The organism is Pseudonocardia sp. DSM 110487 (assembly GCF_019468565.1).
Lineage (GTDB): Bacteria > Actinomycetota > Actinomycetes > Mycobacteriales > Pseudonocardiaceae > Pseudonocardia.
Window position 1 is genome coordinate 7,138,849 of sequence record NZ_CP080521.1, and the last position, 57,671, is coordinate 7,196,519.

52 protein-coding genes (2 of these 52 only partly in view) are annotated in these 57,671 nt (G+C 72.4%); 28 read left to right on the top strand and 24 right to left on the bottom strand.

What is annotated here, in order from left to right:
• A protein-coding gene (locus K1T35_RS33410) for a S8 family serine peptidase (RefSeq protein ID WP_255621020.1) crosses the window boundary here: on the top strand, positions 1-121 show its 3' end. 1,097 nt of this gene lie to the left of the window's left edge; the window shows 121 of its 1,218 coding nt (coding positions 1,098-1,218); its start codon lies beyond the left edge, outside the window; the stop codon is at positions 119-121.
• A 12-nt stretch (positions 122-133) separates the two neighbouring features.
• Positions 134-370: a hypothetical protein gene (locus K1T35_RS33415; protein ID WP_220255751.1), complete on the top strand. Its 237-nt coding sequence runs from the start codon at positions 134-136 to the stop codon at positions 368-370.
• Between the two features lie 16 nt (positions 371-386).
• Here K1T35_RS33415 and hemG read toward each other — a convergent pair whose 3' ends face one another.
• Positions 387-1,916: a protoporphyrinogen oxidase gene (gene hemG / locus K1T35_RS33420; protein ID WP_255621021.1), complete on the bottom strand. Its 1,530-nt coding sequence runs from the start codon at positions 1,914-1,916 to the stop codon at positions 387-389.
• The gene (gene hemE / locus K1T35_RS33425) at positions 1,913-2,968 is read right to left on the bottom strand and encodes a uroporphyrinogen decarboxylase (protein WP_370645181.1); all 1,056 of its coding nucleotides are present in this window, start codon (positions 2,966-2,968) and stop codon (positions 1,913-1,915) included. The genes hemG and hemE overlap by 4 nt, the downstream gene beginning before the upstream one ends.
• Positions 2,969-3,104: 136 nt before the next feature.
• Here hemE and K1T35_RS33430 point away from each other — a divergent pair, with 136 nt between their 5' ends.
• From K1T35_RS33430 to K1T35_RS33440, 3 genes are all read left to right on the top strand, one after another.
• Positions 3,105-3,689, top strand: coding sequence for a DUF3000 domain-containing protein (locus K1T35_RS33430; RefSeq protein WP_255621022.1), 585 nt, complete (start codon positions 3,105-3,107; stop codon positions 3,687-3,689).
• 270 nt (positions 3,690-3,959) lie between these two features.
• The gene (locus K1T35_RS33435; protein ID WP_370645182.1) at positions 3,960-4,691 is read left to right on the top strand and encodes a LuxR C-terminal-related transcriptional regulator; all 732 of its coding nucleotides are present in this window, start codon (positions 3,960-3,962) and stop codon (positions 4,689-4,691) included.
• Complete coding sequence (locus K1T35_RS33440; RefSeq protein ID WP_220263017.1) at positions 4,688-5,917, top strand: HRDC domain-containing protein; 1,230 nt, start codon at positions 4,688-4,690, stop codon at positions 5,915-5,917. The genes K1T35_RS33435 and K1T35_RS33440 overlap by 4 nt, the downstream gene beginning before the upstream one ends.
• Before the next feature lie 81 nt (positions 5,918-5,998).
• On the opposite strand, the gene K1T35_RS33445 is transcribed toward K1T35_RS33440, so the two are convergent.
• The 10 genes from K1T35_RS33445 to K1T35_RS33490 form a co-directional block, all read right to left on the bottom strand.
• Complete coding sequence (locus K1T35_RS33445; RefSeq protein ID WP_220263018.1) at positions 5,999-7,129, bottom strand: cell wall metabolism sensor histidine kinase WalK; 1,131 nt, start codon at positions 7,127-7,129, stop codon at positions 5,999-6,001.
• A 113-nt stretch (positions 7,130-7,242) separates the two neighbouring features.
• Positions 7,243-7,908: a response regulator transcription factor gene (locus K1T35_RS33450; RefSeq protein WP_220255753.1), complete on the bottom strand. Its 666-nt coding sequence runs from the start codon at positions 7,906-7,908 to the stop codon at positions 7,243-7,245.
• On the bottom strand, positions 7,908-9,845 hold the full coding sequence (dxs, locus tag K1T35_RS33455; RefSeq protein WP_220255754.1) for a 1-deoxy-D-xylulose-5-phosphate synthase: 1,938 nt from the start codon (positions 9,843-9,845) through the stop codon (positions 7,908-7,910). Before dxs ends, K1T35_RS33450 begins: the two co-directional genes overlap by 1 nt.
• Positions 9,846-10,391: 546 nt before the next feature.
• Positions 10,392-11,726 (bottom strand): GGDEF domain-containing protein, encoded by a 1,335-nt coding sequence (locus K1T35_RS33460; protein ID WP_220255755.1) that lies wholly within the window; start codon positions 11,724-11,726, stop codon positions 10,392-10,394.
• A gap of 117 nt (positions 11,727-11,843) precedes the next feature.
• Positions 11,844-13,217, bottom strand: a complete 1,374-nt coding sequence (locus K1T35_RS33465) for a GGDEF domain-containing protein (protein WP_255621023.1) — start codon at positions 13,215-13,217, stop codon at positions 11,844-11,846.
• A 337-nt stretch (positions 13,218-13,554) separates the two neighbouring features.
• Positions 13,555-14,931: a GGDEF domain-containing protein gene (locus tag K1T35_RS33470; protein ID WP_220255756.1), complete on the bottom strand. Its 1,377-nt coding sequence runs from the start codon at positions 14,929-14,931 to the stop codon at positions 13,555-13,557.
• A 76-nt stretch (positions 14,932-15,007) separates the two neighbouring features.
• Positions 15,008-16,408 (bottom strand): sensor domain-containing diguanylate cyclase, encoded by a 1,401-nt coding sequence (locus K1T35_RS33475; protein WP_220255757.1) that lies wholly within the window; start codon positions 16,406-16,408, stop codon positions 15,008-15,010.
• Between the two features lie 761 nt (positions 16,409-17,169).
• Positions 17,170-18,417 (bottom strand): MFS transporter, encoded by a 1,248-nt coding sequence (locus K1T35_RS33480; protein ID WP_220255758.1) that lies wholly within the window; start codon positions 18,415-18,417, stop codon positions 17,170-17,172.
• Between the two features lie 283 nt (positions 18,418-18,700).
• Entirely contained in the window at positions 18,701-20,074 is a 1,374-nt protein-coding gene (locus tag K1T35_RS33485; RefSeq protein WP_220255759.1) for a hypothetical protein, read from the bottom strand.
• A 104-nt stretch (positions 20,075-20,178) separates the two neighbouring features.
• Positions 20,179-20,604, bottom strand: a complete 426-nt coding sequence (locus K1T35_RS33490; protein WP_220255760.1) for an HIT family protein — start codon at positions 20,602-20,604, stop codon at positions 20,179-20,181.
• 41 nt (positions 20,605-20,645) lie between these two features.
• Between K1T35_RS33490 and K1T35_RS33495 the strand changes: the two genes are divergently transcribed.
• The 3 genes from K1T35_RS33495 (at position 20,646) to treY (ending at position 25,696) form a co-directional block, all read left to right on the top strand.
• Positions 20,646-21,107, top strand: a complete 462-nt coding sequence (locus K1T35_RS33495; protein WP_220255761.1) for a PPOX class F420-dependent oxidoreductase — start codon at positions 20,646-20,648, stop codon at positions 21,105-21,107.
• A gap of 78 nt (positions 21,108-21,185) precedes the next feature.
• Positions 21,186-23,348 (top strand): glycogen debranching protein GlgX, encoded by a 2,163-nt coding sequence (gene glgX / locus K1T35_RS33500; RefSeq protein WP_220255762.1) that lies wholly within the window; start codon positions 21,186-21,188, stop codon positions 23,346-23,348.
• Complete coding sequence (gene treY / locus K1T35_RS33505; protein ID WP_255621024.1) at positions 23,345-25,696, top strand: malto-oligosyltrehalose synthase; 2,352 nt, start codon at positions 23,345-23,347, stop codon at positions 25,694-25,696. The genes glgX and treY overlap by 4 nt, the downstream gene beginning before the upstream one ends.
• Before the next feature lie 6 nt (positions 25,697-25,702).
• Here treY and K1T35_RS33510 read toward each other — a convergent pair whose 3' ends face one another.
• A complete protein-coding gene (locus K1T35_RS33510) occupies positions 25,703-26,605 on the bottom strand; it encodes a DUF4394 domain-containing protein (RefSeq protein ID WP_255621025.1) in 903 nt (300 codons plus the stop codon).
• A 127-nt stretch (positions 26,606-26,732) separates the two neighbouring features.
• Positions 26,733-27,296 (bottom strand): DJ-1/PfpI family protein, encoded by a 564-nt coding sequence (locus K1T35_RS33515; RefSeq protein ID WP_220255763.1) that lies wholly within the window; start codon positions 27,294-27,296, stop codon positions 26,733-26,735.
• A gap of 155 nt (positions 27,297-27,451) precedes the next feature.
• Between K1T35_RS33515 and treZ the strand changes: the two genes are divergently transcribed.
• The gene (gene treZ, locus K1T35_RS33520) at positions 27,452-29,194 is read left to right on the top strand and encodes a malto-oligosyltrehalose trehalohydrolase (protein ID WP_220255764.1); all 1,743 of its coding nucleotides are present in this window, start codon (positions 27,452-27,454) and stop codon (positions 29,192-29,194) included.
• Between the two features lie 43 nt (positions 29,195-29,237).
• The gene (locus K1T35_RS33525; protein ID WP_220255765.1) at positions 29,238-29,873 is read left to right on the top strand and encodes a LysE family translocator; all 636 of its coding nucleotides are present in this window, start codon (positions 29,238-29,240) and stop codon (positions 29,871-29,873) included.
• A gap of 95 nt (positions 29,874-29,968) precedes the next feature.
• Here K1T35_RS33525 and K1T35_RS33530 read toward each other — a convergent pair whose 3' ends face one another.
• Positions 29,969-30,874, bottom strand: coding sequence for a MerR family transcriptional regulator (locus K1T35_RS33530; RefSeq protein WP_220255766.1), 906 nt, complete (start codon positions 30,872-30,874; stop codon positions 29,969-29,971).
• Positions 30,875-30,945: 71 nt separating this feature from the next.
• On the opposite strand from K1T35_RS33530, the gene K1T35_RS33535 reads away from it, so the two are divergent.
• The 4 genes from K1T35_RS33535 to pyk are packed head-to-tail and all read left to right on the top strand — an operon-like array spanning position 30,946 to position 33,997.
• A complete protein-coding gene (locus K1T35_RS33535; protein ID WP_255621026.1) occupies positions 30,946-31,650 on the top strand; it encodes a M50 family metallopeptidase in 705 nt (234 codons plus the stop codon).
• A gap of 7 nt (positions 31,651-31,657) precedes the next feature.
• Positions 31,658-32,068 (top strand): nitroreductase family deazaflavin-dependent oxidoreductase, encoded by a 411-nt coding sequence (locus K1T35_RS33540; protein ID WP_220255767.1) that lies wholly within the window; start codon positions 31,658-31,660, stop codon positions 32,066-32,068.
• A gap of 15 nt (positions 32,069-32,083) precedes the next feature.
• Positions 32,084-32,521, top strand: coding sequence for a heme-binding protein (locus tag K1T35_RS33545; protein ID WP_220255768.1), 438 nt, complete (start codon positions 32,084-32,086; stop codon positions 32,519-32,521).
• A gap of 54 nt (positions 32,522-32,575) precedes the next feature.
• The gene (gene pyk / locus K1T35_RS33550; protein ID WP_220255769.1) at positions 32,576-33,997 is read left to right on the top strand and encodes a pyruvate kinase; all 1,422 of its coding nucleotides are present in this window, start codon (positions 32,576-32,578) and stop codon (positions 33,995-33,997) included.
• Positions 33,998-34,011: 14 nt separating this feature from the next.
• Here pyk and K1T35_RS33555 read toward each other — a convergent pair whose 3' ends face one another.
• Positions 34,012-35,112, bottom strand: a complete 1,101-nt coding sequence (locus K1T35_RS33555; protein ID WP_255621027.1) for a cytochrome P450 — start codon at positions 35,110-35,112, stop codon at positions 34,012-34,014.
• A gap of 35 nt (positions 35,113-35,147) precedes the next feature.
• Here K1T35_RS33555 and K1T35_RS33560 point away from each other — a divergent pair, with 35 nt between their 5' ends.
• From K1T35_RS33560 to K1T35_RS33580, 5 genes are read left to right on the top strand one after another with little or no spacing between them, the layout of a single operon-like run.
• Positions 35,148-35,621, top strand: a complete 474-nt coding sequence (locus K1T35_RS33560; protein WP_255621028.1) for a MarR family winged helix-turn-helix transcriptional regulator — start codon at positions 35,148-35,150, stop codon at positions 35,619-35,621.
• 25 nt (positions 35,622-35,646) lie between these two features.
• Positions 35,647-36,552: an acyl-CoA thioesterase II gene (locus tag K1T35_RS33565; protein WP_220255770.1), complete on the top strand. Its 906-nt coding sequence runs from the start codon at positions 35,647-35,649 to the stop codon at positions 36,550-36,552.
• A 17-nt stretch (positions 36,553-36,569) separates the two neighbouring features.
• Positions 36,570-37,271, top strand: coding sequence for a dienelactone hydrolase family protein (locus K1T35_RS33570; RefSeq protein ID WP_220255771.1), 702 nt, complete (start codon positions 36,570-36,572; stop codon positions 37,269-37,271).
• 7 nt (positions 37,272-37,278) lie between these two features.
• Complete coding sequence (locus K1T35_RS33575; RefSeq protein ID WP_370645183.1) at positions 37,279-38,589, top strand: O-acetylhomoserine aminocarboxypropyltransferase/cysteine synthase family protein; 1,311 nt, start codon at positions 37,279-37,281, stop codon at positions 38,587-38,589.
• Positions 38,586-39,068 (top strand): CoA-binding protein, encoded by a 483-nt coding sequence (locus tag K1T35_RS33580; RefSeq protein ID WP_220255773.1) that lies wholly within the window; start codon positions 38,586-38,588, stop codon positions 39,066-39,068. The genes K1T35_RS33575 and K1T35_RS33580 overlap by 4 nt, the downstream gene beginning before the upstream one ends.
• Here the strand turns inward: K1T35_RS33580 and K1T35_RS33585 are convergent.
• A complete protein-coding gene (locus tag K1T35_RS33585; RefSeq protein ID WP_220255774.1) occupies positions 39,040-39,891 on the bottom strand; it encodes an alpha/beta fold hydrolase in 852 nt (283 codons plus the stop codon). The genes K1T35_RS33580 and K1T35_RS33585 overlap by 29 nt on opposite strands.
• 77 nt (positions 39,892-39,968) lie before the next feature.
• Here K1T35_RS33585 and K1T35_RS33590 point away from each other — a divergent pair, with 77 nt between their 5' ends.
• Positions 39,969-40,550 carry a TetR/AcrR family transcriptional regulator gene (locus tag K1T35_RS33590; RefSeq protein WP_220255775.1) on the top strand — a complete coding sequence of 194 codons (582 nt, stop codon included), beginning with the start codon at positions 39,969-39,971 and terminating at the stop codon, positions 40,548-40,550.
• On the opposite strand, the gene K1T35_RS33595 is transcribed toward K1T35_RS33590, so the two are convergent.
• Together K1T35_RS33595 and K1T35_RS33600 are read right to left on the bottom strand one after the other, a co-directional pair.
• Positions 40,534-40,971: a hypothetical protein gene (locus K1T35_RS33595; RefSeq protein ID WP_220255776.1), complete on the bottom strand. Its 438-nt coding sequence runs from the start codon at positions 40,969-40,971 to the stop codon at positions 40,534-40,536. The genes K1T35_RS33590 and K1T35_RS33595 overlap by 17 nt on opposite strands.
• A 61-nt stretch (positions 40,972-41,032) precedes the next feature.
• Positions 41,033-42,244 (bottom strand): DUF418 domain-containing protein, encoded by a 1,212-nt coding sequence (locus tag K1T35_RS33600; RefSeq protein ID WP_220255777.1) that lies wholly within the window; start codon positions 42,242-42,244, stop codon positions 41,033-41,035.
• Positions 42,245-42,362: 118 nt separating this feature from the next.
• On the opposite strand from K1T35_RS33600, the gene K1T35_RS33605 reads away from it, so the two are divergent.
• Genes K1T35_RS33605 through K1T35_RS33625 form a run of 5 tightly spaced genes read left to right on the top strand, consistent with a single transcriptional unit; the run spans position 42,363 to position 48,961 of the window.
• Positions 42,363-43,760: a DUF294 nucleotidyltransferase-like domain-containing protein gene (locus tag K1T35_RS33605; protein ID WP_220255778.1), complete on the top strand. Its 1,398-nt coding sequence runs from the start codon at positions 42,363-42,365 to the stop codon at positions 43,758-43,760.
• Between the two features lie 4 nt (positions 43,761-43,764).
• On the top strand, positions 43,765-43,944 hold the full coding sequence (locus K1T35_RS33610; RefSeq protein WP_220255779.1) for a hypothetical protein: 180 nt from the start codon (positions 43,765-43,767) through the stop codon (positions 43,942-43,944).
• Positions 43,945-43,946: 2 nt separating this feature from the next.
• On the top strand, positions 43,947-46,538 hold the full coding sequence (locus K1T35_RS33615; RefSeq protein ID WP_220255780.1) for a sensor histidine kinase: 2,592 nt from the start codon (positions 43,947-43,949) through the stop codon (positions 46,536-46,538).
• A gap of 3 nt (positions 46,539-46,541) precedes the next feature.
• Entirely contained in the window at positions 46,542-46,907 is a 366-nt protein-coding gene (locus K1T35_RS33620) for a response regulator transcription factor (RefSeq protein WP_220255781.1), read from the top strand.
• On the top strand, positions 46,904-48,961 hold the full coding sequence (locus K1T35_RS33625) for an exonuclease domain-containing protein (protein WP_220255782.1): 2,058 nt from the start codon (positions 46,904-46,906) through the stop codon (positions 48,959-48,961). Before K1T35_RS33620 ends, K1T35_RS33625 begins: the two co-directional genes overlap by 4 nt.
• 44 nt (positions 48,962-49,005) lie before the next feature.
• Here K1T35_RS33625 and K1T35_RS33630 read toward each other — a convergent pair whose 3' ends face one another.
• Together K1T35_RS33630 and K1T35_RS33635 are read right to left on the bottom strand one after the other, a co-directional pair.
• Complete coding sequence (locus K1T35_RS33630) at positions 49,006-50,670, bottom strand: cation acetate symporter (RefSeq protein ID WP_220255783.1); 1,665 nt, start codon at positions 50,668-50,670, stop codon at positions 49,006-49,008.
• The gene (locus K1T35_RS33635) at positions 50,670-51,014 is read right to left on the bottom strand and encodes a DUF485 domain-containing protein (RefSeq protein ID WP_220255784.1); all 345 of its coding nucleotides are present in this window, start codon (positions 51,012-51,014) and stop codon (positions 50,670-50,672) included. Before K1T35_RS33635 ends, K1T35_RS33630 begins: the two co-directional genes overlap by 1 nt.
• Before the next feature lie 141 nt (positions 51,015-51,155).
• On the opposite strand from K1T35_RS33635, the gene K1T35_RS33640 reads away from it, so the two are divergent.
• Positions 51,156-52,151: a malate dehydrogenase gene (locus K1T35_RS33640; RefSeq protein ID WP_220255785.1), complete on the top strand. Its 996-nt coding sequence runs from the start codon at positions 51,156-51,158 to the stop codon at positions 52,149-52,151.
• Positions 52,152-52,154: 3 nt separating this feature from the next.
• On the opposite strand, the gene K1T35_RS33645 is transcribed toward K1T35_RS33640, so the two are convergent.
• Positions 52,155-52,973, bottom strand: coding sequence for a maleylpyruvate isomerase N-terminal domain-containing protein (locus tag K1T35_RS33645; protein ID WP_220255786.1), 819 nt, complete (start codon positions 52,971-52,973; stop codon positions 52,155-52,157).
• Positions 52,974-53,157: 184 nt separating this feature from the next.
• On the opposite strand from K1T35_RS33645, the gene K1T35_RS33650 reads away from it, so the two are divergent.
• Positions 53,158-53,976 carry a hypothetical protein gene (locus K1T35_RS33650; RefSeq protein ID WP_220255787.1) on the top strand — a complete coding sequence of 273 codons (819 nt, stop codon included), beginning with the start codon at positions 53,158-53,160 and terminating at the stop codon, positions 53,974-53,976.
• A gap of 173 nt (positions 53,977-54,149) precedes the next feature.
• Here K1T35_RS33650 and K1T35_RS33655 read toward each other — a convergent pair whose 3' ends face one another.
• Together K1T35_RS33655 and K1T35_RS33660 are read right to left on the bottom strand one after the other, a co-directional pair.
• Complete coding sequence (locus tag K1T35_RS33655) at positions 54,150-57,107, bottom strand: bifunctional [glutamine synthetase] adenylyltransferase/[glutamine synthetase]-adenylyl-L-tyrosine phosphorylase (RefSeq protein WP_220255788.1); 2,958 nt, start codon at positions 57,105-57,107, stop codon at positions 54,150-54,152.
• A gap of 98 nt (positions 57,108-57,205) precedes the next feature.
• A complete protein-coding gene (locus K1T35_RS33660) occupies positions 57,206-57,541 on the bottom strand; it encodes an antibiotic biosynthesis monooxygenase (protein ID WP_220255789.1) in 336 nt (111 codons plus the stop codon).
• 89 nt (positions 57,542-57,630) lie between these two features.
• Here K1T35_RS33660 and K1T35_RS33665 point away from each other — a divergent pair, with 89 nt between their 5' ends.
• Positions 57,631-57,671, top strand: the beginning of a protein-coding gene (locus K1T35_RS33665) for a TetR family transcriptional regulator (RefSeq protein WP_220255790.1). It continues 517 nt past the right edge of the window; 41 of the gene's 558 nt are visible here — the first part of the coding sequence; its start codon is at positions 57,631-57,633; its stop codon lies off the right edge, out of view.

Genomic DNA, 57,671 nt, shown 5'->3' on the forward strand with positions numbered 1-57,671 from the left:
GTCCCAGCGCACGGGGGCCACGGGGCAGCAGCTGTGGACGCAGCTCGTGCAGGCCGCCCAGCGGCTCCCGCTGCCGGCGACTGACGTCGGGTCCGGGTTGGTCAGGGCGCCCGGCGCCTGAGAGGCTGGCGGTATGCCCGAGCAGATCACCGTCTCCGTCGCGGACGACGCGATCGGCCGGATCGACGAGGTCGTCACCGAACTGGAGAACGGCGGGATGCACATCGACCAGGTGCTGCGCCCGATCGGGGTGATCACCGGCTCCGTCGACACGCAGCGCGTGCGTGCCCTCGGCAGCGTGGCCGGTGTCGCCGCCGTGGAGCCGCAGCGGACGGTGCGGCTACCGCCACCGGACTCGGACGTGCAGTAGGCCGGACCCGGGTGCGTCAGGATCCGTCCGCGAGGGCGGCAGCCAGCTCGGCGACCACGCGCTCGGCCGCCGCCCTGCCCGTGGCGATGCAGGCCGGCACGCCCACGCCGTGCAGCGCGGCCCCGGCCACGGCCACGCCCGCAGGCAGACCCTCCTCGATCGCCCGCACCCGGTCCAGGTGGCCGACGCCGTACTGCGGCAGTCCCCCGCCCCACCGCTGGACGTGGGTGGCAACCGGGGCGGCGGTGATGCCGGTGAGCGCGCCGAGGTCGGCTCGGGCGCGGGCGACGAGCTCGGCGTCGTCGACCTGCAGCGTGGCGGCCTCCCCGAACCGCCCCAGCGACGCCCGCAGCCGCACGAGCCCGCCCTCCGCGAGGTGCGCCCACTTGTTCGACGAGTGGGTGAACGCCTTGACGGCGAGTGGCTCGTCCGCGGCGACGAGCACGCCGGACGTGGGTGGGAGCGCGGTGGCGTCCTCGGCGCGGAAAGCCAGCGCGACCACCACCGAGGACGCGAGCTCGATCTCCCCCGCCGCCTTGGCGGCTTCCGGAGCCGCACCGGCGAGCAGGCGGGCCGCCGCCGGGGCGGGGACGGCGAGCACGACGGCGTCCACGTCGAGGACCTCGGGCGCGGTGGTGGGCCCGATGACGAGCCGCCAGCCGCCCTCCCGGCGCCGCAGCTCCCGCACGGTGGTGCACAGCCGAACCTCGGCCGAGGACGCGGCGACGAGCGTGTCCAGCAGCACCCGGTAGCCGCCACGCACCGCACCGAACACGGGCCCACCGGGCCGCGACTCGCCACTCACATCGCGACTCGCCCGCACGGAGACCGCGACTCGCGCACTCCGAGAGCGCGACTCGCGGGCGGCGGAGCCCTGCCCGCCCGCGAGTCGTGGTGTGAGTGCACGCGAGTCGCGGTCTGGGTGTACCTGAGTCGCGGTGTCGGCGGCCGCGGTGAGGGAAGGAGCCCCCGCGTCGAGCGCCGCGGCCAAGGCGGGCACGGTGGCCCGCAGGCCGAGCGTGTCGACGCGGCCTGCGTAAACGCCACCGAGCAGCGGGTCGGCCAGGCGATCGACGATCTCGGCGCCGAAGCGGGCCCGCAGCAGCCCACCGAGCGCCACGTCGCCGCCTTCCTCCCAGTAGAGCGGCAGCTCCGGCTCTACGGTCACCGCGGCGAGCCCGGTGGCGGACAGCAGCCCGTCGAGCCGTGCGGCGCTCGTCGGGACGCCCAGGAGGGTGCCGGGCGGCAGCGGCCCGGTGCGGCCCGCGGCGCGGACGGACGCGGCGGCCCCCGTCGGGTGCACCACCCCGTCGGTCAGCCCGAGCTCCGCGAGCAGCGCGGGCACCTCGGGCCTGCGGGCGAGGAACGCCTCGGCCCCGACGTCGAACGCGACGCCTGCGAAGTCGACGGTGTGCAGTACGCCGCCGATGCGGTCGCGCTGCTCCAGCACCTCGATGCGGGCGTCCGGCCCGAGGAGCGTGCGCAGCCGGTGGGCGGCGGCGAGTCCCGAGATACCGCCGCCGACAACCGCTATGCGGGCGATCACGGCTCCAGCGTGTGCACCAGCTCGACGAGCCGGGTGAGGACGTCCGGATCGGTGTCCGGGAGCACGCCGTGGCCGAGGTTGAACACGTGCCCCGGCGTGCGCCGGCCCTCCGCGACGATCCGGCGGGCCTCCGCTTCGATGGACGCCCGGTCGGCGAACAGTACAGCCGGGTCGAGGTTGCCCTGAACGGCCACGCGACCACCGGTTCGCCGCGACGCCTCGTCGAGGGGCACCCGCCAGTCGACGCCGACGACGTCGGCGCCCGCCTCGGCCATCGCGCCCAGCAGCTCGCCGGTGCCCACCCCGAAGTGGATGCGCGGCACGCCGGCGTCCGCGACACCCTCCAGCACCCGTACGGAGTGCGGCAGGACGTACTCGCGGTAGTCGCGCTCGGACAGCGCCCCCGCCCACGAGTCGAAGAGCTGCACCGCGTCGACGCCCGACGCGACCTGCGCGCGCAGGAAGGTTCCGGTGATCTCGGTGAGCCGGTCCATGAGCGCGTGCCACACGTCCGGCGCCGACCGCATCAGGGCCTTCGTGCGCTCGTGGTTGCGGCTGGGGCCGCCCTCGACGAGGTAGGAGGCGAGGGTGAAGGGGGCGCCCGCGAAGCCGATCAACGGGGTGTCACCCAGCTCGGGGATCAGCAGCCCGATGGCATCGGTGACGGGAACGATCTGCTCGGGGAGCAGCGGCGGGATCCGCTCGACGTCGGCCATCGTGCGGACCGGGTGGGCGACAACCGGCCCGGTGCCAGCGACGATGTCCACACCGACCCCTGCCATGTACAGCGGCACCACGATGTCGCTGAACAGGATCGCGGCGTCGACGCCGTGCCTGCGCACGGGCTGGAGCGTGATCTCGCAGGTGAGGTCAGGGGTGAGGCAGGCCTGGAGAATGCCGGAACCGGCGCGGAGGGCCCGGTACTCCGGCAGCGAGCGCCCGGCCTGACGCATGAACCACACCGGCAGGCGGGACGGCCGGTCCCCGCGCGCCGCGGCGAGGAACGGCGCCGCGGGCAGCTGCCGCCGCGGATGGACGTCGGAGGCGGTCATGACGGTCATGGTGGCGCCATCCTCCCACGCCCCACCACCGCGTCACCGTCGGGCGCCCGACGTCCCACGTCCGGGTTGTCCCACGTGCGGCGCGTCGCGGCTGCGGATCACCGAGAGCGACCTAAAGTCCTCGCTCGTGTCCGACGCGCCCGCCCCACCGCAGGTGTTCCAGCAGGCCGTCGCCTCGCTGCGCGCCGTGCGGCCGCGACCAGAGCTCCTGCTCGCCCCGCTGGACGCGCCACCCCGGCTCGCCCCGTTCACATGGGCGTTCAGCGTGGAGGCCGTGACCGACCCCGACATGCCGGACGGGGACATATCGGAGCCGGATACCAGCGGCCGCCTCATCCTGCTGCACGACCCGGCCGGACAGGACGCATGGGAGGGCACGTTCCGGCTCGTCTGCTTCGTGCAGGCCCGCCTGGAGCCCGAGCAGCTCGGCGACGAGATGCTGCCGGTGGTCGGCTGGTCGTGGCTGACCGAGGCGCTCGAGCTCGCCGAAGCCGAGCACGTCGCGCTCGGCGGCACCGTCACGCAGACGTCCTCGGTGCGCTTCGGCGACATCGCGGGCCCGCGCCGCGACGACGACGTGGAGCTGCGCGCCTCGTGGACCCCTGTGGGCAACGACCTGTCGCGACACGCCGAGGCGTTCTGCTCGCTGGTGGCGTCCGCGGCCGGTCTGCCACCCGTCGGCGTGCTCCCGCTGGCAACTCGTCGAATGTGAAGATGGATGCTCCCACGATCGGGTGATCCTGGGGCTTACCAGCACGTTCGATGCTCCCAGTGATCAATATTGTCACCCGGACGAGTGGATCGGCATCGACAACGCTGTAACTTTCACCCGGAGAAGTTCGATCCGATACACGACGTTAGACCGCTTGGGGGGCTAGGCTTCCTCCACGACACCTCCTCGGGCGGTCGGGCGAGTCGTTCCATCCGACCGGGGGTCTGGTGCCGGTCGGGGGGCAACGACCGACTCCAGGGAGGTAGTGACGTGGCCGTTGTGGGCCAAGGCGCGCCGATGCGCGGCGCTGCGGGGCATCCACCCGCCCATGCTGTGCTGTCGCCCGCGATGGTCCCGCATCCGCGGGAAGAGCTGTTCTCGGTGCTGGTGGTCGACGACCACCCGCTGCTGCGCGAGGCGATCGCCGCACGCTTGCGCTCGATGGGCGCCGGCACGGTGTACGAGGCCGCCTCGGTAGCGGAGGCGCGCGCTCGGGCGCACGCCAACGGGCCGTGCGACCTCGCGATCCTCGATCTGGGCCTGCCCGACGGCAGTGGGCTGGACCTGGTCACCGAGCTGCGGTCGCTGGGCTGGAACCGTCTCGTCGTGCTCGCCTCGTCGGACGACCCGTACGCGGTGCGTTCGGCGTTCCAGGCGGGCGCGCAGGCGTACCTGCTCAAGTCGGCGTCGGCGGCGATCGTCACCGACGGCGTCAAGCGGGTGCTGGACGGCGGCGTGTACGCCGACCCGACCGTGGCACCGCTGCTCGCCACCGGCACCCGGGTACCGGGCACCGACAACACCCCGCGCGAGCTCTCGGCGCGCGAGGTGGAGGTGCTGCAGCTCGTGGCGGACGGGCAGTCCAACAAGGAGATCGGCGAGGCGTTGAGCCTGTCGGCGCTCACGGTGAAGAGCCATCTGTCGCGCATCGGGCGCAAGCTCGGCACCGGTGACCGCGCCCAGATGGTCGCGCTTGCGATGCGTGCCGGGGTCATCCGCTGACAGGAGAAGCACTCTCGGGTGATGACCCGGACGCATCCGCGCCGGTCCCGCTGCTGCGGCCGGTCGATGGGCTGCCTCCGGTCATCTCCGATCGCACTGCGCTCGACCACACCGCTGCCGCCTTCGCGGGCGGCAGCGGGCCCATCGCCGTCGACGCCGAACGGGCGTCAGGGTTCCGGTACTCGCAGCGCGCGTACCTCGTCCAGTTGCGGCGCGAGGGCGCGGGCACGGCGCTGATCGACCCGATCCCGCTCGGCGGTGACCTGTCGCCGCTCGCGCCCGCCATCACAGGGCCCGAGTGGGTGCTGCACGCCGCCAGCCAGGATCTCTCCTGCCTGGCCGAGGTGGGGCTCGCCCCGTCCCGGCTGTTCGACACCGAGCTGGCCGGTCGGCTCGCGGGGCTCCCCCGCGTCGGGCTCGGCCCGCTCGTGGAGCAGCTGCTGGGGCTCTCGCTGGAGAAGGGGCACGGCGCGGCCGACTGGTCCCGTCGCCCGCTCCCGGAGGACTGGCTCGTCTACGCCGCGCTCGACGTCGAGGTGCTCGTCGAGTTGCGCAACGTACTGGCGAGGGAGCTGGCCGAGCAGGGCAAGCTCGAGTGGGCGGCCCAGGAGTTCGAGGCCGTCCGCACCGCCCCGCCGCCCACACCACGCGCCGAGCCGTGGCGGCGCCTGTCCGGGGTCCACAAGCTGCGCAAGCCGCGGCTGCTCGCCGCCGCCCGCGCGCTGTGGGAGGCCCGCGACCGGCTCGCCGCCGATCGTGACATCGCACCGGGACGGGTGCTGCCCGACAGCGCGATCGTCGCGGCGGCGGCCGCCGAGCCCGCCTCCGCGCAGGCGCTCGCCGGCATGCCGACGTTCCGCGGCCGCGCACAGCGCCGTCTCACGTCGTACTGGTTCGGGGCCCTGGAAAAGGCGTACGCGCTCGACCCCGCCGAGTACCCCCGCTCCGCCCCGCTCCCTGACGGGCCGCCGCCGGTCTCCCGGTGGGCCGACCGCGACCCGGACGCCGCCACCCGCCTGACGGCCGCCCGCGCCGCCGTGGCCGAGGTGAGCGAGCAGTGGAACGTCCCGGTGGAGAACCTGCTGCAACCCGATCTGCTGCGGCGCCTGTGCTGGAGCCCGCCCGCCGACGGCGACGTCCGCGCCACCCTGCGCGCGGGGGGCGCGCGGGAGTGGCAGATCGACCTCCTCGCGGGTGAGCTGGAGAAGGCCATGGCGGCGCGCTGAGCCCGCTCGCACACCAACTTCTGCCCTCGTACACCAACTGCAGTTGGTGTGTCGGCACCGAAGTCGGTGTGTGACCGGCTATCAGCGGGCTGGGAGCTCCACCGTCACCGTGAGGCCGCCGCCCCGCACCGGCTCGGCCCACACGCGGCCGCCGTGGGCCTGCACGACGGCCCGCACGATCGAGAGCCCCAGCCCCGAGCCGGGGGTGTCGGCGGTGCGGGCCACGGGGCCGCGGCGGAACGGCTCGAACAGCTCCGCCACGCGCTCGCCCGGGATCTCCGCACCGCTGGACGAGACCTGCAGCCGGGTCAGCCCCTCTGCTGTGCCCGTGCACACCTCCAGCCAGCCGCCCGCCACGTTGTGGCGCACCGCGTTCTCCACGAGGTTGCCGGCCACGCGTTCGAGCAACACCGGGTCGCCCCGGGTCGGGGCTGGGGCGGTCTTGACCTGGACCCGCAGCCCGCGTCGCCCGGCCTCCGCACGCACGGCCGCGAGCGCCGGAACGGTGACGTCGGCGAGGTCGACCGGGCTCACCTCGGCGAGCTCCGCGCCCTCGGTGCGGGCGAGCAGCAGCAGGCCCGCGATGAGGTCGTCGGCGCGGCGGGTGGCTTCGCGCACGACGCTCGCCATCCGGCGCAGCTCCTCGGCGTCGGCATCGGGGTCGGAGAGGGTGACGTCCACCTCGGTGCGCAGCACCGACAGCGGGGTGCGCAGCTCGTGGCTCGCGTTGGCGACGAACCGGCGCTGCGCGTCGAACGCCGCTTGCAGCCGGTCGAGCATCGCGTCGAAGCCCGCGGCCAGCTCGGCGACCTCGCCGCGGGCGTCCTGGAGGCCGATGCGGGTGTCCAGTGACTCGACGGTGAGCCGCCGCGCCGTTGCCGTGACGGCGTGCAGCGGGCCGAGCACCCTGCCGACGAGCACCCAGGACACCACCGCGGCCGCGATGACGACGAGCGGGAACGCGATCAACCCGGCGCGCAGCACGTCGGCGCGGGCGGCGGCGCCGATGGCCTCGTTGAGCCGCTCGGCCGGCACGCTGACGTTGCCGACACGCACGGTGGTGCCCGCCGGGAGCGACGGCACGCTCCGCGCCACACCACCGACGAGCAGCCAGCCGAGCCACAGCAGGAGCCCGCTGACCACCGCGACCACGGCCGTGCAGAGGACGGTGAGCCGCGGCCGCAGGCCCACCCCGCGGCGCCGAGGCGGCAACCGGGCGGGTTCTGGTGGCGGCGGCGCGGGGCGGGCCGCCTGCGGAGGCGGCCGGCCCGCGGTGCGGGTCGGGGACGGCGCGGGCTCGGCCACGGTCGGCGTCCCTCCTCCGCCTATCCTGCCGCGGGTACTCGGTAGCCTGCGCCGACCACGGTCTCGATCAGACCCGGGTCGCCGAGCTTCTTGCGCAGGGTCATCACGGTGACCCGCACGGTGGTGGTGAACGGGTCGGCGTTCTCGTCCCAGACGCGTTCGAGGAGCTCCTCGCTGCTCACCACGGCGCCACCGGCGCCCAGCAGCACCTCCAGAACGCCGAACTCCTTGCGGGTGAGCTCGACGGGCCGGTCGGCCCGGTGCACGGTGCGCCGCGCCGGGTCGAGCGCGACGTCGCCCGCCACGAGCATCGGCGGCACGGCGGGCGTGGCCCGGCGGCCGAGCGCCCGGCAGCGCGCCACGAGCTCGGGGAAGTCGAACGGCTTGGCGAGGTAGTCGTCGGCGCCGCGGGAGAGGCCGTCGACCTTGTCGGCGAGGGTGCCGCTCGCCGTCAGCATCAGCACCCGCGTGGTGGAAGCAGACTTGACGATCTCGTCGCACAGCCGGTCGCCGGACATTCCCGGCAGGTCCCTGTCCAGCACCACGACGTCGTAGCGGGTGATCAGCGCCTTCTCGTGGCCGCTGTCGCCGTCGTAGGCGACGTCGACGGCCATGCCCTCCCGGCGCAGGCCGCGCGCCACGGCGTCGGCAAGCGCCCGCTCGTCCTCGACGACCAGAACCCGCATCAGCGAGCCTCCTCCGACGGTGCGGGCTCCCCCGCGATCGATCCTGCCCCGGCCGGCAGCACCGGAAGCGCCGCCGCCCACTCGGTGACGCGGCGGGCCACGTCCTGCGCGGTGAGCCCGGCGGAGTGGAGCACGTCGGCCCTGCTGCCGTGGTCGAGGAAGCGTTGTGGGAGCGCGAGATCGCGCAGCGGGACGTCGCACTCCGCGTCACGCAACGCCGCCGCCACCGCGGAGCCGAACCCGCCGTGGCGGCCGCAGTCGCTGACGGTGACGACGAGGCGGTGGTCGCGAGCGAGGTCGACCAGCGGGCCGGGGACCGGCAGCACCCACCGCGGGTCGACCACGGTGACGGACACGCCCTGTTGCTCCAGCCGCCGCGCCGCAGCGACGCCGAGCTCCCCGAACGCGCCCGCGCACGCCAGCAGCACCGAGGGCTCGTCGGCCGTGGACTCGTGCAGCACGTCGACACCACCGACCCGGCGCAGCGCGGGCACCGACTCGATGACCGCGCCCTTGGGGAAGCGGATCGCGGTCGGCCCGTCCTCGACCGCGACGGCCTCGGCCAGCTCCTCGCGCAGCGTGGCGGTGTCGCGCGGGGCGGCCACCCGCATGCCGGGTACGACGCCGAGCAGCGACAGGTCCCACATGCCGTTGTGCGACGGCCCGTCGTTGCCGGTGACGCCGGCCCGGTCCAGCACGAGCGTGATGCCCTTGCCGTGCAGGGCGACGTCCATCAGGAGCTGGTCGAAGGCCCGGTTGAGGAAGGTCGAGTAGACGGCGACGACCGGGTGCAGCCCGCTCATCGCAAGGCCTGCAGCGGAGGTGAGCGCGTGCTGCTCGGCGATGCCGACGTCGATGCAGCGCTCCGGGAACGCCCGCTGGAACGGCGCGAGGCCGGTGGGCCCGAGCATCGCGGCGGTGATGGCGACGACGTCCGGCCTGCGGGCACCGAGCGCGACGAGCTCCTCGGCGAACACGCTCGTCCACCCGACCGACGGCGGCCCGGTCGGGAGCCCGGTCTCCGGGTCGAACGCGGCCGGGCTGTGCATCTGCTCGGCCTCGTCGTTCTCGGCGGGCGGGTAGCCGCGCCCCTTCTGCGTGACGGCGTGGACGATGACCGGCCCGCCGAAGTGCCGGGCGCGGCGCAACGCCGACTCCATCGCCGCGATGTCGTGCCCGTCGACCGGCCCGAAGTACTTGAGGCCGAGGTCGGAGAACAGGGCCTGCGGGCTCAGGGCGTCCTTGACGCCCGCCTTGAGCGCGTGCAGCCCCGCGTAGATCGGAGCCCCGACCACGGGGGTGCGCGACAGCGCCTGCTTGCCCGCCTCCAGCACGCGCTCGTAGCCGGGCTGCAGGCGGAGCGTGGCGAGGCGGTCGGCGACGCCGCCGATGGTGGGGGCGTAGGAGCGACCGTTGTCGTTGACGACGATCACGACGTTGCGGTCCTTGCCCGCCGCGATGTTGTTGAGCGCCTCCCAGGCCATCCCCCCGGTGAGGGCGCCGTCGCCGATCACCGCGACGACATGGCGCTCCTGGGCGGTGAGCGCATAGCCGCGGGCGATGCCGTCGGCCCATGACAGCGACGTGGAGGCGTGGCTGTTCTCGACGTGGTCGTGCTCGCTCTCCGCGCGGCACGGGTAGCCGGACAGGCCCCCGGTCTTCTTGAGCGACTCCCAGCCGTCGTGGCGGCCCGTGAGCATCTTGTGGACGTACGCCTGGTGTCCGGTGTCCCAGACCAGCGTGTCGCGGGGCGAGTCGAAGACCCGGTGCAGCGCGATGGTCAGCTCGACGACGCCGAGGTTGGGGCCGAGGTGCCCGCCGGTGCGGGACACCGATGCCACCAGCTCCTCGCGGATCTCGGCGGCCAGGGCGGGGAGCTGATCGGCTCCGAGCCGTTTGAGGTCTGCCGGGCCACGGACGGATCGCAACACGGTCACCGGGCCAGCTTACGGAAGCCCGAGGATCTCGCGCGCCCGCACGTGTGGGAGTGATCGTTGCGAGACCACGCCCAGCGCCCGCGGCGGGGCGATTCGGCCCATCTCGGACGGATCACAGCCCGTTGATCGTTCCGAAATCCGCGTCAGCGCCCTCCCGAGGGCGCTCAGGACCTCAGATCGATCAACGTGCTCATGAGGGCCACCCGTGGTCGTGATCGGCAGTTCGGCGCATTCCCGGTCAAATCCGGCCTGCCGTGTCGGGCAGCCGGATCGCCGATTTCGAGGGCCCGGCCACCTCATCGTCGGTGTGATCACCGGATCGGTGCATGGCCGGCCATATACGGCCGTGGAGGCGCCCATCTGCTGATCTTCGTGGCTGTTGCGGGCAGGTCGGTTCCCGTGATCATCAGTTGGGTGCACGGCCGACCGTATTTGACCGTTTTCGCGCCGACGCCTTGATCATGTCCGCCAGACCGCCTCCGGTGGCGCCGCGCGCCCTACCGGGCAGGCCTCTGGCCTGCCCGCTTTGCTTGCCCGGAGGGAGAGCTACCCCGCCGCCGTCCGCGGAGCCGGGATCTGCACCGGCCCCGCGATCCGCACCAGGTTCCGCCCACCGCGCTTCGCCGCGTACAGGTTGGCGTCGGCGACCTTGAGCACCTGGTCGAGCGTGGTGCCGTCCACGGGCACGGAGGCCCCACCGACCGAGACGCTCAGGCCGGTGATCGTGAGGTTGCCGTCGGGCGTGCAGACCGGGACGTCGAGCTCCGCCACGAGCCGTCGCAGCCGTTCGGCCACCGAACGCACCTCGGCGCGGCCGAGCGCCCCTGTCGGCAGGTCCGCCAGCAGCACCACGAACTCCTCGCCGCCGAACCGGCCCACGACGTCGCACTCGCGCACGCCCGCACGCAACTCCCCCGCGACCGCCGCCAGCACGTCGTCGCCCGCGAGGTGCCCGTGCGCGTCGTTGACCAGTTTGAAGTGGTCCAGGTCGAGGATGAGCACGGCGGCTGCCGCCTGCGCCCGCTGGGCCCTGCGCAGCGCGCGTGCCGCCTCGGCCTGCCACGCGGCCGAGTTGAGCAGGCCGGTCTTCGCGTCGGTGCTCGCCGCCTCCTCGAGGTGGCGCACCAGCACGGCGCGGTGCAGCACGAGGATCGGCGGCAGCACGAGCGCCACCAGCCACGGCGTCGATCCGATCGCGACGGCGGCGAGCCCACCCATGCAGAGCGTGGCCACCTCGAGCGCGTTGTCGTCGAGGCGCCCGACGAGCGCCCGCACACCGGGCCACTCGCTCGTCAGTGCGATGACCCCGGCCACGAGCAGGGTGTTGACGACGACGTAGAGCAGCACCGCCACCGCGATGCCCGCGACGCCCGCGACGTCGTCTGGAGTGCCCGGGAGCCCGCCCGCATGTTCCACGGCGGCGTGCGCCGCGCCGGCGGCCAGCACCACGGTTGCGGTCGTGTAGATGTGCCGGTGCAGCGGTACCTTCGCGGGCCGCCACACCCGCCGCCACAGGTGCAGGTACACGGCCGCGATCACCGCAGCCGCGACGGTGGGCGGCAGCAGCAGCGCGGCAGCGAAGGTCCAGACCGAGCTGAGATCGAAGTACGACGTCTCGGCGGCCCGGCGACGGATCCGCTCGATACCGGTGGCGAGCTCGGTGTGCACCACGCTCAGCAACGTCAGGAACGCGGCCAGCGCGAGCGTCTCACCGGTCAGCGCGGCGCGGGCGGGCACCGCGAGATGACTGACGACGGAGACGACGGCCGCCGCCTCGACGGCGAGGATGAGCACGACCGCCCTGCCCGGCAGCCGCCAGAGCTCCCATCCGGCGGGGTCGCGGTGACCTGCCGGGCTACGCGAATGCGACGGCTCCTCCACGCCCGCCCCCTCCCTTGCCGCGACCGCCAGGTGCCTCAGGGCGAGGCTAGTGAGGAGTGCAGGGCATGTCAGGAGGACTGTGATCGCACATGGGGGTGGTCCTCTGCAACCACTCCGTCACTCTCCGTCCACCATCCAGTCGGTGCCCGGAGCGGGCTCACCACCTTGGCGGGACGCGACGGGAGGCACCGAGCCCGGTGGCGTACCCATGCGAACGACGTTGCGACCTGCCCGCTTTGCCGCGTACAGCGCGGTGTCGGCGATCTGGAGCAGGGTGCGCAGATCGGCACCCTCGGCGGGCGCGACCGCGACCCCGATCGAGACGGTGAGCCCGGATACGGTGAGCGGGCCGTCCGGTGTGGGGATCTCCACCCGCAGAGTGGCCACCCGGCCGCGGATGCGCTCGGCCACCGCCTCCAGCTCGCCGACCGCGCCTGCGGCCGGTCCGGCGAGCAGCACCACGAACTCCTCGCCGCCGAACCGGCCGACGAGGTCTCGCTCACGGACCTCGGCGCGCACGGCTCCGGCCACAGCGGCGAGGACCTGGTCGCCCGCGAGGTGGCCGTGCGTGTCGTTGACCGCCTTGAAGTGGTCGAGGTCCAGCACCAGCACCCCGCGCGGGCCGTCGGCCGGGCTGTCGCGCTGCAGCAACCGCTCCGCCTGCGCGTGCCACGCCACGGCGTTCAGCAGGCCGGTCTTGCCATCGATGCTCGCGGCCTCCTCCAGGTGCCGCACGAGCACGGCCCGGTGCAGCACCACGAGCGGCGGAAGGGCGAGCAGCACGAGCCACGGGTTGACGACGAGCGCCACCGCGGTGAGCGCGCCGAGCGACAGGGTGGCGAACTCGAGGAGGTTGTCGTCCCAGCGGCCGAGCACGCGGGCCAGATCGGGCTGCGGGGCGCTCATCGCGATGGCGCCTGCGACGAGCCCGGTGTTGATCGTGGTGTAGACGAGCAAGGCGAGCGTGATGCCGGGGATGCCGGCAGCCGCCAGCGGCTCCGGCCCTGAGCCGAGGAAGCCGACGACGACGGCGGCACCGAGGCAGGCGAGCACGATCGTGGCCGCGCTGTAGACGCTGCGGTAGAGCGGTACGCGCGGCCGCCCGGTGCGCACCCACACGTGCAGGTGCACCGCCACGGCCACCGCCGCCGCGCACACCGGCGGCAACACGAGGGCACCCGCGAACGTCCAGACCGAGCTGAGGTTGGCGTGGTTGCCGACCATCACGCGCCTGCGGACCCGCTCGACGCCGATGGCGATCTCCGTGTGCAGGATCCCCAGCCCGACGAGCACTGCGGCCTGCAACAACTGGAGCGCGTGCGGCACCGGCATCCGCACGGAGACGGCGATCACCAGCCCGATCGCCGTGGCCTCGACCAAGAGCACCGACAGCGTGAGCCGGTGGGACAGCTCCCACAGGGGCCACCGCCGGATCGTCCAGGCACGGACCGGCCGAACCCCGGGACGTGCTCCCTCGGGATGTGCGGACATCAGCGCTCTCGGTCGAGTCCTCGGCGTCGCCACCGAGCGTAGTGGAGGACCCTCGTCATGTCACCCACTCGGGCCGTTCACCGGCTCGTCCCGTGACACAGTGAGACGAGGCGATGGTGCGGATCGCACTATTCGGCCACCTCGCCGCGCCACTGCACACCTGAATGCAGTACCGGCCTGCAGCGTCTGGAACACATTCCGGCCGCGAGCACAAAACGTGCAGATCCGCGGCTTTCGCAATTCGATCAGGCCACCGCCGGAGCTCGAGATCGGAGAGGAGGCACCCGCGATGCGCAACCGCGACTGGACCTGATCACGAGGAACCCGATGAGCGCCGTCAGTCCTTCATGCGTGCGCGCTCGCCGGCCCCGCGGCCGGCGAGCGGCGCGGACAGGAGTTGCGCGGACGACGGCATCGAGGACGCCACCGCGACCCGCACGGTGTTGCGGCCTGCCCGTTTGGCCTCGTAGAGGGCGGTGTCCGCGGTCTGCAGCAAAGCCGCGATATCGCTGCCGCGTACCGACGCCACCGCACCACCGATCGAGACGGTCAGGCCGGTGATCACCAGCGGCCCGCGCAAGGTGGGCACCTCGAGCCGCAGATCCGCGACGTGTGCCCTGATCCGCTCGGCCACCACCTCGAGCTCGACGGACTCGAGCTCGACCGACCGGGCACCGGACGCCGCGCGCCTCGGCAGCACCACGAACTCCTCGCCGCCCATCCGGCCGACGAGGTCATGGGCGCGCACGACGCTGCGCAGCGCATCCGCGACCGCCGCCAGCACGTGGTCGCCGACGGCGTGACCGTGCGTGTCGTTGACCGCCTTGAAGTGGTCGAGGTCGAGCATCAGCACGCCGCCCGCGCGCTCGGCGCCATCCGTGCCGGCGAGAACCCGTTCCGCCTCCGCGACCCATGTGGCCGCGTTGAGGAGCCCGGTCTTGCCGTCCATGCTGGCCGCCGCCTCGAGCGGCCGGATCAGCGCCGCCCGCAGCACGACGTGCAGCGGGAGCAGCATCAGCAGGACCAGCACGGGGTTCAGCGCGATCGCGATCGCGGTCAGCGCGCCCATGCACAGCATGCCGACCTCGAGGAGGTTCTCGTCCGGCGGACCGAACAGCGCGGCCGGGCCCGCCCGCGGAACGCTGATCGCCACGACGGCGGCGATGAGCCCCGAGTTGACCGCCATGAACAGGACCATCGCGGCGACCACCAGCCACAGCGGCTCGTGCGCGGTGCCGGCGGACTCGATGAGGGCTCCGACGGCGATGCAGGAGAGCACCACCGTGGCGACGCTGAACAGCTGGCGGTGCAGCGGCACCCATTGGCGCCAGGCGCGCGCCCACAGGTGCAGCATGATCACCGTTGCGACCACGGCGGCGTGGGGCCCCGGCAGCACGAGCGCGGCGGCGAACGTCCACACCGAGCTGAGGTCGACGTGGGATGCGCCCCCCAGCCGCCTCCGTTCCCGCTCCACGCCGACGGCCATCTCGCTGTAGGCGATCCCCAGCACGCAGAGGGCGCCACCCGCCCACAGCTCCGTCGCGGCCGGAACGCCCCCGTTCACGAGCCCTGCGGCGAGCAGTGCGACCGCGACCACCTCGACGAGCAGCACGGCGCACAGCAGGAGCCGCGGCAGGCGCCACACCGGCCAGCGGTGCGGGGCGCGAGCCCCCGGGCGCGCCGGTTCACCGGAGAGGAGTCGTCGCTCCGGCACCATCGTGCTCCCCGGGTGTGTCGGCGGCAGTACGGAGCGTAATGCAGGCGCACAAGGAAGCGGCGGGTTTCGCGCGTCAGTCTCCGGCGTTGCTGTGGAGCGTGGGTGGCTCGACCGCGGTCGGCGGGTTCGGTCGCGCGTTCACCGGCAGCAGCGCGGGCCGGGTGGACGTCGCATTGCCCATCCGCACCGCGTTGCGCCCCGCCCCCTTGGCCGCGTACAGCGCGCGGTCGGCGACCTCGAGGAGGTCACGCAGCTCCGCGCCACCGTCCGGCATCACCGCGCACCCGACGGAGACGCTCAACCCGCGCACCGTCAGCGGCCCGTCCGGGGTGGGGATCTCGACGCGCAGGTCCGCGACGCGCCTGCGGATCCGCTCGGCCACCGCTTCGATCTCCGCGGAGCCCCTTCCGCCCAGTCCCGCCAGCATCACGACGAACTCCTCGCCGCCGAACCGCCCGACGAGGTCGCGCTCCCTCACCTCGTCGCGCAGCACGTCGGCGACCGCGGTCAGCACGTGGTCGCCCGCGAGGTGGCCGTGGGTGTCGTTGACGGCCTTGAAGTGGTCCAGGTCCAGCACCAACACGCCGGGCGGCCCGTCGCGGCGCTTCGTGCGCTGCAACGCGCGCTCGGCCTGCACGTGCCATGCGGCAGCGTTGAGCAGGCCGGTCTTGCCGTCGAGGCTCGCGGCCTCCTCCAGCTGCCGGACGAGGACCGCCCGGTGCAGCACCAGCAGCGGGGGCAGGCAGAACAGCGCGAGCCACGGATTGGTCAGGTACGCCATCGCGACGAGCGCGCCGAGGGAGAGCGTCGCGATCTCCAGGAGGTTCTCGCTCCACACCCCGACCATCTGCGAGAGCCGGGCGTGCGGGGTACTGACGGCGATCGCGCCCGCCACCAGCGCGCTGTTGATCGTCAGGAAGGCGAGCATGCCGAAGCAGAGCACCAGCAGCGCGCGCGAGTCGAGCAGGTCGATCCGCTGCTGGGCGAAGACGTAGGACATCAGCGACGACGCCGCGAACGCCGAGATCATCATCGTGGCGCTGTTGAACACCTGGCGGTAGAGCGGTGCACGACGGTACGCGGCGCGGTACCAGATGTGGGAGTGCACGAGGACCGTGACCACTGCCGCGTACCCGGGCGACAGCAGGATCGCGGCCATGAAGAACCAGACCGAACCGAGGTCGACGTGCAGTTCCTCGCCAGTGATCCGCCGCCGCATCCGTTCGACGTCCCGCGCGATCTCGGTGTGGACGACCCCGAGCACGCAGATGAGGACCGCCGTGCGGATCTCACGGGATTCCGGCACGGTCGTGAGGACCCCGAAGACCATCAGCGCGAGCGCGGTGAGCTCCACCGTGAACACGGGGGCGACGAGCCGGCGGGGCACCTCCCACAGGTCCCAGCCGGCGACCCAGCGTCGGACACCGGCGCTGGGGCCGCGCCCGCCGGGGCGCGCTCCGGGTTCTGCTGACATACGTACTTCCGCTCGATGCTGGAGGCACGAACCTAGTACAGGTGGCTGCCGGTGTCAGCCTTCCTGTCCGCTCCGTCACCAGGAGATCGCGCTGCGCTGCATTCGCCCGCCGGATGGCGGCACGAGCTGGGCCGTTCGGCGCTATCGGGTGAAGCAGAACGCCCAAGCTCAGCGATACCGAGCACCATCCCTCGTCAGACATGCGACCGTGTTTGACGCTTGAGCCGGCCCGGGCGTCGGGACGCTGCTCCGACCCCCACACCCCACGCACAGAAGGGAACCCCCATGCGCGGCAAGAACTGGTGACCACCCACCCACCACACACCACCCACAGAAAGGAACCCCCATGCGCGGCAAGAACTGGTGACCACCCACCCACCACACACCACCCACAGAAAGGAACCCCCATGCGCGGCAAGAACTGGTGACCACCCACCCACCACACACCACCCACAGAAAGGAACCCCCATGCGCGGCAAGAACTGGTGACCACCCACCCACCACACACCACCCACAGAAAGGAACCCCCATGCGCGGCAAGAACTGGTGACCACCCACCCACCACACACCACCCACAGAAAGGAACCCCCATGCGCGGCAAGAACTGGTGACCACCCACCCACCACACACCACCCACAGAAAGGAACCCCCATGCGCGGCAAGAACTGGTGACCACCCACCCACCACACACCACCCACAGAAAGGAACCCCCATGCGCGGCAAGAACTGGTGACGCGGAGGCGTTATCCGAAGTCGGCGGGTCAGCCGCGGTTCAGGATCGCGGACCCGGTCGCGGCGTCGGCGCCACGATTGGCGCGATGCCAGGCCACGGCACCGCCTGCCGACAACACCGCCCCGAGCACTCCGGCCCCTGCGACAGCGGTGGCGGGATCCGACGCATCGGCGAGCAGGCCTCCGACGAGCACCGCGACCCCCTGGGCCGCGATGATCCCGGATGCCGCGACGCCGATCGCGCGGCCGCGGCCCCCGTCCGGGGTGGCACGGACGAAGCTCGCCTGCGTCTGCAGCAGATAAGCGGTGGAGAGCATCCCGGACACCGCCCACAGGAGGAGGGTGAGCGGGACGCCCGGGCGCAGGATGCAGAGCGCCAGTGGGACTCCGGCCGCAACGGCCATGAGCCCGACGAGCCGTGCCCTCTTCTCGGCGGGGACGAAGCGCACGAACAGCCATGCCCCGAGCACGCTGCCGAGCGGGTCGGCCGCCATGAGCAGGCCGACGACGGCCGGGCCTGCGCCGAGCTGGTCGGCGTACGGGGCTGCGAGCGCCTCGGGCACGACGTACCAGCCCACGAGCCAGGCGAGCACCACGAGCGCGCGGCGCCGCCGGTCGGTGGCGATCTCGGCGAGCCCTGCGGCGATGCCGCGGAGCCCTGCGATGGCGTGCTCGGATCCGGGCTCGGGAACGGGTGCCGCCCGATCGGCCACACCGATCCGGACGACGACCGCCGACAGCGCGAAAGAGACGGCGTTGCCGAGAAGCGCGACCGCGGGACTCACGGCGGCGACGAGCAGGCCACCGGCGGCGAAGCCGACGAGCTGCGCGGTCTGGCTGGTGATCTGCCGGACGGCGAGGCCGCGCTCGTAGAGCTCGCCGTCGAGTACCTCGGGGTAGAGCGCGCCCTGTGCGGCGGTGTGGGGTGAGCCCAGCAGCACGACGGCCACGAGGACGGCGCACAGTGCCCACAGGGGCAGGTCGGGGATGGCCATCACGCCGACGAGCACGGTGCGGGCGACGTCGCAGACGATCATGACCTCGCGACGCCGGTAGCGGTCGGCGAGCCCGGACAGCAGCACGCCGCCGAGCAGCGCGGGGAGGAAGGTCAGCGCGTAGGCGACGGCCGCCCACAGGGCCGATCCGGTGCGGCCGTACACGAGGACCGCGAGGGCGACCCTCGCGAGCTGGTCGCCCGCGATCGAGAACAGCTCGGCTGCCCACAGCACCCGGAATTCGGGCACGCGGAACACCGCGCCGAGTCCGCTACCCGCCATGCGGTCGTTCCCCCCTCGACCCCGTGCCGGCTGTTTCGATGTACCCACGGTAAATGATCATGCGCGCTGCGTGTCGCTCGACCGGCATGCTGCCCGGTGTCACCCGCTGGTCGCAACAGCGCCTCCGCTCCGTCACCCGCTGGGCCACCCGAGGGCACGACGAGGGGCCTTCCTGTCACGGAGAGCGACGAGCAGGGCCGCAACGCGCGAGATCGACGTGATGGGTGTCGCCCTGCCGACGGACACACATGCCGTCGACATGATCATGCCGACCACACGACGCTCAGCTGCACGGGCTTCCCGGTTGCACGAACCGGAGCGCGACCGCCTGCCCGTCGAGGAGCACCCCACCGGACGGCGCGGACCAGACCGCGAGCCGCCCGTCCGAGCGCCCGAAGTAGACGACGGGCCCGGAGAGGTCCATCGGCTGCCCCACGTACGAGTAGGACCGGGCCATCGGCACGACGCAGGCGAGGCGCGGCTGCAGCGCGAACAGCGGGCTCGGGAGGCCACTCGCATCCACCTGAGCGCGATGCCGCACGTTGTCCAACGTCGCATCGGTGACGATCACGACGATCAATGCCGTGAACGGCACCACGAGCAGGGCGACCAGCCACCGGTGGACGCCGAGTCGGTGGCCGACAACGCCCCATGCCACGCCCAGGTAGATGCCGAGCAGAGCGATGGCAACCGTGCTGGCGCCCCATGCCCATTGCGACCAGAAGGAGATCTGCACGTCGGTCCGGCCGAGTCCAAACGAACCCAGATACAGCTCGAAGAGCACGTCGCCGACGAACACGGCGATGCCTCCGGCCACCAACGGGAGACCCCAGCCCAGCGCCGCCAACCATCGCGCTGTCCCGATGCTGAGTACGAACAGGGGGAGCGAGGCGATCAAGATCACCGCCATCGCCACCATCCCGACACCCGGGATGCTTCGGATCAGCCAGTCCGCGCCGTTGACGACTCCGACACCCGTCAGCACGGCCACGCTGGGCGCGAGCGCGGCAACGAGCGGAAGGCACCGTTCGCGGATCGGCCACGACCGGCGCCAACCGATCAACATCCCCGCCGCGCCCGGGAGCAACGGCAGGCCGAACACCGCGCCGAGCAGCAGCGGATCGACTTCGGGGAAGAGCACCGGGAGTGTCGGCCACCCGTCAGGGCCGATCGCTCCCAGCCATCGGCCGGACAGGAGGACAACGAGCGGTATGCCGAACGGAAACCCCAGTACCAGGCCGGCCCGCCGCCGGGCCTGCTGCCGAGGATCGACAGCGCCAGGCACGACATACCGCCCCTGCGGCAGGCCCCAGAGCCGAACCACGTGGTCGGCTCGCCGCTGCACGTCCTGCGGATCGTCCGCGCCGTCGGGGCCGACCAGCATCAGGTGCGGCCGCCCGCCATCCATGAGGTGCAGCACCGGCCCCGGCTCGACCTGCGGAGCACCGTCGAGGAGCGCCTCGAGTCGCGCGTCCGGTATCTCGGCCGCCAACCGCGCGTACAACGCGTTCGCGGCGTCCTGTCGCGCCTTGGCCAGTCGCCCGTTCGCAACCTGCACGAACTCCGCACGGCGGGTACCGGGAATCGGCCGGCCGCCGTGGGCCCTCGCCACCGCGGGGTCGACGACGGCGAGCCCTCGGAACACGTGCCGGCCCACCAACCGATCTCGGAGCCGTCGCCGACCCATCATCCCCCCACCAACGGGCACTTCGATCCGTTCCTGTCAGGCGAGCGTGCCGCTCGTGGACGAGTCGGGGGTTATCAGGCGGGCACGTGCTCGCCGTGGCCCGCCGCGCGAAGGGCGGACCGCAGCTTCTCGGCCTGTGCCTCCTGCTCCTGCGCCTCCACCGACGGCGCCGCGTTCGCGAAGTCGAAGGCGGCCATGTCCCATGCGGGGAACACGTGGATGTGCAGGTGTGGCACCTCGAAGCCGGCGACGATCAGGCCGACCCGCGGCGGCTGCCACACCTCGCGCACGGCCGCACCGACGGAGTGCGAGACGGAGGTGAGGTGCGCGAGCAGGTCCGGCTCGGCGTCGACCCAGTGGTCGACCTCCGCGCGGGGTACCACGAGCGTGTGACCGGGGCCGAGCGGATTGATCGACAGGAAACCGACCGCCCGGTCGTCCGACCAGACGAATCGTCCGGGCAGCTCGCCGTCGATGATCCGGGTGAACAGGGTGCTCATTGTCGGCAAGAGTATCGACGTCCGCACTACGCTCGGAGGCCATGGTCCGGACCATCGCCACCAACACCGCCGTCGACCGCGACGCGCTGATCGATTTCATGCGCTGCCGCCACAAGATGATCCTGCTCACGCCCCGGAAGGACGGTGGCTGGCAGGGCTCGCCGGTCACCGCCGGCGTCGACGCGGAGGGCCGCATCGTGATCGCCACCTACCCGGAGCGGGCGAAGGCGGTGAACGTCGCGCGGAACGGGAAGGCCTCGGTCATCGTGCTGTCCGACGACTTCGGCGGCGCCTGGGTGCAGGTCGACGGCGACGCCGAGCTGCTCACGCTGCCCGAGGCCGTCGAACCGCTCGTCGACTACTTCCGCTGCATCTCCGGCGAGCACCCCGACTGGGACGAGTACCGGCGGGCGATGCAGGAGCAGGGCAAGGCGTTGATCAGGGTCACCCCGACGCGCTGGAGCCCGGTCGCCACGGGCGGATTCCCCGCGCGCCTCGCCTGACTCGCCCCGCGACCCGGCACCGGATCGGGTGACACCGGTAGCCTCTGGCGGTCCATCCCGAGACGCCGGAGGAACCACATGCGGCCGTGGCCGGGCCACGCCTATCCCCTGGGTGCCACCTATGACGGGTCCGGCACCAACTTCGCGATCTTCTCGGAGGTCGCGGAGAAGGTGGAGCTCTGCCTGTTCAGCCCACGGGGCAAGGAGACCCGAATCCCGCTGAACGAGGTCGACGGGTTCGTCCACCACGGATATCTCCCCGGCGTCGAGCCGGGGCAGCGCTACGGCTACCGGGTGCACGGGCCCTACGACCCCGCACAGGGCCTTCGGTGCAACCCGAACAAGCTGCTCATCGACCCGTACACGAAGGCCCTCGACGGGCCCGTCGTGTGGGACGAGGCGGTGTTCGGCTACCCGTTCGGGCAGCCGGAGGGGCGCAGCGACACCGACTCGGCGCGGTTCATCCCGAAGTCGGTGGTGGTCAACCCGTTCTTCGACTGGGGGACCGACCGCTCGCCGCACACCCCGTACCACGAGACCGTGATCTACGAGGCGCATGTGCGGGGCCTCACGATCCAGCACCCGGAGATCCCGCCGGAGCTGCGCGGCACCTACACCGGGCTCGCGCACCCGGTGATGCTCGAGCACCTCAAGACGCTCGGCGTCACGGCGGTGGAGCTCATGCCGGTGCACGAGTTCCTGAACGACCACCACCTGCAGGAGAAGGGCCTCTCCAACTACTGGGGCTACAACACGATCGCCTTCCTTGCCCCGCACCACGCCTACTCGACGTCGTCGGGACGCAGCGGCAACCAGGTGCAGGAGTTCAAGGCGATGGTCCGCGACCTGCACGACGCGGGCATCGAGGTGATCCTCGACGTCGTCTACAACCACACGGCGGAGGGCAACCACCTCGGCCCGACGCTCTCCCTGCGCGGTATCGACAACGCGGCCTACTACCGGCTCGTCGAGGAGGACCCGCGCTACTACATGGACTACACCGGCACGGGCAACTCGCTGAACGTGCGCAACCCGCACACCCTGCAGCTGATCATGGACTCGCTGCGGTACTGGGTGACCGAGATGCACGTCGACGGCTTCCGCTTCGACCTCGCCTCCACCCTCGCCCGCGAGTTCTACGACGTCGACCGGCTGTCGGTGTTCTTCGACCTCGTGCAGCAGGACCCGGTGATCAGCCAGGTGAAGCTGATCGCGGAGCCGTGGGACGTCGGGCCTGGTGGGTACCAGGTCGGCAACTTCCCGCCGCTGTGGACGGAGTGGAACGGCAAGTACCGCGACACCGTCCGCGACTTCTGGCGGGGCGAGCCCGGCACGATCGGCGAGTTCGCCTCCCGCATCACCGGCAGCTCCGACCTCTACAAGGACGACGGCCGCCGCCCGTACGCGTCGATCAACTTCGTCACGGCGCACGACGGGTTCACCCTCGCCGACCTCGTCTCGTACAACGACAAGCACAACGAGGCCAACCTCGAGGGCGGCAACGACGGCGAGAGCCACAACCGCTCGTGGAACTGCGGCGTCGAGGGGCCCACCGACGACGAGGCCGTGCTCACGCTGCGGGCCCGCCAGCAGCGCAACTTCATCACCACGCTGATGCTGTCCCAGGGCGTGCCGATGCTGCTGCACGGCGACGAGCTCGGCCGCACGCAACGCGGCAACAACAACGTCTACTGCCAGGACAGCGAGCTCTCCTGGATGGATTGGTCGCTCGCCAACAAGAACTCGGCGCTGATGCATTTCACCGCGGGAGTCACGGCGCTGCGCAAGGCCCACCCGGTGTTCCGCAGGCGGAAGTTCTTCGAGGGCCGCCCGATGGGCAGGCGCAAGGCGGGGGCGGCGCTCGCCGACATCGCGTGGTTCACGCCGTCCGGTGTGGAGATGACCGAGCAGGACTGGGACTCCGGCTTCGGCAAGTGCGTCACCGTGTTCCTCAACGGCCAGGGCATCGCGGGGGCCGACACCCGCGGTGAGCCCGTCATCGACGACTCGTTCATCCTCTGCCTCAACGCCCACTACGAGGACATCGACGTCACGCTCCCCGGCCGGGAGTACGGCAGGCAGTGGGCGGTGGTGATCGACACGGCATCCGGCGAGGTGATCACGCTCTCCACCGCACCGGGCGTGGCGGCCGCCGAGCCGGCCACGGTGGCCGGCGGCGGCGTGCTCCGCGTGCCGGCACGCTCGGTGATCGTCCTGCAGCACCCGAGGGCGGGCTCGTGATCCGGCCCCACTCCCCCGCGCCCAGCTCGACCTACCGCCTGCAGCTGTCGAAGGACACCACGTTCGGCGACGCGGTGGAACTGCTGCCCTACCTCGACGCGCTCGGCGCGGGCGCGCTGTACGCGTCGCCGCTGCTGGAGTCGGGCTCCGGGTCCAACCACGGCTACGACGTCGTCGATCCCACCCGGGTCTCCGCCGAGCGCGGTGGCGAGGAGGGCCGCAGGGCGCTGGTCGCCGCGGCGCGCGCGCACGACATGGCGTTCGTGCTCGACATCGTGCCCAACCACGTCGGCGTGGACATCCCGCAGGCCAACCCGTGGTGGTGGGACGTGCTCGCGAACGGGAGGGCGTCGGCGCACGCGGCCACGTTCGACATCGACTGGGACGCAGGCCCGGTGCTGCTGCCGATCCTCGACGCGGACGAGGAGAAGGCGCTCTCGGAGCTCGCCCTCTCCGACGATCGCACGCAGCTGCGCTACTACGAGCGCGCCTTCCCCGTTGCGCCCGGCACCGGCGACACCGGCACCGCGCAGGAGGTGCACGAGCGCCAGCACTACCGTCTCGTCTCCTGGAAACGGGGCGCGGCCGAGCTGACCTACCGCCGGTTCTTCGACGTCTCCACCCTTGCCGCGGTGCGGGTGGAGCTGCCGGAGATCTTCGAGAAGACCCACCGCGAGATCCTGCGCTGGGTCGCGGCGGGCGACGTCGGCGGCATCCGCGTCGACCACCCCGATGGCCTCTCCGACCCCGGTGCGTACGTCCGGCGGCTGCGGGCCGCGATCGGCCAGGACCGCTGGCTGCTCGTGGAGAAGATCCTCGGCGTCGGCGAGGAGCTGCCGGCGTCGTGGCCTGTGAACGGGACGTCCGGCTACGAGGCGCTACGCGAGATCCAGGGCCTGTTCGTCGATCCCGACGGCGCGGGCCTGCTCACCCAGCTCGCCGCCGAGCACACGGGCCGCAAGGAGTCGGCGCGCGCGGTGGAGCACGCCGCGCGCCGGGAGGTGGCCGACACGATCCTGGCCGCCGAGGTCCGCCACATCGCCGCTGTCGCGGCTCGTGAGTGGTTACGCGCGCCAGAGCACGCTTATCCGCTCACGACCATCGAAGAGGCCGTCGCCGAACTGCTGTGCGGCTACCCGGTCTACCGCAGTTATCTGCCCGAGGGGCGGGAGGCGCTCGAGACGGCTGTCAGCGTCGCGCGCACACACCGTCCCGACCTCGCCGGCGTCCTGGGGGCGATCCGGGCGACCATGCTCGCCGACCCGGCGGGCGAGCTCACCACCCGCGTGCAGCAGACGTCCGGGATGGTGATGGCCAAGGGCGTCGAGGACACCGCGTTCTATCGGTGGAACCGGTTCGTCGCGCTCAACGAGGTGGGCGGCGACCCGTCCCGATTCGGGGTACCCCCGCAGGAGTTCCACCGCGCCATGGCCGCGCGGGAGGCGTCCTGGCCTGCCACGATGACCACGCTGTCGACCCACGACACCAAGCGCTCCGAGGACGTCCGCGCACGGCTGGCCGTCCTCGCCGAGATCCCCGGCGAATGGGCGCGGCGGATGCGCCGGTGGGCGGCCGCCCACCCGCTGCCCGACCGGTCGCTGGAGCTACTGGCCTGGCAGAACCTCGTGGGAGCGTGGCCGATCCCCGCCGAGCGGATGGCCGGATACCTCACGAAGGCGGCCAAGGAGGCCAAGCTCGTCACCAGCCACGTCGATGCCGTGCCCGAGGTCGACGAGGCCATCGCGGCCTGGCCGGCGCAGGTGCTCTCCGACACCGCGCTCGTGGCCGAGATCGAGGAGTTCGTCTCCCGCATCGCGGGGCCGGGCCGGGCCAACTCGATGGGCCAGAAGCTGGTCCAGCTCGCCGGGCCGGGCGTTCCGGACGTCTACCAGGGCACGGAGCTCTTCGAGTACTCCCTCGTCGACCCGGACAACCGCCGGCCCGTCGACTGGGCACTCCGCCGCGAGTTGCTCGCCCGCCTCGACGACGGCTGGCTGCCGGACATCGACGCGGAAGGCGCCGCGAAGCTGCTGGTCACGGCCAGCGCGCTGCGGCTGCGCCGCTACCGGCCCGAAGTGTTCACGGGCTACCGGCCGGTGCCGGCGCAGGGCGCTGCCGCCGCGCACGCCGTGGCGTTCGCGCGCTCTGCCTCGCTCGTGGCCGTGGCGACCCGGCTGCCGGTGGGCCTCGCGGCCCGTGGCGGCTGGGCCGACACGGTGCTCCCCCTCCCCGAGGGCACAACGGACTGGCACGACGTCATCACCGACACCCCGGTCGACGGCGCCGCGCCGAGGCTCGCCGACGTGCTCGCCCGCTATCCGGTGGCGCTGCTGGTGCGGCCGGCATAGCAACGATCACTGCTGGAGCCGGACCGCGATGTCGGTGACCTTCGCGTTGAACTGACCCAGGTCAGTGGCATCCCCGGTCAGCAGGTCCACCGCCAGCAGCCGCTGAACGCCGCCCACCGTGACGGCCGCGAAGGCCTCGTTGTCGACCGTCCGGCCGGCGTCAAGGGTGCTGTAGACGTCGAAGCCGGCGTCGCCACCGGCGTCGACGGGCAGCTTGCCGGCCGGAGCCAGCGTGCCGGCGTTGGCCGGGGACTGCACCGCGAGTCGGTCGGCCGTGCTGTTGAGGTCGAACAGCGTGGTCGCCGTCGTGTCGTCGAGATCGTTGTTCGTGTAGCCCGCTGCCGTGACGCCGGGGGCAGGCACGGTACCGGTGGCCGGAGGAGCTGCCGGGTCGGTGAGCGCCTTGTCGACGGCGGTCTCCGCATCAGCGGTGGCGAACGGCTGGCGCAGGTTCTGGCCGGTGTCGCTGATGATCCGCAGTGCGTTGGCGGCCGGGTTGAAGTCGACGCCGAAGGACTTGCCCTTGAGGGCCACCGTGAGCTTGCGGACCTTCGTGGCCGCACCACCTGCGTCGTCGATCGTGTAGATGCCGCCCTTGTTCCCGACGCCGTAGAGCTTGCCGTCCTGCACGCGGTAGTCGATACCGACGAGGGAGGTGTCGCCCTGCAGGCCGCCGACGGAGCCGATCACGGTGGCGCCGCCCGGGTCGGAGGTGTCGAAGCCGATCAGCTCACCGTCCGGGGTCAGGCCGACGGCACGCCTGCCGTTGTCCTCCGCGGCGACGGTTCCAGCGCTGGCCGCCAGTTCGGCCGGGGCGGCGGTCGGCTGTGCGGCGGCGCCGCACGCCGTCAGGGTCACGGTCAGGACGGCCAGAGCGCCGATGGCGGCGAGCCGGTGGGTCTTGCGCACGGTGGTCCTCCTCGAACCGGCTCAGCACATCCGAGCCTCGAAGAGGATTCGGACGTAGCCCGAGATCGGTTCGAGTGACGCGCGTAGCAGTTCCTCAGCAGCGCGCCGAACGTCTGCAGCAGGCCGGTCAGGCCGGGACGCTCGCCCGCTCCAGCACCTGCATGAAGGCGCGTGACCATTCCGGCAGGTCGGGCCATCCGCGGCAGGACACCATCGCGCCGTCCACGACGTCCGGCCCGTCGACGAACGTGGCGCCTGCCTGTTCCATGTCGGCCTTGAGCGGCGGGAACGCCGCCGTGGTGCGGCCGCGCAGGAGCCCAAGCGCGGCCGGCACCTGCGCGCCGTGGCAAATCGTGCCGACCGGGAGCCCGCGGTCGAAGAAGTGGGTGACGATCCGCGCGACGTCCGGGTCGTTGCGGATGTACTCCGGGGCCCGCCCGCCCGGGATGACGAGCGCGTCGTAGTCCGACGGATTCACATCGCCGAAGGCCACGTCAACGGGCAGCAGGTGGCCGGGCTTCTCGGTGTAGGCGTCGCAGCCGGGCTCGAAGTCGTGGACCACGAGCTTCACCGCGCGCATCGTGCGGGCGGCGACCACCGCCTCGTGCCCTCCCTCGCGCAGGCGGAACACCGGGTACATCGAGTCGAGTTCCTCGGCCGCGTCGCCCGTCAGGACCAACACCCGTGCCATTGCTCGCTCCTCCCCCTCGAGTGACGAGCACCACTGTATGGAGCGCACGGCCGCCGCGACAGCGTCACCTCAGCCCGTGGCGCTGGTGATCTTCTCAGCCGTCGGCGCGGCCCCGTTACCGCCGGCCGACACCGCTGGGGGCAGGATCGTCCGCCGTGACCGATTTCGCCGTGTGGGCGCCAGAGCGCCAACGCGTCCGGGTGCTGGTGGACGGCAGCCCGCACGAGATGTCCCCCGAGATCTCCACCGGCTGGTGGCACGCCACCGTCGTGGACGCGGCGCCCGGCACCGCCTACGCCTTCCTGCTCGACGACGACGAGGAACCGCTCCCGGACCCGCGCTCGCGCTGGCAGCCAACGGGCGTGCACAGCGCGTCGCGGGTGTACGACGACAGCGCCTTCTTCTGGACCGACCGGGCCTGGACCGGCCGCCAGCTGCCCGGCAGCGTGCTCTACGAGCTGCACATCGGCACGTTCACGCCCGATGGCACCTTCGACGCGGCGATCGAGCGCCTCGATCACCTCGCCGGGCTTGGCATCGACATGGTGGAGGTGCTGCCGGTCAACGCGTTCGACGGGCCGCGCGGCTGGGGCTACGACGGGGTCGGCTGGTACGCGGTCACCGAGAACTACGGCGGGCCGGACGCGTTCAAGCGGTTCGTGGACGCCTGCCACGCCCATGGGCTCGGCGTGGTGCTCGACGTGGTGCACAACCACCTCGGCCCGTCGGGCGCCTACCTGGACCGCTTCGGCCCGTACTTCGCGGGCAGCAACATCTGGGGCCCGACGCTCAATCTGGACGGGCCGCACTCGGACGAGGTGCGCCGGTACGCGATCGACAACGCGCTCATGTGGCTGCGCGACTTCCACGTCGACGCGCTGCGGCTCGACGCGGTGCACGCGCTGCACGACAGCCGCGCCACCCACCTGCTGGAGCAGTTGGCGGTCGAGGTGGAGGCGCTGTCGGCGCACGTGGGCAGGCCGCTGTCGCTCATCGCGGAGTCCGACCTCAACGACCCGAGGCTCGTCACCGCACGGGAGGGCGGCGGGTACGGGCTGCACGCGCAGTGGTGCGACGACATCCACCACAGCCTGCACACGGTGCTGACCGGCGAGTCCCAGGGCTACTACGCCGACTTCGCGAACGCGGGCATCACGGGCCTCGCGCACGTGTTCACCCGCGCGTTCTTCCACGAGGGCACGTGGTCGAGCTTCCGCGAGCGCAACCACGGCGCACCGGTGGACACCCGCCACATCCCCGGCCACCGCTTCCTCGCGTACCTGCAGAACCACGACCAGATCGGCAACCGGGCCACCGGCGACCGGCTCAGCGAGACCCTCTCCCCCGGGCTGCTGGCCTGTGGCGCCGCGCTCGTGTTCTGCTCGCCGTTCACGCCGATGCTGTTCATGGGCGAGGAGTGGGGTGCCCGCACCCCGTGGCAGTTCTTCTCCTACTTCCCCGACGAGGCCCTGCGCGACGCCGTGCGTGAGGGCAGGCGGCGCGAGTTCGCCGAGCACGGCTGGGGGGAAGCCGATGTCCCCGACCCGAACGCGGAGAGCACGTTCCTCGACTCCAAGCTCGACTGGGACGAGCCGGCGCAGGAGCCGCACGCCACCCTGCTGCGCCTGCACCGGGAGCTGATCGCGCTGCGCAAGGAGTGGACAGAGCTCTCCGACCCGTGGCTGGACGACGTCGGGGTCGGGGGCGACGACGCCGGACGCACCGTGGTGCTGCACCGCGGAACGCTGCGGGTGGCCTGCAACCTCGGCTCCGACGCCGTCACCCTCGACCTGGAGGCGCCGATCGACCGGATCCTGCTGGCGTCGGAGCCGGTGAAGGGCGACGGGACCGCGCTCACGCTCCCGCCCGAGTCGTTCGCGGTGGCAAAACTGGCCTGAAACCTTTCAGTAATTCGGGGACAGCCGTGGTTAGGGTCGGCACGTGCCGTCCATCGAGACCCTGCTGGCGTTCACCCTCGCCGGCGTCATCCTCGTGATCATCCCGGGGCCCAGCGTGCTGTTCATCGTCGGACGCGCGCTGGCGCACGGCAGGCGGGCGGCGCTGGCGAGCGTCGCCGGCAACACCACCGGTGCCTCGCTCGTGGTGATCGTGGTAGCGCTGGGGTTCGGCGCGATCGCGGCACAGTCGATCACGGTGTTCACCGTGCTCAAGCTGGTCGGCGCGGCCTACCTCATCTATCTCGGTGTACAGACGATCCGCAGGCGCGGCGACCTGATCGCCCGGATCGGCGAGCCCGCCGCGCCCGACGACCGGCGGATGTTCCTGCAGGGCGTGATCGTCGGCGTCACCAACCCCAAGGTGCTGGTGTTCTTCGCCGCCGTGCTCCCGCAGTTCGTCGACACCGCGGCGGGCAACGCGACCACCCAGATGCTGGTGCTCGGGCTGCTCTTCGCGATCATCGCCGCCACCCTCGACAGCGCGTGGGGCCTGGCGGCCGGCACCGCACGGACCTGGTTCGCCACCTCCCCCGACCGCCTGCGCTGGATGGGCGGCATCGGTGGCACCTCCCTGATCGTGATGGGCGCCGGCCTGGCCCTGACGGGCCGCAAGGACTGACCGGGATACCGACGAGCGGCGCCATCGCGTTACTGACGTCTGCGCGCTTGCTTCGCGGCGCGCGCAGACCTCAGACATGCTTGGCGTCGGAACCATCAGCCGTGGGCACGCAGGGCGTCGACGAACCACTCGAACGGCTCGATCTGCGACGGGGCGCGCCCCCAGCCGTTGAGGATGCCGAGCAGGTCCCAGTAGCGCGACACCCGGCGGTCGGTGAAGGTGTCGATCGTGTCGGCCAGCTGGTCGCGGGCGGCCGCGTCCATGCCCGGCTCGATGATCCGGGCGAGGACGGCCTGACCCTCGGGCGAGTCGGGCGCGGTACCGGCGGCCACGGCGGCGCCGGCGTGCTCGATGATCGGCGACGGGTCGAACTGCGGCTGGTCGCCGCCTGCCTCGGAACCGGCGACGGCCATCTCCCGGGCTCGCGCGCGGAACGCCGGATCGCTCACGAGTTCGGCGAGCTCCGCCCACGCCTCCACCTGCTCGGTGGTCGGTTCGTCGGGCAGCTCGGTCGGGAGGGTCCGCATGTTGTTCGCGATCCCGGCGCCAGGGGCGTCGGGGTCCGTGCCGGCGAACGTGGCATCGACGAACTCGTCGATCATCTGCTGGCGCTCGGCGGCGGAGAGTCGGGCGAGGTCGTTCACGAGTGCTGCCTTCCGTGCGGATGGAGCGCCCCGCGCGAGCAGCGTGCACACGGCGCGCTGCGTCCGCAGGACGCGGATCTGGTGGTCGATGGCCCGTACGTGGGCGGCCGCCACGTCCTCGACGCTGCGCCTGCGCTCGAGCACGAGCCGGATGTCGTCCAGGCCCATGCCGAGCTCGCGCAGCGTGCGGACGAGGTCGAGCCGCGCCACCGCCCGGCCGTCGTACCGGCGGTAGTTGCCGGCCGACCGATCCGTCTCGGGCAGCACGCCCTCGTCGGACCAGAACCGGATGGTGCGGACCGGCACGCCCGTGCGGCGGGCGAGCTGCCCGATCGTCAGCAGGGGTTTCTCGACCATGAACCCGATCCTCGACTCTCCAGCGGCTGGAAGGTCAAGCCCGGATTCTCGCGCGTGCCAGACTGGCTCGTGTGGGTGACGGGACGGCGACGCTGGAACGGGCCCTCGACACCGTCACCGTGCTCCTCGATGAGCGGCCCACCGTGCTGCTCGCCGCGGCGTTCGCGCTGGTGGCCGTGGTCTGGACGGGCTCGTGGCGCTGGACGCGCACCGTCGTGACGATCGCCCACGAGGGTGGGCACGCCCTCGTGGCGGTGGTCGCGGGCCGTGGCCTCACCGGCATCCGGCTCCACGCCGACACCTCCGGGCTCACCGTCTCCACCGGTGCCCGCCGCGGCCCGGGCCTGGTGTTCACCTTCCTCGCCGGCTATCCGGCGCCGTCGCTCCTCGGGATCGGGGGTGCCCTGCTCGTGGCCGCCGACCGGGCCGCGCTGATGCTGTGGATCGCGATCGCCCTGCTCGTGGCCACGCTGGTGCACGTCCGCAACGTCTACGGCGTGGTCGCCGTGCTGGCCACCGGGGCGCTCGTCGGGGCCGTCGCGTGGTGGGGCGAACCACGGGTGCAGGACGGGTTCGCGGCCGCGCTGTGCTGGTTCCTGCTCTTCGGCGGCATGCGCGCCGTGCACGAGCTGCAGCGCAGCAGGCGCCGCGGCGCGTCGGACGCCGACATGCTCGGCTCCCTGACGTGGGTGCCCCGGGGAATGTGGGTGCTGCTGTTCTGGTTGCTCGCGACAGCGGCCGTGATCGTCGCGGCCGGCATACTGATCTTCTGGTGAGGGATAGATGAGCGACTGGAACGACAAGATCATCGAGGAGTTCCGCGCCAACGCGGGCCGCGTGGGCGGCATGTTCGAGGGCGCGCCGATGATCCTCATCCACCACGTGGGCGCGAAATCCGGCGTCGAGCGCGTCACGCCGCTCGTCCACTTCCCCGAGGACGACGACCACACCGTGATCGTGGCGTCCGCGGGCGGGGCGCCGAACCACCCGGCGTGGTACCACAACCTCAAGGCCAACCCGAAGATCGACGTCGAGGTGGGCGCCGAGACCTACACCGTCGTCGCCGAGGAGCTCCCCCGGGCCGAGCGCGACGAGTTCTGGAAGCGCGTGGTGGCCGAGAAGCCCGGCTTCGCCGACTACGAGCGCAAGACCGACCGCCTCATCCCGCTGGTGCGGCTGACCCGGGTCGCCTGAGGCAGGATCGGCGCCATGCCGATCACCTTGGACCAGGCCCAGACCATCGTCCGCGTCGCGCTGGAGCACGGCACCGAGCAGGGCTTCCAGCCACTGACGGTCGCCGTGCTCGACCCGGGCGGCGCGCTCGTCGCGCTCGGCCGCCAGGACGGCTCCGGGTACCTGCGACCGGACCTGGCCACCGCGAAGGCATGGGGGATCCTCGGGATGGGCATGAACAACCGCGCACTGGCCGCCCGCGCCGAGGCCGCGCCGGATCTCTACACCACGATCGTCGCCCTCTCGGGCGGCAAGGTCGTCTCCGTGCCCGGCGGGGTGTTCGTGCGCGACGCCGACGGCCAGCTGCTGGGCGCGGTCGGGATCAGCGGGGACACCTCGCTGAACGACGAGGCAGCGGCCCTCGCCGGCATCGAGGCGGCCGGGCTCACCGGGGAGACAGGCGCAGAGAACTGAATCGAAGACAAGCCTTCACCGGATCGTTTCAGTTGGCACGCTAGACTCATTCGTGTGAGCCGACGCACCAAGATCGTCTGCACCATCGGTCCCGCCACCGCAACGCCGGACCGGATTCGTGAGCTCGTGCAGGCCGGGATGGACGTCGCCCGCCTGAACTTCAGCCACGGCAACCGCGAAGACCACAAGCGGGTCTACGACATGGTCCGCACCGCGGCCGATGCCGAGGGCAAGGCCGTGGGGATCATGGGCGACCTGCAGGGTCCCAAGATCCGGCTGGGGCGCTTCGCCAGCGGACCCGTCGAGTGGCACACCGGCGAGGAGGTGCGGATCACGGTCGAGGACGTGGCCGGCACCCACGACCGGGTCTCCACCACCTACTCCGGCCTCGCGAACGACGCCCGCCCCGAGGACCGGCTGCTCGTCGACGACGGCAAGGTCGCGCTCCGCGTCGTCAAGGTCGAGGGCGACGACGTCGTCTGCCGCGTCACCGAGGGCGGCCCGGTGAGCGACAACAAGGGCATCTCGCTGCCCGGGATGAACGTCTCGGTGCCCGCCCTGTCCGACAAGGACTGCGCCGACCTCGAGTTCGCGCTGGACCTGCGCGTCGACACGATCGCGCTCTCGTTCGTGCGGAGCCCGGCCGACATCGACCTTGCCCACAAGATCATGGACAGCAAGGGTGCCCGGGTGCCCGTGATCGCGAAGCTGGAGAAGCCAGAGGCGGTCGACAACCTCGAGGCCATCGTCCTCGCCTTCGACGCCGTCATGGTCGCCCGGGGCGACCTGGGCGTCGAGCTTCCGCTCGAGCACGTGCCGCTGGTGCAGAAGCGCGCCATCCAGATCGCGCGCGAGAACGCCAAGCCGGTCATCGTGGCCACGCAGATGCTCGAGTCGATGATCACCACCTCGCGTCCGACCCGCGCGGAGGCGTCCGACGTCGCCAACGCTGTGCTCGACGGCGCCGACTGCGTGATGCTCTCCGGCGAGACGAGCGTCGGCCGGTACCCGATCAAGTCCGTCAAGACGATGGCCCAGATCATCGAGGCCGTCGAGGACGGGCCGGTCACCGTCCCGCCGCTCAACCACGTGCCTCGCACCAAGCGGGGCGTGCTGTCCTACGCGGCCCGCGACATCGGCGAGCGGCTCTCCGCCCGCGCGCTCGTGGCGTTCACGCAGTCCGGCGACACCGTCCGCCGCCTCGCCCGCCTGCACACCCGGCTCCCGCTGCTCGCGTTCACCCCCGAGCCGGCGGTGCGCAGCCAGCTCGCGATGAGCTGGGGCGTCGAGACCTTCCTCGTGCCGTCGGTCGACTCCACCGACGCCATGGTCCGCCAGGTCGACCAGTCGATGCTGTCGATCGAGCGGTTCCAGCCCGGCGACCTCGTCGTGATCGTGGCTGGTTCCCCGCCCGGCACCATCGGCTCGACCAACCTCATCCGCGTCCACCGCCTCGGCGAGGAGGACCACGCCTGACCGGCGAGTCCGGCTCAGCCGCGCAGCAGCACCGGCAGCTCGACCAGGCGGCTGCCCTGCATGCCGCGGTCGACCCGGCGCAGCTCCGCGTACGGCACGGCGAGACGCGCTTCGGGGAAGTCGGCGGCCAGCACGCCGGCCACGGCGTGCAGCTCCAGCTGGGCGAGCTGGGCACCGATGCAGTAGTGCGGCCCGGCGCCGAACGTGAGGTCGGCGCCCTCCCCCGCAGTGTTGATGCCCGCGATGTCGACGAGCACCGGTGCCCGTTCCGGGAGCCGCACCCCACCCAGCTCGATCTCGGTACGCGCGAACCGCCACAGCGTGAACGGGGCAGGCGGGTGTCGCCGCAGGACCTCGCGCACCAGGTCGTCCGACGGATCGCCCACTACCCGCGCCACCAGGAACCCGAGCGCGGCATCGGTGGTGATCTGGCTCGCGAAGATCAATCCGAACAGCAGGTAGTGGAGATCGTGCGCGCTCGTGCCGTCGGGCAAGCGGTTGCGTAGTTCCGCGGCCATGCCGCCGTCCACCAGCGCGGCCTGCGCGAGGTCGGCGAATGCGGCCATCACCGCGCCGAACTCGTCCGGGCCGTAGGTGCTCATCCGCGCGCAGGCCGAGACGGCCTGGTCGACGCGATCGGACGGTACGCCGAGCAGTTCGCAGATCACGGTGAGCGGGAACCGCGTGGTGAAGTCCGCCATCAGGTCGACCAGCCCGTCGACGGCCGCCGCGGCGAGCTGGTCGCGGGCGATCGCGGCGATCCGATCGGCGTACCCCTGCACCCGCCGAGCCGTCAGGAGCGGGGCGTGCGCCTTGCGCAGCGCCGCGTGCGTCGGTCCGTCGAGCGTGGTGAGCGACGGTTGCTCGGCGGCCGTCGGTTCGAGGCCCGCCGCCCACCGGTCCCACGACGGCGGGGCGTACGCGGGGTCCTTCACCAGGCGCTGGTCCGTGAGCGCCTGGCGGGCGAGCACCTCCTCAGTGACGATCCAGACCGGGCCGCCTGCGGGTGCCTCCGCGCGCACGATGGGCCCGGCCGCCCGCAACGCGGCGGCCGGGCCCGGCTCCCCGATCAGGCGGATGGTGGTGGCGAACGGATCGAACACTTCGACTCCCAAGTAGCTAGGCTGCCTAGCGACAGTAGCATGGGGCGGTGCCCGACGAGATCGAATCCAGGGAGCGCGCGCGGTGGGCGGCCGCCGAGCCGACGTGGGCGCTCTGGGAGGTGATGCGTGCCGCCACCGACGCCGGCTACGTCCTGGCCGAGCGGCTGGGCCTGCCCTACAACGACGTGCGCGCACTGGGCGTCCTCACCGAGTCCGAGGAGCCGGTCGGCCCGGTCGAGCTGGGGCACCGGCTCGGGATGCGCTCCGCGTCGGCCACCGAGCTGGTAGACCGGCTCGAGCGCACCGGGCACGTCCGCCGCGTCCGGCACCCGCGCGACCGCAGGCGCGTGATCCTCGAACTCACCGACACCGGCTGGCACGCCGTCATGGCGGAGCTGGGCCCGCTGCTGGCCCGGTTCGACCGGGTGGCCGAGGGCCTCGATCCGGAAGGTAACGCCGCCGTGGTGACGTACCTGCGCGCGATCGCGGATGAGCAGCGCGCTTACCGCGGGACGACCTGACGGGCCGCCCTGAGAGGATGCGGTGGTGACGCGTTCGCCCGCCGTTCCCGATACCGACGCCGATGGCGTGCCGCGCGGCCAGGCCGTGCTCGACCGGCTGGTGCAGTTGCTCAACCTCGAGCAGCTGGAGGTCAACCTGTTCCGCGGGGTCAGCCCGCCGGAAAGCCCTACCCGGGTGTTCGGTGGTCAGGTGGCGGGCCAGGCCCTCGTCGCCGCCGTCCGCACGGTGCCCGACGACCGCGCCGTCCACTCCCTGCACGCCTACTTCATCCGCCCCGGCGACCCCCGCGTGCCGATCGTCTACGAGACCGAGCGCGTGCGGGACGGCCGCTCGTTCACCACCCGCCGGGTCCTCGCCATCCAGCACGGCGAGGCGATATTCGCGCTGTCCGCCTCCTTCCAGCTGCCCCAGGACGGCCTGGAGCACAGCGAGCCGCCGCCCTCCGGCGTTCCCGAGCCGGACAGCCTCCTCACGATGGGGGAACGGGTCGTCCGAGGCGACGACGCTGGCTGGCTCGCGCGCACGCCACGCCCGATCGACATGCGGTTCGTGGACGAGCCCGCGTGGTCGACCGCCCGGGACGGCGGCTCCGACGCACCGGTCCGGGTGTGGATGCGCGCCGACGGCTCGCTCCCCGACGACCCCCTGCTGCACGTCTGCCTGCTCACCTACGCCAGCGACATGACCTTGCTCGGGTCGGTCGTCGCTCGCCACGACGTCACGTCCGATCGGCTGCAGATGGCCAGCCTCGACCACGCCATGTGGTTCCACCGCTCCTTCCGCGCCGACGAGTGGCTGCTCTACAGCTGCTACTCCCCCAGCGCATCCGGTTCTCGCGGGCTCGCGACCGGGCAGTTCACCACGCAGGACGGACGGCTGGTCGCCACGACGGTGCAGGAGGGGCTGGTCCGGCTGCGCCGCGCCCGCTGACCGGACACTATGCCCAGGTGCAGACCGCGATCACCTTCACAGCCGACGACGGGTACCCGCTCCCCGGCGTGCTCACCGTGCCCGATGCGGGCGATGGCCCGCACCCGGCCCTGGTGATGATCTACGAGGCGTTCGGCATGAACGACGAGATGCGCCGGGTCGCCCGCGATCTCGCGGCCGATGGGTATGCCGTCCTGATCCCCGACCTGTTCGCGCGGGGCCGGGTCAAGGCTCTGTGCGTGGCGCGGGCGATGCGGACGGTGCTGCGCGGCAGCGGGCGCGAACTGGAGGACATCGAGGCGGGTCGGCGCTTCATGGCGGCGCGACCGGAGGTCGACGGCGACCGCATCGGCACCATCGGCTTCTGCCTCGGCGGCAGCTTCGCCCTGCTGCTCGCCGGCAGCGGCCGCTACAAGGTGAGCGCCCCGTTCTACAACATGCCGCTCAAGGTGTCCCGGTCCTGCCCGATGGTCGCGAGCTACGGCGGCCAGGACCTGACCACGCGGGGCTTCGGCGACCGGCTCGAGGCGCGGCTGGAGCAGCTGGGCGTGCCGCACGACGTATGCACCTACCCCGACGCGGGCCACTCGTTCTTCAGCCGGCCGCCAGGGGCTCTCGGCGCGATGACGAAGTACTCGCCATTCCGTGCCGAGTACCACGCGCCGACCGCCGAGGACGCCCACCGGCGGATCGTCGCCTTCTTCCGCGAGCATCTGTGACGGCAGGATGGGTGGCATGAGCGAGCAGGACCGCAGTTGGGGCTTCCGCACGCGCGCGGTGCACGCCGGGCACGTCCCCGATGTCGCAACGGGCGCGCGGGCGGTGCCGATCTACCAGTCCACGAGCTTCGTGTTCGAGGACACCACCGACGCGGCGAGCCTGTTCGCGTTGCAGAAGTACGGGCTCATCTACAGCCGGATCGCGAACCCGACCGTCGCAGTGTTCGAGGAGCGGCTCGCGAGCCTCGAGGGCGGGCTGGGCGCGGTCGCGACGGCGAGCGGGCAGGCCGCGGAGTTCCTGACCTTCGCCTGCCTCGCCGGAGCGGGCGACCACATCGTGGCGGCGGCAGGGCTGTACGGCGGCACGATCACCCAGCTCGACGTCACGCTGCGGCGGTTCGGCGTGGACACGACGTTCGTCGCGGGCGGGGAACCCGATGCGTTCGCCGCCGCGATCACCGACCGCACGAAGCTGCTGTTCGCCGAGGTCGTGTCCAACCCCGGCGGCGCCATCGCCGACATCGCGGGGCTCGCGGACGTCGCCCACGCCGCGGGCATCCCGCTGATCGTCGACGCCACGCTCGCCACCCCGTACCTGTGCCGGCCGATCGAGCACGGCGCCGACATCGTGATCCACTCGGCCACCAAGTTCCTCGGCGGCCACGGCACCACGCTGGGCGGCGTGGTGATCGAGTCCGGGAAGTTCCCATGGGGCAACGGGCGGTTCCCGCAGATGACGGAGCCGGTGCCGTCCTACGGCGGGCTCACGTGGTGGGGCAACTTCCAGGAGTTCGGCTTCCTCACCAAGCTGCGGGCCGAGCAGCTGCGCGACGTCGGCGCCTCGCTGTCCCCGCACAGCGCGTTCCTGCTGATCCAGGGCGTGGAGACGCTGCCGCAGCGGATGGAGGCGCACGTGGCGAACGCCCGCGCCGTCGCGGAGTGGCTGGACGCCGACCCACGCGTCTCCTACGTCCGCTGGGCCGGGCTGCCCGGCCATCCCCACCACGATCGCGCCGCGCGCTACCTGCCGCTCGGGCCGGGGGCGGTGTTCTCGTTCGGAGTGGTCGGCGGGCGGGAGGCCGGCTCGCGGTTCATCGAGTCCGTGCAGCTGTGCAGCCACCTCGCCAACGTCGGCGACGCGCGCACGCTCGTGATCCACCCGGGCTCCACCACCCACCAGCAGCTCACCGACGACCAGCTCCGCGATGCGGGAGTGCCCCCGGATCTGGTACGGATCAGTGTGGGCCTGGAAGACCCGGAGGACATCCTGTGGGATCTCGACCAGGCGCTCGCTGCCGCGTCGAAGGAGTCATCGTGAGCTGGGAGAACCCCTCGGCAGTCCGCAGGCAGCAGATCCTGCGCGCCACCCGCACCGTCGCGATGGTTGGCGCGTCGCCCAACCCGGCCCGCGCGAGCAACTTCGTGGCCACCTACCTGCTCGCCAGCACCCACTACGACGTGTACTTCGTCAACCCGAACGCCACCGAGATCCTCGGCAGGCCGGTCTACAAGAGCCTCGACTCGCTGCCGGTGGTGCCCGACCTCGTCGACGTCTTCCGCCGCCGGGAGGACCTGCCGTCCGTGCTCGACGACGTGCTGGCCGTCGATGGGGTGCAGACGTTCTGGCTGCAGTTCGGGCTGTTCGACGAGGACGTGGCGCGGCGCGCGGAGGCCGGAGGGCTCGAGGTCGTGATGGACCGCTGCCTCAAGGTGGAGCACGCCCGCTTCCACGGCGGGCTGCACATCGCCGGGTTCGACACCGGTGTGATCACCTCGCGGCGGCGCGCGTCTCGCTGAGGAAGGCGCGGATCGCGGCCGTGAGCGCCGCGGGCTGGTCCTCGGGCACGAGCGTGTAGCTGTCGGGGATCGTCACGAGCCTGCCCTGCGGGTACAGCGCCGCGAGCCGCCTGCCGTGTTCCGCGGGCATCAGCCGGTCCTCCGCGGCCCACACCACGAGTACCGGGCCGCCGAACGACCGGTTGCGCTCTGCCCATTCCAGCAACACGTCGCGTGGTGGGATGCCGCGGCCGTAGGCCTCGAGGTCCCGCCGCACCGCGGCCTGCTCGCGAGCGGGCCGGAACCACTCGTCCATGACCTCGTCGGGTACCGGTCGCTTGCTCATCCAGCCCCACCCGCCCGGCGCCCGCCGGGCCGCGCGGAAGCGCAGCAGCTGGGTGAGGAGCGCGAGGCCGCCGGGCACGCGCGCGGTGAGGGTGAGGAGGCGGCCGGCGATGCCCGGCGGATAGTTGTCGAACGCCTCGCACGCGACGAGCACCATGCGTGCCACCCGCTCGGCGCCGCCGTGGGCGACGAGGACCTGGGCGCCGCCCCAGTCGTTCTGCACGAGCGTGACGTCGCGCAGGTCGAGCTTCTCCAGGAACTCCCCGATCAGCATCGCGAGCCCACGCAGCGACAGGTCCGCGTCCGGCCGCATGGGACGGAGATGCGAACCCAGCGGCAGGTGCGGGAGCACGCACCGGTACTCGCCGCTCAGCTCGGCGACGACGTGGCGCCATTGCGACGGCGCGACGGTGACGCCGTGCACGAAGACGAGGACGGGGCCGCTCCCGCCGGTGTCGGTGTACTCGATCGTGCCGGCCGAGAGCTCGATCTCCGCCATCAGTCCCCCAAGATTTGATAGATCGCTCTACTGATCTGGAGGCTAGGGTGTGCGGGAACGAGTGGCAAGGAGGAGCGGTGGCGGGAACCAAGGAGCGGATCGTCGGCACCACGGGCGAGCTGTTCCGGCGCCAGGGGTACGCGGGCACCGGTCTCAAGCAGATCGTCGCGGAGGCGGGGGCGCCGTTCGGGTCGATCTACCACTTCTTCCCCGGCGGGAAGCAGCAGCTGGCCGCCGAGGTGATCCGGACGTCCGGCCGGGCGTACCAGCAGCTCGTCGAGGCGATCCTGGACCAGGCCCCGGACGCGGTCACCGCCGTGGAGACCGGGTTCGCCGCGGCCGCCGAGACGCTGGTCGCCACCGGCTACGCCGACGCCTGCCCGATCGCCACGGTGGCGCTGGAGGTCGCGAGCACCGACGAGACGTTGCGCGAGGCCACGGCCGAGGTCTTCGCGGCGTGGGTGGCCTCCGGCGCCACGCGGTTCGAGCGATGGGGATTCGCTCCGGACGACGCCCGCAGGCTGGCGATCGTGCTGATCACGAGCCTGGAGGGCGCGTTCGTGCTGTGCCGGGCGGCGCGCAGCACGGAGGCGATGGTCGCCGCCGCGAGCGCGGTGACCGCGGCGATCCGCGCCGCGCTGGTCACTTCGCCACGGTGAAGAAGATGTGCAACAGCCAGAAGAACGACGCTGCCAGTAGGACGAGCCTCCAGAACGCCCACGCCCGGCGGCGGGCGATCCCCCAGACCGCCACCGCGGCGAGCAGCGTCGGCACGGCCATCACGCCGATCAACCGGCCGAGTGCCCGATCGCTGGGCGGCGGGCCGGCAACGGCGAGGACCAGCAACACGTACACCACGTCCGATACGGCCACCGCGGCGAGGGCCCTCACGAACCGGGTCCGTCCCCTCGGCGCCCCCACCGGCGGCGGGGGGTGTTCGGGGGTCTCCGGGTAGGGCGGTGCGCCGGGCATGGGAGCGTGTGGCGGAAGCCCGTCGACGCCGGGGGTGAACCCGGGGGCACCTGCCCACGGCGGCGGGTGCCCGGCGCCGGGCCCAGGGTCGTGGGGCGGGGTGGTCACCGCGCGACCGTAGCCGCACGTGCCAGGGATGTCGCGTCCGCCGGGAACGTCGCGGCGGGCACTATCGACCGGCAGGCTGGGACGTACGGCGGGGGCCGTAGGTGAGGCGGCGCAGGAGCAGTTCGGCCGGGCCCCGGTAGCCGGCCCGGGCCGACACCGCGGCCACCATGAGGATCACCAGCCAGGTGGCGACGGCGTAGAGCGCCGTCTGCCAGGCGTGCGCGCCATCGCCGAGCCCGAACGTCCAGGCCGGGAGGAGGGCCACGAACGCGACGGACTGCGCGAGGTAGCACGACAGCGAGCGCTGCCCGCAGGCCAGGATCGCGTACGCCGCAGGGCCGGTACGGCCGCGGCGGGCCAGCCGGATCGCCAGCAGCCCGAACAGCGCGGCGTAGCCCATCCCGCCCGCGTAGCCGCCGAGAGCGTGCAGCGCGCCGGCAAGCATGATCACCCCCATCGACGGGGCGGTCCACAGCTGCGCCGCCATCAGCGACAGCGGCAGGCCGAGCACCACCGCCGCGCCGATGCCGGCGACGGCGACCCGCACGAGCAGCATCCGGTGCCTCTCCGGCTCGTCGAGCAGCCGCCGCCAGCCCGCCCACGCGCCCAGGGCGACCGCCCCGAACACCATCAACCCGGCCGCGACGACGCCGATGCCGACCCACTCGAACGCCCGGTACAGCGCGGCCTCGAACGGGTTCTCCACCGCCATCGAGGGGAGCGTCGCGTCCATGCCCTTACTCGGCGGGGCCGGCAGCGATGCCACGGAATAGAGGAGCGCTGACAGCAGCGCCCCGACCGCGGCGGTGGCGATCAGCGGACGCTCGGTGCCGCGCACCAGCAGCCCTGCCATGAGCACCCCGAGCAGCCCGTACGCCCCGACGATGTCGCCCGCCCACAGCAGCAGCCCGTGCGCGGCGCCGATCACGATCATCCACGCGCCGCGCCGCCGGACCAATCTCGTCACGGCGGGCAGGGGCATCCCCACGGCACCACGCCGCGCCGCGAGCTGCACGATCCCGTAGCCGAAGAGCAGCCCGAACAGCGGATAGGCCCGCCCGTCGACGAGCAGCATCTGCAGCAGCACGACCCACCGGTCGGCTCCCTCGAGATCGAGCGGGTAGCCGCGCACGGCCGTGGGGTGCCCGTAGACGTAGACGTGGACGTTCGCCAGCGCGATGAGCAGCAGCATGAGGCCGCGGGCGAGGTCAGGGGCGAGTGCGCGGGCGGCCGTCGGGGTGGCGCCCGGGTCTGCGGGCGGCGGGACCGTCATAACGGACAACCTATGCCGTCGCCACCGGGCGCGGATCGTACGATCGGCGGACCCGCGATCGACTTTCGCACCGTTGACAGCGCGGACACTTGGGGTCTGCACTTGCATCGTGATCGCGGTGGATCCCCGCGCAGGTCCGCCGTCCGCGGCGGCGAGGGAGTCGCCTGGCCTCGGCAGGCCGCTGTCGGAGGTGGCGGGCCGCGAGCCGCTGTTCGTCGAGCCCACGGCCACGGTCGCCGACGTCGCGCTGGCCATGCGCGAGGGCCACTGCAGCTGCGCCGTGGTCACATCCCGCCCCCTCGGCATCGTGACGAACGGAGACCTGGCAAGGGTGGTGGCCGAGCGTCGTCCGCCCGACACCCCGGTGGGTCAGCTCATGAGCAGCCCTGTGCACACGCTTCCCGCGAGCGCCCCGCTCATCCGGGCGTTGCTGCTGATGCTCGACGAGGGCATCGAGCACGTCCTGGTGATGCGAGGCGAGCGGGTCACGGGCGTCGTCACCGATGTCGACGTGATGCGCCAGCAGTCCGCAAGCCCGCTGCTCGTCGCCGACCGCATCCGCCGGGCCGGTGCGGGCGGGCCGCACGCGCTCGGGGACCTGTCCGCCGACCTTGCGGGCGTCGCGGCGGCACTGCTCGCGGACGGCATCGACGGCCTGCGCATCGCGGCGGTCGTGGCCGGCCTGCGGGACGCGCTGACCGCCCGGATGCTGCAGCTCGCCGTGCAGGAGCTCGGCCCTCCGCCCGGCCAGTACGCGTGGCTCGCGCTCGGGTCGCAGGGGCGCATGGAGCAGCTCCTGCACTCGGACCAGGACACCGCGCTCGCCTTCGCCGAGCCGGCCGGCGAGGCCGGTGAGTACTTCCCGGCGCTGGCCCAACGGGTCACCGACGGGCTGGCGGCGGCAGGCGTCCCGCGCTGCCCCGGCGGCTTCATGGCGACCAACTGGTGCCGCCCACTCGGTGAGTGGCAGAGGACGTTCCTCGGCTGGCTCGACGAACCGAATGCCCGCGGCCTGCTCGACGCCCAGGTGTTCCTCGACCTCCGCCCCGTCGGGGGCGAGCTCGACGTCGGAGTGCTGGACCGCACGCTGGCCAGGGGGCGCCACCGGCCGGGCATCCAGCTGGCGCTCGCGCAGACCGCCCGCCGGTTCACCCCGCGGACGAGGCGGTTCCGGCTGGTCAGGGCGGACCGGCTCGGGCCGGACGAGCCGAAGCTGCGCGGCACCGTCCCCATCGTCCTGCTCGGGAGGCTCTACGGCCTGGCCGCGGGTTCCTCCGAGCGCACCACCGCCGGGCGGATGCGCGCCGCCGCGGACGCGAACCTGATCTCCGCCGACACGGCCGACACCCTGCTCGACGCCTACGCCGTCCTGCTCACGGTCCGGCTGCGGACGGAGCTCGGCGGCGGGGATCCGGCCCCGCTCTCCGCCCCGCAACGCCGCGAGCTGCAGGGCGCGCTGCACGCCGTCCGCTCCGCGCTGCAGGCCAGCGCCCTCGCCTTCCCGAACCCGGGGTGAGCGGATGCGACCGAAGCTGATCGCCGTGACCGCGCTCGCCGCCGCGTGCTTCACCTATCCCTTGCTGTCGCTGTTCGACCGGCCGGTCCTGGTCCTCGGGGTGCCCCTGATCTGGGCGTACCTGTTCGGGGTGTGGACGCTGCTGATCGTGGTGGTCGCCGTCCTGTCGAGGCGGGCGGATTAGCAATGGTCCCCGCTTGGGTGGTGGTGGTCGTTTCGCTGGCCTATCTCGGCCTGCTCTTCGGCATCGCCCACCACGGCGACAAGCGGGCCGCGACGGGGCGCAGCCTGATCTCCAGCGGCGTCGTCTACGCGCTGTCGCTCGCCGTCTACGCCACCTCATGGACGTACTACGGCAGCGTCGGGCGGGCCGCGACGCGGGGGCTGGAGTTCCTGACCATCTACCTCGGTCCAGCGCTGGCGATGGCGTGCTCCGCCGTCGTGCTGCGGAAGATGATCAGGGTCAGCAAGCGCTACCGGATCACGTCGCTCTCGGACTTCGCCGCCGCGCGCTACGGCAACAGCAGGCTGCTCGGCGGGCTGGTCGCGCTCATCGCGGTGGTCGGCACCGTGCCGTACATCGCGCTGCAGCTCAAGGCCGTGTCGAGCACGTTCCGCCTCGTATCCGGCGGGGAGGTGTCGACGGCGGGCGTGCCGCCCTACGCCGACACCGCGCTCTACGTCGCGCTGGTGCTCGCCCTCTTCGCCATCCTGTTCGGCACCGGGCACCTGGACGCATCCGAACGCCACGAGGGCATGGTCGCCGCGATCGCGTTCGAGTCGGTGGTCAAGCTCGTCGCCTTCCTCGCCGCAGGCCTCTATGTCACGTTCTGGCTCTTCGGCGGATTCGCCGACCTGTTCGACCGCGCCGCGGCGTCGCCAGCACTCGCGGACGCGATCGACATCGGCGGGTACGCCAACTGGTTCTGGCTGATCGTGCTGTCCGCGTTCGCGGTGCTGCTGCTCCCCCGCCAGTTCCAGATCGGCGTGGTCGAGAACGTCGACGAGCGGCACGTCCGCACGGCCGCCTGGCTGTTCCCCCTCTACCTGCTCGTGATCAACATCTTCGTGGTGCCGATCGCGCTCGCCGGCCTCCTCACGCTCGGCCCCGCGGTCAGCCCGGACACCTACGTGCTCGCGCTGCAGCAGCACAGCGCGCTCGCGCTGCTGGTCTTCATCGGTGGGCTGTCGGCTGCGACCGGGATGGTGATCGTCGAGACGATCGCGCTCTCCACGATGGTGTCGAACTCGCTCGTCATGCCGCTGCTGCTGCGGCGCGCCGGCACGGCCGCCCGCGGCGATCTCGGCAGGCTCGTCCTGACGATCCGCCGCGTCACGATCCTCGTGGTGCTGCTGCTCGGCTTCGGGTTCTTCCGGATCTCCGGGGACGCACTGGGCCTGGTGGACATGGGGCTGGTCTCGTTCGCCGCGGTCGCGCAGTTCGCCCCCGCACTGCTCGGCGGGCTGTGGTGGAAGGGCGCCACCCGCAACGGGGCGCTCGCCGGCCTGGTCGCGGGGATCGCGCTGTGGGCCTACACGCTGCTGCTGCCGGAGCTGGCCAAGACAGGCTGGGTGCCGGCGTCGATCGTGGGCGACGGGCCGTTCGGCATCGCGCTGCTGCGCCCGCAGGAGCTGTTCGGCCTCACCGGGGCGGGCGCGGTCGGCAACGGGGTGTTCTGGAGCCTGCTCGTGAACGTCGTCCTCTTCGTCGGGGTGTCGCTGGCCGGCCGCAGGACACCGGCCGAGACCGGCCACGCGGCGCTGTTCGTCGACATCGAACGCCGGACGCCGGGGCCGGGCACCCGCTTCTACCGCGGCAGCGTGCCGGTGGCGCGGCTGCGCGACCTGCTCGCGCGGTTCGTCGGGACCGAGGCCGCCACGGCACTCGTCGCCGAGCACGGCTCCCGCAGGGGCCCGCCGCTGCCCGACGACGCGCAGGCCGACGCCGAGCTGGTCCGGCGGGTGGAGACCGCGCTCACGGGCGCCGTCGGGCCCGCCGCCGCGCGGGCGCTCGTCGCCTCCGTGGCCGACGAGGAGCCGCTCGGCATGGCCGAGGTGGTCGAGCTGGTCGGCGAGGCGCAGCACCTCCGTGAGCTGGACCGGCTGAAGGACGAGTTCGTCGCCACCGTCACCCACGAGCTGCGCACGCCGCTGACCTCGATCAGGGCGTTCACCGAGATCCTGCGCGACAATCCCGACCTGCCGGCCGCGGAGCGGGCACGCTACCTGGAGATCATGGCGACCGAGACCGAACGGCTGACCAGGATGGTGAACCAGGTGCTCGACCTCGCGCGGCTGGAGTCCGGAAGGGCGGAGTGGCGGCTCACCGACGTCGACCTCGGCTCGGTGATCGACGAGGCCGCCACCGCCACGGCCCAGCTGTTCACCGACAAGCAGGTGGCGCTCGACGTCGACGTGCCGAGCCGGCCCGCGGTCGCCGAGGCCGACCGGGACGGCGTCATGCAGGTCCTGCTCAACCTGCTCTCCAACGCGGCCAAGGCCAGCCCGCCGACGGGCGGCGAGGTGCGGATCAGGCTGCGGACCGACGACGGCGTGGCCCGCATCGACGTCGCCGACAACGGTCCCGGCGTACCGCCGTCCGACCGGGAGCTGATCTTCGACCGGTTCCGGCGGGGCGGGGCAGGCGGCACCGGGCTCGGCCTGGCGATCAGCAGGCGGATCGTCGAGCAGTTCGGTGGCACCCTCCGCGTGTCCGACTGCGGGGGCAACGGCAGGGGCGCCACGTTCACGGTCGGGCTCCCGGCCCTGAGGCGGTAGACCATGTCGCGGATCCTGATCTGTGACGACGAGCCCAACATCGTGGTCTCGCTGGAGTTCCTCATGCGCCAGCAGGGACACGACGTCCGGACGGTCGGCGACGGGGAGGCGGCACTGGCGGCCGTGCCGGAGTTCGACCCCGACCTCGTGCTGCTCGACCTGATGCTCCCCGGCCGGGACGGCTACGAGGTCTGCCAGACGCTGCGCGCCGACGGGTACCGGATGAAGATCCTCATGCTGACCGCGAAGGGGCGTGAGGCCGAGATCGCCAAGGGGCTCGCCGTCGGGGCCGACGACTACGTGACCAAGCCGTTCGGCACCCAGGACCTGGTGGCCCGGGTGCGGCAGCTGCTCGGAGCGGGGCCGTGAGAGCGGCTCGCCTCGGAGCCCTCGCGGCTGCCGTCCTCGCGCCTGCCGTGGTGATCGCCTGCGTCGCGGCGGGGGTCTACTTCAGCGTGTCCCCTGCCGACCAGGCGGTGCTGGCGCGGATGCTGCGCGAGCAGGCGGCCTTCCTCGCGGTCGCCGCGGTGCTGGTGACGCTGGTGGCCGGCCTGCTGCTCGCCGCGGCGCTGCGCCGCTACGTCGCCCCGGCCCGCCGGATGGCGGCCGACGTCCGGGTGGTGCTCGGCGCCAACCCCGACCACCGCGTGACTCCGTCCGGACCGGCCGAGCTGCGCCAACTGGCGACCGCGCTGAACGAGCTGGCGGAGCGGCACGCGGCCGCCCGTCGGGACGTGGCCGAGCACGTGGCGGCCGCGGCGGCCGACCTCGAACGCGAGCGACACCGGCTGGCCGTCCTCATGGGTGTACTGACGGTCGCGGTGCTGGTGTGCGCGGAGGACGGGCGGATCCTGCTCTACAACGCCGCGGCCCGCGACCTGCTCGGCGACGACGTCGGGCTGGGCCGGTCGGTGTTCGGCGTGCTCGATCGCGACCTCGTCGTGCACGGCCTCGCCCGGGTGGACGCGGGATCCGCGCCGCACGAGGCCACGGCCGAACGGGACGGCAGGCCGGTCCGCGTGCGCCTCGCCCGCGTGCCGTCGGATACGGCAGGGTTCGTGCTCGTCTGCGAGGACGCCACCCGCCCCGAGCGGGCCGCCGCCCGGCACGCCGAGCTCCTGGGATCCACGGCCGACCTGGTGCGCGGCGCCGCGGGCAGCATCGGGGCGGCGGCGGGGGCGATCCTCGACTACCCCGACGTTCCCGCGGAGCAGCGCCACCGATTCGTCGAGGTGATAGCGGAGGAGGCGACCCGCCTCGGCGAGGCTGCCGAGCGACTGACGGCCGAGCCGGGCATCGACATGCACGGCTGGGCGGTGGCGGACATCTCGGCACGGGACCTGCTCAGCGCCGTCCTCAGCGCCGTCGCGGCGCGTCCCGGCGGCCCGCGAACCCGCATCGACGAGGCCGCGGAGGACGTCTGGTTCACCGTGAACAGCTTCGCGGTGGCCGACGCGCTCGCCTCCGTGGTCCGGTTGCTGGGTGAGCGGCACGGCGCGACCGATGTCGTGCTCGCGGCCGCGCCGGGCGACGCGGATCTCGGCGCCGTGGACCTGAGCTGGGCGGGCCCGCCGCTGCGGGCGGGCGATCTCGAGCGCGGGGCCGGGGACGTGGCGGGCGTCGTCAGAAGGCACGGCGGTGAGCTGTGGGCCGACGCGCACCACCCACTGGTGCGGGTGCTGCTGCCCCGCTCACCGGCCCCGCCCCGGGCGGCCGGACCGGTGCCCGCAGAGGAGCCGCCGCCCGCGCTCTACGACTTCGAGCTCGAACGGTTCCAGCCCGGACCGGACGCGTGGTCGGAGTGGGAGGCGAGCAGGCTCGACCGCCTGACCTACACCGTGTTCGACACGGAGACGACCGGGTTCGCCCCCGACGAGGGCGACGAGATCGTCTCCATCGGGGCCGTGCGGATCGTGGGCGGCCGGGTGCTGCGCACCGAGACCTTCGAGCGCCTCGTCGACCCGGGCCGGGGCATCCCACCCACGTCGACCGCGGTGCACGGGATCACGCGCGACCTCGTCCGCGGCGCACCCTCCCTGGACGAGGTGCTGCCCGCGTTCGCCGCGTTCGCCTCCGGGAGCGTGCTCGTCGGCCACAACGTGGCGTTCGACATGGCGTTCCTCGCGCCCGCCCAGCGGCGGACCGGGTCGCCGCTCACGGCGCCGCTGCTCGACACCCTGCTCATCGACGGCGTGGTGCACCCCGACCACGAGTCACACACGCTCGAGGCGATGGCCGAGCGCCTCGGGCTCGACCTCGTCGGCAGGCACACCGCGCTGGGCGACGCGCTGCTCACCGGAGAGATCTTCCTCCGCCTGCTGCCGCTGCTCCACGCCCGCGGCGTGCGGACGCTCGGCGAGCTCAGGGCCGCCGCGGCCGCGACCGCCCAGGCCCGCACGAGCGAGCGCCTCTACCGGTCGTGAGTGGATACGCGCGCTATAGCACGCGTATCCACTCACGACGGGTCTCAGTGGGCGATCGGCTTCTCCGAACCCGCGCCGGTGAGCGAGCGGACCTCCATCTCCGCGAACTTGGCCTCGACGACCGGCTGCCTGCCGCCGGCGTAGGTGCCGAGGATGCCCAGCAGGAACGACAGCGGGATCGACACCAGGCCGGGGTTGGCCAGTGGGAAGACGTGGAAGTCCACTCCCCTGATCATCGCGCTCGGGCTCCCGGACACCGCGGGCGAGAAGATGATCAGCAGCACGCAGCTCGCCAGCCCGCCGTAGACGCTCCAGAGCGCACCCGTGGTGTTGAACCGCTTCCAGAACAGCGAGTACAGGATCGTCGGCAGGTTGGCCGACGCCGCGACGGCGAACGCGAGCGCCACCAGGAACGCGATGTTCTGGTTGCGGGCGAGGATGCCGGCGGCGATGGCGATCACCCCGATCACGACCGCGGTGATCCGGGCGACCCGCACCTCCGCGTCCGGCGGCACCTCGCCTGCCTTGATCACGTTGGCGTAGACGTCGTGGGCGAACGACGCCGACGCCGTGATCGTCAGACCGGCCACGACCGCCAGGATCGTGGCGAAGGCGACGGCGGAGATGAACCCCAGCAGCACCTCCCCGCCGAGCTGGTAGGCCAGTAGCGGCGCGGCCGAGTTCGTGCGGCCGGGCGCGTTGGCGATCGTCGTGGCACCGCCGGGCACCAGCGCCGCGGCGCCGTAGCCCAGCACGAGCGTGAACAGGTAGAAGATCCCGATCAGCCAGATCGCCCACACGACCGAGCGTCGAGCCTCCTTCGCCGATGGCACCGTGTAGAAGCGCATCAGGATGTGCGGCAGGCCTGCGGTCCCCAGCACCAGCGCGAGCGACAGCGAGATGAAGTCGATCTTGGCTGTCGCACTCGTCCCGTATTGGAGGCCCGGGCCGAGCAGCTTCTCGCCCAGCTCCTTGGGCTGGGCTCCGGCGGTCTCGAGCACGGGGTTCGCGCTCACCGCCTGGCCGAGGACGGCCGACAGGTTGAAGCCGAACAGGGCGAGCACCCAGACCGTGATCAGGGCGGTGCCGGTCAACAGCAGCGCCGCCTTGATGATCTGCACCCACGTGGTGCCCTTCATGCCGCCCACGAGCACGTAGGTGATCATCAGGATGCCGACGAGCGCGATCACCAGGCCCTGGCCCAACGTGTTCGAGTTGGGGATCTTCAGCAGCAGCGCGATCAGCGCACCCGCACCGGCCATCTGGGCGAGCAGGTAGAAGAACGACACGACAAGCGTCGACGTGGCGGCGGCCGCGCGGACCGGACGCTGACGCATCCGGAAGCTCAGCACGTCGCCCATCGTGTACTTGCCGGTGTTCCGCAGCAGTTCCGCCACCAGGAGCAGCGCGACCAGCCATGCGACCAGGAAGCCGATCGAGTACAGGAAGCCGTCGTAGCCGTTGACGGCGATGGCTCCCGCGATGCCGAGGAACGACGCGGCGGACAGGTAGTCACCGGAGATGGCAATGCCGTTCTGGGGGCCCGTGAACGAGCGGCCCGCGGCGTAGTAGTCGGCCGCGGTCTTCGTGGCACGGCTGGCCCGGAACACCACCACCAGCGTGATGACGACGAACAAGGCGAAAGTGCCGATGTTCAGCAGCGGGTTGCCGACGCTCGCCGGCGCGGCGCCCTGCGCGAGGTAGCCCATCACGCCTCTCCTTCCTCGATCAGCTCGCGCAGCTTCGCGCCGGCGGGATCGAGGTGCCGGTTCGCGTAGCGGACGTAGACGGTGGTGATGGCGAACGTCGAGACGAACTGCAGTAGCCCGATCACGAGCCCGACGTTGATGTTGCCGACCAGCTTGGTGGCCATGAACGCCGGCGCGTAGCTGGCCAGCAGCACGTACAGCAGGTACCAGAGCAGGAAGGCCACGCTCATGGGAAAGACGAAGCGGCGCAGCCGGTGCCGCAGATCCTGGAACTCCGGAGTCCGCTGCACCTCCTCGTAGACGGTGGGTACCGGCCCCTCGGCCGGTTGATCGATGTCGGCCATGGTGCCTCCTTCGCACCTTGCTCCAGCGCACATGCGCGGTGTGGGGTACCCACGAACGGGGGAGCGTGCACGGGAAGTAGTGCGCAAATGCACATGGTCCCCGTCGGGGCGCCGGGCGGCCGGGAGGGCTAGCCTGCCCCCGTGTCTTCGTCGACCTCCTCCCCCGTCACCGTCACCGTCACCGGGGCAGCCGGCCAGATCGGCTACGCGCTGCTGTTCCGGATCGCCTCGGGCCAGCTTCTCGGGCCCGACACGCCGGTCCGGCTGCGCCTGCTGGAGATCCCGCAGGCGGTCAAGGCCGCCGAGGGCACGGCGATGGAGCTCGACGACTGCGCCTTCCCGCTGCTCACCGGCACCGACATCACCGACGACGCCAACGTCGCGTTCGACGGCGTGAATGTCGCCCTTCTCGTCGGCGCCCGCCCGCGCACCAAGGGGATGGAGCGCGGCGACCTCCTCGAGGCCAACGGCGGGATCTTCGCCCCGCAGGGCAAGGCGATCAACGACAACGCCGCCGACGACGTGCGCGTCCTCGTCGTGGGCAACCCGGCCAACACCAACGCCCTGATCGCGCAGTCCGCCGCGCCGGACGTGCCCGCCGAGCGGTTCACCGCCATGACCAGGCTCGACCACAACCGCGCGATCGCCCAGCTGGCCAAGAAGCTCGACGTGCCGGTCACCGAGATCCGCCGGATGACGATCTGGGGCAACCACTCGGCCACCCAGTACCCCGACCTCTTCCACGCCGAGGTCGGCGGCAAGACCGCGGCCGAGCAGGTCGACGAGTCCTGGCTGCGCGACGACTTCATCCCCACCGTCGCCAAGCGCGGCGCCGCGATCATCGAGGCGCGCGGCGCGTCGTCGGCGGCGTCGGCGGCCAACGCGGCGATCGACCATGTGTACGACTGGGTGAACGGCACCGCCGACGGCGACTGGACCTCCGCCGCCATCCCGTCCGACGGCTCCTACGGCGTGGCCGAGGGCATCATCTCGAGCTTCCCGGTGACGTCGAAGAACGGGAAGTGGGAGATCGTCCAGGGCCTGGACATCGACGAGTTCTCCCGCGGCCGGATCGACGCCTCCGTCGCCGAGCTGGTCGAGGAGCGCGAGGCCGTGAAGGGCCTCGGCCTGCTCTGAGGGTCAGATCGGGAAGAAGAGACGCCGGAACCGGTCCGCGACGGCCAGATCGCCGCGGACCGTTCCGCCGCGGAGCCGCCCGTAGGACGCCAGCACGAGCGTGCCCGGGTCGAACTCCAGTACCGCGCGCACGTCGGACAGGTCCGCCAACGCGTACGTGAGGCCCTCCGGGCCGCAGTCGAACCGGTAGTCGCCCGCGTTCGCCCCGGACGTCACCCGGACGCCCACCGCGAACGGCTGGGCGAGCTCCGACGTCAGCGCCGTGGACTGCCACACGATGAGCGCCACGGGTACCAGCAGGTCGGCGGCCTCCCCGGCGAGCGGGCGGGCCGCGTCCGTGCGCTCCCGAATGTCCCAGCCGTGGACGGTGTAGTCGACGAGCTGGAAGACCGGGTAGCAGCAGGCGGGCAGCGGGCCCATGTACGGGTGCGGCACCATCAAACCGGTCCACTCCTCGTCGGTGAGACCGTCGCTGATCTCCAACATCCGCTCGAAGTCCTCGTGAACGCGCTTGAGCGCGTCCTCCTTGCCTAGGCCGCGGAAGGCGCGCGCATGCTCGTCGAGCCGCTCGGCCATCACCGGGAGTCCGAGTGCACCGGGCGCCTCGGTGCCGGCGCGGGCGTGGTCGAAGCCGATGAAGTAGCCCTCTGTCACGTCGATCATGTGCCCGACGTGGTCGCGCACCTGCCATCTCTCGCAGGCCGTCGGCGCCTCCCACTCCGTGTTCGCCGCCAGCTCGAAGAACGAGGCCGCCTCGGCGCGCACCGCGCGCATGAGGTTGCTGCGGCTCGCCGGGTCCATGAAGTTCCACTCACCGCTCATGGCGGAGCACCATGGACCCGCCAAGTTGCACGGTCAACCACTAGCCGGGTGACGGGTCGCTGGGGCGGCGACACGGCATGGCGGTGCTGGAGATCGACTGAGTCTCGACCGCACCCGGGGAGGGCTCCCGGGCCGCGTCGCTACCGTCCGCCTCGAACGGGGACGGGCCGACGAGGGGGGCGGAATGACGTCTGTTCAGGAACTCGACCTGCCGATGGGATGGGAGCCCGCGAGCCGGTCCCGCACGTACGCGCTGGTGGCCCTGACGGCGCCGTTCAGCCTCATCGTGCTCACCGTGAGCGCGCTCGGGCTCACCGGCCCGACCGTCGAGGGGCGACTGTTCGCATCTGCATTCTTCCTCGTCGGGATCGGGTTCGCCGGTGGTACCTGGGCGATCTGGCGACGCGGGCGGCCCGGTTCGGGGGTGCGCGGCGTCGAGCTCGCCAAAACCGACGACGGGACGCCCGTGCTGCGGATCCGCCGGCCGCGCATCCTGCAGGTCACCACCACGTTCATCGTGCTGTGCTTCGGGGCGGGCGCCGTGGTGATCGGAGCCGGTCCACTGATCACGGGCGGGACCCCGGCCGTGGTGTTCCTGTTGTGCGGGGCGTACTTCGTGGTGATGCCGCTCGTCATGCTGGCCTGGGGTGTCCCGGAGATCCGCCTCGACGAGCGAGGGGTGTTGGCCCGCGGCGGCGGGAGGCGCAGCACCGTCGCGTGGGACGACGTGGTGGGCCTGTACGGGATCGAGACGCGGCACGAGCGACGGCTCGTCATCGCCGCGCTCGACGTGAAGTGGCAGGCCGAGCGGTTCTACTGGACGACGCCTGCGCGGCGGCGGCGGAACGCCGAGCAGATCGAGATCGTGACCGAGCAGTTCGGCGTCGCCCCCGTGCTGCTGTACCACCTGCTGCGCTTCTACCACGAGAACCCGGCCGCCCGGGCCGAGCTCGGTCGCAGGGAGGCGCTGCGGCGCCTCCACGACGCCCGGTTCCCCGCCTGACGGTCATCGTCCGGCGCTGCCCACCATCGGAGCGACGACGTCGAAGTTGCCTTCGCCGAGCTTCTCGGTCAGGGTCCGGACCACCGCTCGCGGGTTGTCGTGCGGACCCTGCACGAAGAGCGGCCTTCCGTCCCCACTAGCAGCTCCGCCGGCCCGGCCCAGGCATCGACACGTCACCAGCCGTAGAAGACTCGTTCCACCACCGCGCGGGCGCGGCGGGTGGCACGGCGGTAGTCGTCGAGGAAGACGCCGGGGTCGCCGCCGGGCGGGTAGCCGAGTGCGGAGGCCACCGCCGCGAGCTCCCGGCCCGAGCGGGGCAGCTGGTCGCCGGGCTTGCCCTTGACGAGCATCACGGCGTTGCGGGCGCGCGTGGCCATCCGCCAGCCGGTGGTCAGCTCGTCGGCGTCCTCCCGCCGCAGGAGCCCGGCCTCCGCTGCCTCCTGCAGCCCTTCGAGGGTCGATGTCGTGCGCAGCTCGGGCACGTCGCCCGCGTGCTGCATCTGCAGCAGCTGGACGGTCCACTCGACGTCGGCCAGCCCGCCGTGACCGAGCTTGGTGTGCGTGCCGCGGTCGGCGCCGCGGGGCAGCCGTTCCTCGTCGACGCGGGCCTTGATCCGCCGGATCTCGGTGACGGTCGCCGCGTCGATACCGGCGGCCGGGTACCGGATCGGGTCGACCATGTGCAGGAAGCGCCTGCCGAGGCCGGGGTCGCCCGCCACGGCGCTCGCGCGCAGCAGCGCCTGCGCCTCCCACGGCTCCGACCAGCGCGCGTAGTAGGCGCGGTAGGACTCCAGCGTCCGGACCAGTGGACCGGACCGGCCTTCGGGGCGCAGGTCGGCGTCGACGACGAGCGCGGGGTCGGGGGTGGGCGCGGCGAGCTTGCGCCGGACCGTCTCGGCGATGCCCGTTGCCCACTTCGCGGCCTCGTGATCGGAGGCGCCGCTAACAGGCTCGCAGACGAAGATCACGTCGGCGTCGCTGCCGTACCCGAGCTCGGCCCCGCCGAGCCGCCCCATCCCGATGACGGCGAGCCGCGCGGGCACCGGTTCGGGGACCGACCGCAGGACCACGTCCAGCGTGGCCTGCAGCACCGCGACCCACACCGAGCTGAGCGCCGCGCACACCTCCTCGACGTCGAGGAGGCCGAGCAGGTCGGCGGACGCCACCCGCAGCAGCTCGTGCCTGCGCAGTGATCGTGCGGTGGCGGCGGCGCCGTCCAGATCGTGCTGCCGGGAGACGGTGGTGCGCAGCGCCGCGGCGAAGTCGGCTGGGTCGCGGCGCAGCTCGTCGGCCTGCCCCGCCACGGGCGCGACGAGCAGCCGCAGTACCTCCGGCGCGCGCACCAGCAGGTCCGGCACCAGCGCCGACGTTCCGAGCAGGCGCATCAGCCGCTCCGCCACGAGGCCCTCGTCGCGCAGCAGCCGCAGGTACCACGGGGTCTCGGCGAGCGCCTCCGACACCCGCCGGTACGCCAGCAGCCCGCGATCGGGGTCGGGGCTCCCCGCCAGCTCGTCGAGCAGCACGGGGAGGAGCGTCTGCTGGATCGCGGCCGCCCGCGAGACACCAGACATGAGGGCCCGCAGGTGGCCGAGCGCCCCCTCGGGTGATGCCCAGCCCAGCGCGGCGAGGCGGGCGGCCGCCGCCTTCTCCGACAGCCGGGCGCTGTCGACCGGCAGCCTCGACACGGCCGTCAGGAGCGGCCGGTAGAACAGCTTCTGGTGCAGCCGCCGTACCCGCAGCACGGTCCGTGACCAGTCGGCGTTCAGCACGCCCACCACGTCGCGCCGCCCATCGGGCCGCAGCCCGGCCGCTCGGGCGAGCCAGCGCCGCCCGTCGGTGTCGTCCTCGGCGGGCATGAGGTGCGTGCGCAGCATCCGCTGCAGCTGCAGCCGGTGTTCGAGGAGGCGCAGGAACCGGTAGGACGCGGCCAGGTTGGCCCCGTCGTCGCGGCCGACGTAACCACCGCGGGCGAGCGCCGTGAGCGCCTCGAGGGTGGAGGAGGACCGCAGCGCCTCATCGGTGCGGCCGTGCACGAGCTGCAGCAGCTGCACGGCGAACTCGACGTCGCGCAGCCCACCCGCGCCGAGCTTGAGCTCGCGCTCGGCGTGGTCGGGGCGGATGTGCTCCTCCACCCGGCGGCGCATCGCCTGCACGTCGGCGACGAAGTCGGCACGGCCGGCTGCGCTCCACACCAGCGGGGCGACGGCGTCGGCGTACGCGGCGCCCAGCTCGGGGTCGCCCGCCACCGGCCGCGCCTTGAGCAGCGCCTGGAACTCCCAGGTCTTCGCCCACCGCTTGTAGTACGAGACGTGCCCGTCGAGCGTGCGGACCAGCGCCCCCTGCCGGCCCTCCGGCCGCAGGTTCGCGTCCACCTGGAAGCAGGCGTCCCCCGCGATGCGCATGAGCCGGCTGGCCAGCCGGGTGGTCCGCTGGTCGGCCGGTTCCGCGACGAACACGACGTCGACGTCGCTCACGTAGTTCAGCTCGCGCCCGCCGCACTTGCCCATCGCGATCACGGCGAGCCTGCCGTCCGTGTTGCTCTCGGCCACGGCGACGGCGTGCGCCGCCTGCAGTGCGGCGGCGGCGAGGTCGGAGAGCTGGGCGGCCACATCGGCGACGTCGAGCACGGGCAGGTCCGGCTCCCCGACGGCCGCGAGATCGGCGGCCGCCAGCACCAGCACCTCGTCGCGGTACGCCGCCCGCAGCGCGGTGACGGCCTCGGCACCGGTGAGCACGTCCGCCCCGGCCCCGACCGCGCGCAGGATCGCCTCCCGCGCCCCCTCCCCCGGCGCCGGCGCCGCCCCGGTGAGCCGGTGCCACCGGTCGGGGTGGGCCACCAGGTGGTCGGCCAACGCCGTGGAGCTCCCGAGCAGCGAGAGCAGGCGCCCCCGCAACACCTGGTCGGTGCGCAGTGCCGCGTCCAGCTCCTCGCGGTCCGGCACGGAGTTCACCAGGCGTTCCGCGGCACGCAGCGCGAGGTCGGGGTCGGGGCTGCGCCCGAGCGCCCACATGATCGCCTCGGCGCCCGCGGCCGGCTTGTCCCCCGCCCACCAGCCCAGCTCGGTGGCCGTGGCCTCCGCCCGCGGTTCCGTGAGCCCCAGCCGTGCGAGCGAGGTACCGGTGCGAGTCACAGAGGTTGATCCTGCCACCCGCGAGTCGCGGTCTGGGTGTACGCGAGTCGCGGTCTCCGTGCGCGTTCAGGCCGCGACCGCGGGCGGCGCCGCGTCGGTCATCGCGCACCCCCGTCGAGCTGCCCTGCGTCGATGTGCCCTGCGTCGATGTGTACGGCGTCGATGTGTACGGCGCCGAGGATCGTGCGAGTACCCGGGTCGGTGACCCCGGCGGCCCGCCATGCCGCACGCAGATCGGGGCTGGTCATGTGCTCACGGGCCTTCGCCATGTCGGCGAACTCGAAGAGCACGACGACCTCGTGCGGGTCCTCGAGGTTGCGGAACAGGGCGGTGCTGCGGCAGCTCGCCGCGGTACGGGCGGGCGCAAGGCGGTCGAACACCTCCTTCCAGCGGTCGAACTCCTCGATGCGCTGCTGGACGAGCAGGTGCGGCATGATCGCTCCCTCGATTTGCCAACGACTGTTGGCAACAACCGTAGGCGACGTCCCGCGATTTGCCAACACTCGTTGGCTAAAATCTGGTCATGGCGTTCACCGACCGCTCACTCCCGGCCCGCGAGGCGAT

Excerpts from the sequence above, each read along its gene's own strand:
- K1T35_RS33610 (WP_220255779.1), top strand. The coding sequence starts at position 43,765 with ATGCGACCGAAGCTGATCGCCGTGACCGCGCTCGCCGCCGCGTGCTTC.
- K1T35_RS33415 (WP_220255751.1), top strand. The coding sequence starts at position 134 with ATGCCCGAGCAGATCACCGTCTCCGTCGCGGACGACGCGATCGGCCGG.
- K1T35_RS33630 (WP_220255783.1), bottom strand. The coding sequence starts at position 50,670 with ATGGGCTACCTCGCGCAGGGCGCCGCGCCGGCGAGCGTCGGCAACCCG.
- K1T35_RS33635 (WP_220255784.1), bottom strand. The coding sequence starts at position 51,014 with ATGGCCGACATCGATCAACCGGCCGAGGGGCCGGTACCCACCGTCTAC.
- K1T35_RS33495 (WP_220255761.1), top strand. The coding sequence starts at position 20,646 with ATGGTCCGGACCATCGCCACCAACACCGCCGTCGACCGCGACGCGCTG.
- K1T35_RS33515 (WP_220255763.1), bottom strand. The coding sequence starts at position 27,296 with ATGGCACGGGTGTTGGTCCTGACGGGCGACGCGGCCGAGGAACTCGAC.
- K1T35_RS33650 (WP_220255787.1), top strand. The coding sequence starts at position 53,158 with ATGACGTCTGTTCAGGAACTCGACCTGCCGATGGGATGGGAGCCCGCG.
- K1T35_RS33450 (WP_220255753.1), bottom strand. The coding sequence starts at position 7,908 with ATGCGGGTTCTGGTCGTCGAGGACGAGCGGGCGCTTGCCGACGCCGTG.
- K1T35_RS33465 (WP_255621023.1), bottom strand. The coding sequence starts at position 13,217 with ATGTCCGCACATCCCGAGGGAGCACGTCCCGGGGTTCGGCCGGTCCGT.
- K1T35_RS33530 (WP_220255766.1), bottom strand. The coding sequence starts at position 30,874 with ATGGTCGAGAAACCCCTGCTGACGATCGGGCAGCTCGCCCGCCGCACG.
- K1T35_RS33615 (WP_220255780.1), top strand. The coding sequence starts at position 43,947 with ATGGTCCCCGCTTGGGTGGTGGTGGTCGTTTCGCTGGCCTATCTCGGC.
- K1T35_RS33660 (WP_220255789.1), bottom strand. The coding sequence starts at position 57,541 with ATGCCGCACCTGCTCGTCCAGCAGCGCATCGAGGAGTTCGACCGCTGG.
- K1T35_RS33475 (WP_220255757.1), bottom strand. The coding sequence starts at position 16,408 with ATGTCAGCAGAACCCGGAGCGCGCCCCGGCGGGCGCGGCCCCAGCGCC.
- K1T35_RS33490 (WP_220255760.1), bottom strand. The coding sequence starts at position 20,604 with ATGAGCACCCTGTTCACCCGGATCATCGACGGCGAGCTGCCCGGACGA.
- K1T35_RS33585 (WP_220255774.1), bottom strand. The coding sequence starts at position 39,891 with ATGGCGGAGATCGAGCTCTCGGCCGGCACGATCGAGTACACCGACACC.
- K1T35_RS33575 (WP_370645183.1), top strand. The coding sequence starts at position 37,279 with ATGGGTGGCATGAGCGAGCAGGACCGCAGTTGGGGCTTCCGCACGCGC.
- K1T35_RS33545 (WP_220255768.1), top strand. The coding sequence starts at position 32,084 with ATGCCGATCACCTTGGACCAGGCCCAGACCATCGTCCGCGTCGCGCTG.
- K1T35_RS33620 (WP_220255781.1), top strand. The coding sequence starts at position 46,542 with ATGTCGCGGATCCTGATCTGTGACGACGAGCCCAACATCGTGGTCTCG.
- hemE (WP_370645181.1), bottom strand. The coding sequence starts at position 2,968 with ATGACCGCCTCCGACGTCCATCCGCGGCGGCAGCTGCCCGCGGCGCCG.
- K1T35_RS33600 (WP_220255777.1), bottom strand. The coding sequence starts at position 42,244 with ATGACGGTCCCGCCGCCCGCAGACCCGGGCGCCACCCCGACGGCCGCC.
- K1T35_RS33645 (WP_220255786.1), bottom strand. The coding sequence starts at position 52,973 with ATGAGCGGTGAGTGGAACTTCATGGACCCGGCGAGCCGCAGCAACCTC.
- glgX (WP_220255762.1), top strand. The coding sequence starts at position 21,186 with ATGCGGCCGTGGCCGGGCCACGCCTATCCCCTGGGTGCCACCTATGAC.
- K1T35_RS33540 (WP_220255767.1), top strand. The coding sequence starts at position 31,658 with ATGAGCGACTGGAACGACAAGATCATCGAGGAGTTCCGCGCCAACGCG.
- K1T35_RS33480 (WP_220255758.1), bottom strand. The coding sequence starts at position 18,417 with ATGGCGGGTAGCGGACTCGGCGCGGTGTTCCGCGTGCCCGAATTCCGG.